Origin of the sequence: Acidovorax sp. ST3, assembly GCF_003231145.1 — a bacterium.
Classification (GTDB): Bacteria; Pseudomonadota; Gammaproteobacteria; order Burkholderiales; family Burkholderiaceae_C; genus Acidovorax.
On sequence record NZ_QKVP01000006.1, the window covers coordinates 455,765 to 513,435 of the forward strand.

Sequence of the window (57,671 nt, forward strand, 5' to 3'; positions counted from 1 at the left end):
GGCCCTCGGGCAGGTCGTAGCGCAGGCACAGCATGGCCAGCGTGTTGCCCATGCCGGTAAAGCCCACACCAATGCGGCGTTTGGCCATGGCCTCGTCACGCTGCTGCGGCAGCGGCCAGTAGGTGACGTCCAGCACGTTGTCGAGTGCGCGCACCTGCAGCGCCACGGCCTGGGTGAAGGCGTCAAAGTCAAACGCGGCCACGCCGCCAAACCCGAAGGGGTGGCGCACAAAGCGGGTGAGGATGATGGGCCCCAGGTCACAGCAGCCATACGACGGCAGCGGCTGTTCGCCGCACGGATTGGTCGCCGCAATGTCTTCGCAGTAGTGCAGGTTGTTGTCTTCGTTGATGCGGCCCAGGAACAGGATGCCCGGCTCGGCAAAGTCGTAGGCCGACTTCATGATCGTGTCCCACAGCTCGCGCGCGGGCACGGTGGCATAGACCCACAGGCCATCGGCGCGCTGGCGGGCGCCCTGGGCCAGCAGGGCGGCGCCGGGGCGGGCCTTGTGCACCAGCTCCCACGGGGCGTTGTTCTGCACGGCCTGGATGAACGCGTCCGACACGCCGACCGACACATTGAAGTTGTTCCAGCGGCCCGGCGTGCGTTTGGCGGTGATGAACTCGTGCACATCCGGGTGGTCGATGCGCAGCACGCCCATCTGCGCGCCCCGGCGTGCGCCCGCGCTCTCCACCGTGGAGCAGGACTGGTCGAACACGTTCATGTAGCTGCACGGCCCCGACGCCATGGAGGCCGTGGCCTTGACCTGCGCGCCCTTGGGGCGGATGCGCGAGAAGTCGTAGCCTACGCCACCGCCGCGCCGCATGGTCTCGGCCGCCTCGCGCAGGGCTTCGTAGATGCCCGGAAAGCCTTCGTCGTCCACGCCCTGGATGCAGTCACCCACGGGCTGCACAAAGCAGTTGATGAGGGTGGCCTGGATGTCGGTACCCGCCGCGCTCATGATGCGGCCCGCGCCAATGGCGCCCGCCTTCAGGTTGGCGAGGAATAAGGACTCGTACTTTGCGCGCAGCTCCGGCTTTTCGACCGAAGCCAGGGCCCGCGCCACGCGCTGGTACAGCTCGTCGGGCGTGGTTTCGCCGGGTTTGAGGTATTTCTCGCTCAGCACATCCAGGCTGATGGGCTGCAGGGAAGCGGTGGGGTGGAGAGGGGGCTGGGGTTCGCGTTTCATGGGGGCCGATGATTTGGGTTGCGGGCTGAAACGGGGTTGCGTTCGGTCAAGGAGCGCTCATTCCACTCCGAATGCCGGCTCCTGGCAAGCAGGGACCGATCACTCGTCCACCAGCACTTGGCCGTCATGCTCCACATAGGGCTGGTAGGGGCCGGTACCGCTGTGGTCCGACTGCGAGGCGGGCACGAACCCGCCGGTCTGCACATCAAAAACATGCACCTCGCCATCCTCGATCACGTAATGCCATCCGTGCAGGCTGATCTGGCCCGACTGCACCCGGCTGCGCACCATGGGGTACTCCATCAGGCGCTCCAGCTGCAGCACCACCGCGCGCTGCTCGGTGCGGCGCAACACCTCGGGGCCCGGCTGCATGGGCAGCAGGGCTTCACGCCCCAGGTCCAGCCAGCGGTTGAGGTTGGGGGCCTCGGGCGAGACCTCACCATACATCGCCTTGATAGCCCCACAGTGACTGTGGCCGCACACCACGATGCGGCGCACCTTCAGGTTGAGCACTGCAAATTCGATGGCCGCCGTGGTGCCATGGTGGCCGTGCGATCCGTCGTAGGGCGGGATGAAGGCCCCCACATTGCGCACCAGAAACAGCTCGCCCGGCCCCGCGCCGGTCAGCAGGTACGGCACCAGCCGGGAGTCGGAGCACCCGATGAACAGCGTGGTGGGATGCTGCCCCTCGTCCACCAGCGCCTGGAACTGCTGGCGGTACTGGGGAAAGGCGTCGTCATGAAAGCGGCGCAAACGGTCCAGCAACTCGTCGGGCATGGGCGGGCAATGAGGCGATGAGGGGATGAAGCAATAGGGCTCACGGGGTGTGCGGCGCGATTACTGCACCAGCGGCGATTCGGCCGCGTCCAGCGCCACCCCTTCAACCACCGCAGCACCTGCCAGCAGTTGCAGATACTGGCGCAGCGCGTTCACCCAGGCCTGCTGGCGCAGGGTGAGCGCGATGGCCTGGCGCACGTCCTCGAACGCGGGCTGTTGCCCCGCTTCACGCGCTACCACTTCCACCACATGCAGGCCAAAGCGGCTGTGCACCAGGCGGGCCAGCACACCGATCTCGGCACTGCCAAACACTTCGCGGGCGAACTCTGGCGCGCAGTCGGCGCGGGTGAGCCAGCCCAGGTCACCGCCTTGCTGGCCGCTGGGGCAGTTGGACCACTGGGCGGCGGCCTCGGCAAACTTGGCACCGCCATCGTCTGCGCAGCGCAAGTCGATCAGCATGGCCTCTGCCCGCAGGCGCAGCTGCTTCACGTCCACGCCCGGCGTCACGGCAAAGAGCACGTGGCGCAGTTGTGCGCGCTCGCCCTGGGCGTGCGCTGCAGGGTGCGCCTCGTGGTAGCGGCGGCAAGCTTCCTCTGACGGATCAGGGACGGGCAGCTCACGGTCCAGCAACTGCTCGATGGCGTCGGAAGCCTCGGTGCTGATAGCGCCCAGGGCGCCCGGCACATCGTCGGCCGACAGCAACCCCGCCTGCTGGGCCGCCTGGCGCAGCAGCTCGGTGCAGGCACGTTGGCGCAGGGCCTCTTCGTCCAGCAACTCGTGCGGGGCGTTGAGGGCCACGCCGTTGATGCGTGCGATGTCAGCCACGGCCACTGGCCCACTTGCTGCGGGCACGGGCATCGCCTGCACGGGTGCATCGGCCATCGTGGCCAACAGGGCCTCGTAGGCCGCAGTCTGCGTGGGGGTCAGCGTACTGGCAGGGGCTGCTGCCACGCTGCTGTCGGTGGAGCCGCATCCGCAGCTCCCGGTTCCACATCCGCTCATGGTGTGCTCCTGGATGGTCGGTGGGTTTCAGGCGCGGCGGTCTTGCGACTGCAGGTGGCCAGCGGGCAGGTTCAGGCGGCGCGCACGCACCACCTGGTAAGGGCGCAGCACATAGGCCAGCGTGCCAAAGCCGCTCCACACATGCACCAGGCGGGTGAACGGGAAGATGAGGAAGATGCTCATGCCCAGAAACATGTGGGCCTTGAAGATCCAGCCGGCCTCGGCCAGCAGCTCCACACCGCCGCTGCGGAAGGTGACCACGCGCTGGCCCCACTCGGCCAGCTTCATCATCATGGAGCCATCCAGGTGCTGCGCCGACAGCGGGATGGTGGCCAGGCCCAGGGCCAGCTGCAGCCAGAGCAGGATCAGCAGCACGATGTCGCTGGTCTTGGACGTGGCGCGGATGCGCGCGTCCGACAGGCGGCGGTGCAGCAGGATGGAGATGCCCACGAAGGCCAGCAAGCCCGCAATGCCCCCGGTGACCATGGCCATCAGCTGCTTGTTGCCCGCGCTGATGAAATGCTCATACACAAAGTGCGGCGTCAGCATGCCAAAGGTGTGCCCGAAGAACAGGAACAGCACGCCGATGTGGAACAGGTTGCTGCCCCAGCGCAGGCTGCCGGTGCGCAGCAGCTGCGACGAGTCGCTTTTCCAGGTGTACTGGTCGCGGTCAAACCGCGCCCAGCTGCCGATGAAGAACACGGCCAGACAGATGTAGGGATAGATGCCAAACAACAGGGTATCGAGCCAGGGGGTAGTCATGCTGAGACTCCTTCGGGGGCCCGCTCGGCGCGGGGGGTACGGACAAAATGCAGGGGTTGCGGCTGGTCAGGCTTGGACTGGCCCTGGGTGCTGCAACCGCCAAACGCTTCGGGCTCGGCCCAGACCTCGTCCATAGGCGGCTCGGGCGTGAGAGCCACCGACTGCACGCGCTGGCCTGAGACTTCGAGCACCGCAGCGATCACGCTGGCGTAGGGGCTATTGCGTGCCACCAAGGCGCTGAACAAGGCATTGAGGATGTGGGCCATTTCGCCCAGGAACTCCTTGGCCACGGCGGGCGGCTGGGTGGAGGCGAACTCCAGCACCACGGGCAGGTGGTCGGGCAGCTCGTCGGCCTCAAACTGCAGACCGGCCTTTTCGTAGGTCTGCAGCAGGTCGATAAGCGCCGGGCCCCGGTCGCGCGAGTCGCCGTGCACATGCTCGAACAGGTGCAGCGAGGTCTGGCGGCCCCGGTCAAAGTTGTCCACGTAGCGGGCCTCGGCTTCCAGCGGGTCCAGCGCCGCGAGGTGCTGGCACACGGCCTTCAGCTCGTCCATGCGCTCAGCGCTGAGGGCCTGCTCGGCCTGCAGCGCATCGATGAGCTGCGGCATCACACTGCGCAGCTGCGCGTCGGGATAGCTCAGCAGGTAGCCCAGGGCACGCAGGGTCAGGCGCACAGAGGTCGGGTTCTTCTTGAACATGGTGATTCCTTCCTGTGTGCGATCAGACCGTGGCCTTGATCGGGATGGTGCGGGGCTTCTTGCCCCCGAACATGCTGACTTCCGTCGCGCCATCCGAGCAGCCGTTGCCAAACGAGAAGCCGCAGCCGCCGCGGATGTCGAACGCGTTCTCGGCGTATTCGCGGTGGGCCGACGGGATCACGAAGCGGTCTTCGTAATTGGCAATGGCCATCACCTGGTACATCTCCTCGACCTCGGCCATCGACAGGCCCGCCTGCTTGAGCACCGCCAGGTTCTGGCGCTGCTCCACATGCTTGTCGCGCTGGTAGGTGCGCATGGCCAGCATGCGCTCCAGCGCCCGCACCACCGGGCCGGTGTCGCCGGCGGTGAGCAGGTTGGCCAGGTACTGCACGGGGATGCGCAGCTGGGACACGTCGGGGATCTCGCCATTCACGCCCACATGGCCCGCGTTGGCGGCAGCCGTGATGGGCGAGAGCGGCGGCACATACCAGACCATGGGCAGCGTGCGGTACTCGGGGTGCAGCGGCAGGGCCACCTTCCAGTCTACGGCCATCTTGTAGACGGGGCTGTTGCGGGCGGCTTCCATCCAGCTGTCGGGGATACCGTCGATGCGCGCCTGCTTGATGACGTCCGGATCGTTCGGGTCCAGGAAGATGTCGAGCTGGGCCTGGTACAGGTCGCGGTCGCGCTCCACGCTGGCGGCTTCCTGGATGCGGTCCGCGTCGTACAGCAGCACGCCAAGGTAACGGATGCGGCCCACGCAGGTTTCGGAGCACACGGTCGGCTGGCCCGCCTCGATGCGGGGGTAGCAGAAGATGCACTTCTCGGCCTTGCCCGACTGCCAGTTGTAGTAAATCTTCTTGTAGGGGCAACCGCTCACGCACATGCGCCAGCCACGGCACTTGTCCTGGTCGATCAGCACAATGCCGTCTTCCTCGCGCTTGTAGATCGAGCCCGAGGGGCACGATGCCACGCACGCCGGGTTCAGGCAGTGCTCGCACAGGCGCGGCAGATACATCATGAAGGTGTTTTCGAACTGGCCGTAGATGTCCTTTTGCACATCGTCGAAGTTCTTGTCCTGGCTGCGCTTGCTGAACTCGCCGCCCAGGATTTCCTCCCAGTTCGGGCCCCACTCGATCTTCTCCATGCGCTTGCCGGTGATCAGGCTGCGCGGCCGGGCCGTGGGTGCGGCCTTGCTTTCAGGCGCAGCCTGCAGATGGTCGTAGTCGAACGTGAAGGGCTCGTAGTAGTCGTCGATCTGCGGCAGGTTGGGGTTGGCGAAGATGCGCATGAGCAGCTTCCACTTGCCGCCCTGGCGAGGGGCGATGGAGCCATCGGGGTTGCGTACCCAGCCACCGTTCCAGCGGTCCTGGTTTTCCCATTCCTTGGGGTAGCCGATGCCGGGCTTGGTTTCAACGTTGTTGAACCAGGCGTATTCCACGCCGGGGCGGCTGGTCCAGACGTTCTTGCAGGTGACCGAGCAGGTGTGGCAGCCGATGCACTTGTCCAGGTTGAGCACCATGCCGATTTGTGCGCGAATTTTCATCGTGTTTCTCCTTGTCTTCGGCTTCAGGCGTGGTCGGATGCAGCGGCTTCGCCATCCATCCAGTCGATGCGGTCCATCTTGCGCACCAGCACGAACTCGTCGCGGTTGGTGCCGATGGTTCCGTAGTAGTTGAAGCCGTAGCTGTACTGCGCGTAGCCACCGATCATGTGGGTGGGCTTGAGCACGATGCGCGTGACCGAGTTGTGGATGCCACCGCGCGTGCCGGTGATCTCGGAACCGGGGGTGTTGATGATCTTCTCTTGCGAGTGGTACATCATCACCATGCCGGGGTTCACACGCTGGCTCACCACCGCGCGGGCCGCAATGGCGCCGTTGGCGTTGAACAGCTCCACCCAGTCGTTGTCCACGATGCCGGCGCTCTTGGCGTCGTCTTCGCTCAGCCACACCACCGAGCCGCCCCGGTTCAGCGTGAGCATCATCAGGTTGTCGCTGTACGTGCTGTGGATGCCCCACTTCTGGTGCGGCGTGATGAAGTTCAGCGCAATCTCGCGGTGGCCGTTGGGCTTCTTGCCTTCGACTTCTTCCAGCGTCTTCAGGTGCACCGGGGGGCGGTAGCTCACAAAGCCTTCGCCGAAGTCGCGCATCCAGGGGTGGTCCTGGTAGAACTGCTGGCGGCCCGTGAGGGTGCGCCATGGGATCAGCTCGTGCACGTTGGTGTAGCCCGCGTTGTAGCTGACCTTCTCGCTTTCCAGGCCCGACCAGGTGGGCGAAGAAATGATCTTGCGCGGCTGCGCCTGGATGTCGCGGAAGCGGATCTTCTCGTCCTCGCGGTGCAGCGCCAAGTGCACGTGGTCGCGGCCGGTCTGCTTGCCCAGGGCCTCCCAGGCCTTGCAGGCCACATGGCCGTTGGTTTCGGGCGCCAGCATCATCACCACTTCGGTGGCGTCGATGTCGCTCACGATGCGGGGCATGCCTTGCGTCACGCCTTCTTCCTTCACCCGGCCGTTCAGGTCGCCCAGCTGGCCCACTTCGGTCTGCGTGTTCCAGCCGATGCCCTTGCCTCCGTTGCCCACCTTGTCCATCAGCGGGCCCAGGGCCGTGAAGCGCTTGTACAGGTTGGGGTAGTCACGCTCGACCACCGTGACCTGCGGTGCGGTCTTGCCGGGGATGAGGTCGCAGTCGCCGTGCTTCCAGTCGCGCACGCCGTAAGGCTGTGCCATTTCGCCCGCTGTGTCGTGCATGATGGGTGTGAGCACCACGTCCTTCTCCACGCCCAGGTGGCCCACGCTGACCTCGCTCACGGCCTTGGCGAAACCCTTGTAGATCTCCCAGTCGCTCTTGGCCTGCCAGGCAGGGTCCACGGCGGTGGACAACGGGTGGATGAAGGGGTGCATGTCGCTGGTGTTGAGGTCGTTCTTCTCGTACCAGGTGGCCGTGGGCAGCACGATGTCCGAATACAGGCAGGTCGTGCTCATGCGGAAGTCCAGCGTGACCAGCAGGTCCAGCTTGCCTTCCGGGGCCTTGGCGTGCCACTGCACTTCCTCGGGCTTGGCTTCGTCCTGACCCAGGTCCTTGCCCTGCACGCCGTGGGTGGTGCCCAGCAGGTGCTTGAGGAAGTACTCATGCCCCTTGCCCGACGAGCCCAGGATGTTGGAGCGCCACACGAACATATTGCGCGGCCAGTTGGAGGGGTGGTCCGGGTCCTCGCAGCTCATTTGCAGGTTGCCGTTCTTGAGCGACTGCACCACGTAGTCCTTGGTGTCCATGCCCTTCGCAGCGGCGTCCTTGGCCACCTGCAGCGGGCTGGTCTTGAGCTGGGGCGCCGAAGGCAGCCAGCCCATGCGTTCGGCGCGCACGTTGTAGTCGATCTGAGCACCGTGGTAGGCCTTCTTGTCGGCCAGGGGCGAGAGGATTTCTTCCATGCCCAGCTTTTCGTAGCGCCACTGGTCGGTGTGGGCGTAGAAGAAGCTGGTGCTGTTCATCTGACGGGGCGGGCGGATCCAGTCCAGCGCAAAGGCCAGGGCCGTCCAGCCGGTTTGTGGCCGCAGCTTTTCCTGGCCCACATAGTGCGCCCAGCCGCCGCCGCTTTGGCCGATGCAGCCGCACAGCATCAGCATGTTGATGATGCCCCGGTAGTTCATGTCACTGTGGTACCAGTGGTTCATGGCCGCACCGATGATGACCATGGACTTGCCGTGGGTCTTGTGCGCGTTGTCGGCAAACTGGCGGGCCACGGTGATGACCTGGTCGCGCGGCACGCCGGTGATCTTTTCCTGCCATGCGGGGGTGTAGGGGCGGTCGCTGTCGTACGTGACGCCTTGTTCTTCGCCGGGCAGGCCCCGGTCAATGCCGTAGTTGGCGGCCAGCAGGTCGAACACGGTGGCCACCATCACACGGCCTTGGGCCTCGTGGCCGGACAGCTCCAGATGGGACACCGGCACGCGGCGCACCATCACGTCACTGCCCTGTTCATTGGCCGTGAAATTCGGCGCATGTACGCCGCCAAAGTACGGGAAGGCGACATCGGCCACGTCATGGGCCTGCGCGCCGTCCTCCATCACCGACAGCTTGAGCTTGACGGTGTTACCGGTGCGCGCCTCCTTGTTCTCCAGGTTCCACAGGCCCTGGTCGGTGCGGCCGTCTGATCCCCAGCGGAAGCCGATGGAGCCATTGGGCAGCGTGACTTGGCCCAGCTCGTCATAGCCCACGGTCTTCCAGTCAGGGTTGTTGGACTGGTCGAGCTGGCCAGGGAAGTCGCTGGCGCGCACATAGCGGTCGGGCACCATCACCGTGCGGCCATCGGGCAGCGTCTTTTCCTTGAGCACCACCAGGAGCGGCAGGTCGGTGTAGCGGCGTGCGTAGTCATCAAAGTACGCGCTGCGGCCCTTGCCGCCGTCCTTGAAGTAGAACTCTTTCAGGATCACGTGGCCCATGGCCATGGCCACGGCGGCGTCGGTGCCCTGCTTGGGGTGCATCCACAAGTCGCCCAGCTTGGCCACTTCGGAATAGTCGGGCGTGATGGACACAACCTTGGTGCCCTTGTAGCGCACCTCGGTCAAGAAGTGCGCGTCGGGCGTGCGGGTCTGGGGCACGTTGGAGCCCCAGGCAATGATGTACGAGCTGTTGTACCAATCGGCCGACTCGGGCACGTCGGTCTGCTCGCCCCAGGTCTGCGGGCTGCTGGGAGGCAGGTCGCAGTACCAGTCGTAGAAGCTCATGCACACGCCGCCGATCAGGCTCAGGTAGCGCGAGCCAGCAGCGTACGAAATCATCGACATGGCCGGGATGGGCGAGAAGCCGATGATGCGGTCGGGGCCGTGCTTCTTGATGGTGTAGACGTTGGCCGCAGCAATCATCTGGTTCACTTCGTCCCAGGTACTGCGCACAAAGCCGCCCAGGCCGCGCTGCTTTTGCCATTCGCTGCGCGAGGCATCGTTCTCGACAATGCTGGCCCAGGCGTCCACGGGGCTCTTGGCAATGGCCAGGGCCGCGCGCCAGTGCTTGAGCAGGCGGCCGCGCACCATGGGGTACTTCACGCGGTTGGCGCTGTACAGGTACCAGCTGTAGCTGGCGCCGCGGGCGCAGCCGCGGGGCTCATGGTTGGGCAGGTCGGGCCGGGTGCGGGGGTAGTCGGTCTGCTGGGTTTCCCAGGTGACGATGCCGCCCTTGACGTAGATCTTCCAGCTGCAGCTGCCGGTGCAGTTCACGCCGTGCGTGCTGCGCACGATCTTGTCGTGCGCCCAGCGGTCGCGGTAGGCGTCTTCCCAGGTGCGGTCTTCACCGTTGGTCTGGCCATGGCCCTGCGCAAAGGTTTCGCGAGGCTGCGAGAAGTACGAAAGGCGATCGAGGAAATGGCTCATCGGGGGCTCCTTGTTCTGTTCTGTTCAGGGGTCATCAGCAAGGCATGGCGGCGTTCTTGCGCGCGTAGTGCCACCAGGTGATCACGATGCACACGAGGTAGAAGGCAAAGAACGTCCACAGCGCGGCGTGGGGGCTGCCGGTCAGCGCGATGGAGCTGCCGTAGCTCTTGGGAATAAAGAACCCGCCGTAGGCCGCCATGGCAGCGGTAAAACCCAGCGTGGCGGCACCCAGGGTGTTGCCTTCCTTGTTGGCCTGGGCCACAGCGGCCGTGTTGCGGGGGTCCACGCCGCGCATGGCTTCGGTCAGAAAGATCACGGGGATCATGCGGAAGGTGGAGCCGTTGCCGATGCCGGTGGTGAGGAACAGCACCAGGAAGCACACAAAGAAGCCGGCGAACTGGCCCTCGTTACCGCCCGATGGCAGGAACACCGTCACACCGACCACGGCGACGGCCATGACGATGAAGTTCCACAGCGTGACGCGGGCACCGCCGAGCTTGTCGGCCAGCCAGCCCCCAAAGGGCCGCACCACCGCACCCACCAGCGGCCCCAGCCAGGCGTAGGCCAGGGGGTTGATGCTGGGAAACTGGCTCTTGATGAGCAGCGGAAAGCCTGCGGCATAGCCGATGAACGAGCCGAAGGTGCCAAGGTACAGCACGCACATCAGCCAGTTGTGCTTGCGCTTGAAAATGGCGGCCTGCGCAGCGAACGAAGCGCGCGCGTCGGCAATATCGTTCATGCCAAACCAGGCCGCCAGCGCGGTCAGCGCAATCCATGGCACCCAGATGAAAGCGGCGTTCTGCGTCCAGACCTGTGCGGTCTGGCCGTTCTTGACGATGGTCTGGGCATCACCCCCAAAAACTCCAAAGATGCCGGCCGTGACGACCAGAGGGCTCAGGAACTGCACCACCGACACGCCCAGGTTGCCCAGGCCCGCGTTCACACCCAGCGCCGATCCCTTGCGCTCCTTCGGAAAGAAGAAGCTGATGTTGGCCATGCTGGAGCTGAAGTTGCCACCACCCAGGCCACACAGCAGCGCCAGGATGAGCATGGTGGGGTAGGCTGTAGTGTTGTCCTGCACCGCAAAGCCGATGCCCAGCGCCGGAATCAGCAGCGAGGCGGTGGAGATCGCCGTCCAGCGGCGGCCACCGACCAGCGGCACCATGAACGAATAGAAGATGCGCAGCGTGGCGCCCGAGAGTGCGGGCGCGGCCGCCAGCCAGAACAGCTGGTTGGTCGAGTACTTGAAGCCGAGGCCGGGCAGGCTCACGGCAACCACGCTCCAGACCTGCCAGATGGCAAAGGCCAGGAACAGCGCGGGCACCGAGATCCAGAGGTTGAGCTTGGCGATGGCTTCGCCTTCGCGCTCCCAGAACGATTTGTCCTCTGGGGCCCAGAGGGTGAGCAGACGCCCCTGGCGCCCGCTGGTGGTGGTGGCAGACATGGTGAGAGTCCTTGGCAAAAATCAGCGGGCGGCCGTCTGTGCGACGGCGCTTTGCGAACCCATGAGACGGGTGTTGCGCACTTCGGTGAAGTACATCCAGATGAGCGAGACCCACACCACGCCGTACATCAGCATGAAAGCGCTGGAGCGGATACCGGTCAGGTCCATCAGCGCGCCGAACAGGATGGGCAGGACGAAGCCGCCCATGCCGCCGGCCAGACCCACGATGCCGCTGATGGCGCCGATGTTGTGGGGATAGTCGTCGCTGATGTACTTGAAGACACTGGCCTTGCCGAAGGCCCAGCAAATGCCCAGCAGGAACATGAGGCCAGTGAAAAGGTACACGTTCAGGCCGATGTGGAAGGTCTGCGGGCCGTTGACGGTGAGGATGGTGAAGTCGGTCTGCGGGTAGCTCAGCAGGAACAGGCAGATCCAGCTCACCCACATCACCCACCAGGTCACGCTGTGGGCGCCGTACTTGTCACTCAACATGCCGCCGATGGCGCGCAGCACGCCGCCAGGCAACGAGAAGCAGGCGGCCAGCAATGCGGCCACACGGATGTCCAGGCCGTATTCGCCCACGTAGTACTGCACCATCCACAGCGACAGCGCCACGTAGCCGCCAAACACAATGCTGTAGTACTGGCAGTACTTGAGCACCTTGGGGTCCTTGAGCGCCTTGAGCTGGTCGGTGAACTTGACGTTGCTGGGCACCAGATGGGCCGGGTCGCTGTAGCTGAACAGCCAGAACAGCACCAGCGTGCCAAGCATGATGGCCGCGTACACCTGCGGCACCATGGTCCACCCGAAGGCGACCAGGATCACGGGCGCCACGAACTTGTTGACGGCTGCGCCCGAGTTGCCCGCACCGTACACGCCCATGGCCGTGCCCTGGCGCTCTTTGGGGAACCAACGGGCCACGTAGGGCGTGCCCACCGAGAACGAGCCCCCCGCCAAGCCCACGAACAGGCCGATGGTGAGGAAGTGCCAGTACTCGGTGGCGTAGCCCATCATCCAGATGGCAGGCACAGTGGTGGCCATCACGGCGGCCATCACGATGCGGCCGCCGAACTTGTCCGTCCAGATGCCCAGCGGCACCCGCACCAGCGAGCCGGTGAGCACGGGCATGGACATGAGCAGCCCGAACTGCGTGGAGTTCAGGTTGAGCATCTTCTTGATAGGGATGCCGATGACGCCGAACATCATCCAGACCATGAAGCAGACGGTGAAGGCGAAGGTGCTGACGATGAGCACCGACCACGCCTGACGGGTGCGCTGCGAGCTGTCGCCCGGGGGCAAAGTTGCATTGGCCATTGCGCGATTCCTCTCTTTTTGCATGAGAGGAATGGTCGCGTGTGCAGCGCCTTTTGCACATCCTTCGCTAGAGGGTGTGCAGCGCGGCAGAGGGACTAGTCACCCGGTACAGGGCATCGTCCGAAAGAACTATGGAGTATGTGTTGCACGGCAGCAGCGCCTGCACGCCGCGCGCAGGAACCCGCGCTATTCCGCGCGCTGCCGGTCCGAGGCGTACACCGCTGCCTGCACGCGCGAGCTGAGACCCAGCTTGCGCAGGATGTGCTGCACGTGGATCTTCACCGTGGTCTCGGCGATGTCGAGCGTGCGCGCGATCTCCTTGTTGCTCGCACCCCGGGCGATCTCGCGCAGCACGTCTTCCTCGCGCGGCGACAGGGGGGTGAAACCGTTGGGAGCGGCCACCGCTGCGTCGGCAGGTGCCATCGGCGGGGGAGGCGCCTCGGGCGCGCCCTGCGACTGGAACGCCGCCACCAGCTTGCCCATCAGCTCAGGGCTGACCACGGGCTCGCCCCGGGCGGCGCGGTGAATGGCCTGGGCCAGCAGCTCGCCGTCGATGGTCTTGAGCAGGTAGCCCTGGGCACCATTGCGTAGCGCGGTCGCAAGGTCCTGCGCGTCCTCGCTCACGGTGAGCATGAGCACGCGCGAGGTGGGCGACACCTCGCGCAGCCCCTGGATCGCGTCCACGCCCATCACGCCGGGCAAGTGGTTGTCGAGCAGGATCACCTGCGGCCGCAGCTGGGGCGCAAGCCGCAGGGCCTGCGCGGCATCCCCCGCCTCGCCCACCACGGACAGGCCCTCATACTGGCTCAGCAGCGCGATCAACCCGCGCCGGAACAGCGTGTGATCGTCCACCACCAGCAGCGTGACCAGGGGAGAGGAGGCGGTGGCGGAGGCAGCTTGGTTCGTCATGGAGTGGTGGCGGTGTGGGGAATGTCGACCTGGGCAGCATGGGCTGCTTGAGCCAATGGCACTTCAGGAGCAACGGCCACAGTCTGGGCGGGCACGACCGAAGGCAGCTCGATGCACACCCGGGTGCCCTGCCCTGGCGTGGACTCCACCTGGACCACGGCGCCAATGCGCTGGGCCCGCTCGCGCATGATGCCCATGCCCACGTGCAGCGAATCGGGCGGCACGGCGGTCACGTCAAAACCCGTGCCGTTGTCCTGCACCTCAAAGCGCCAGCGGGGGTGGCGGTGCACGAGCACATCGACCCGCGTGGCGCCCGAGTGCTTGCGCACGTTCGACAGCGCCTCCTGCACCATGTGCAGCACCTGGATCTGCACGTCCTGCGCCAGTGGCAGGCCATGGCCCACCATGCCCAGCGTAGTGACCATGCCGGTCTGGTGCTCGAACTTGGACAAGGTGGCGCGCAGCGCCGATTCAATGTCTTCCTCGCTGGTGCGGGTGCGAAAGTGCACCAGCAGTTCGCGCACATCCGAATAGCACTCGCGCACGCCCACATCCAGCTCGCCGATGCTGCGGTCGCGCTTGGCCTCGTCGCCGCGCGCCACGGCGTCGCGCAGCAGCTGGGTCTGGATCTTGAGGAAGGCCAGCGACTGGGCGATGGAGTCGTGCAGCTCGCGCGCGAGCAGGCCGCGCTCCTCGGCCACGGCCGCCTCGCGCTCCAGCGCGGTGGCACGCAGGCCCTCCATGGCGCTGGCCAGGTGGCGGGTCATGGCTTCGAGCAGATCGCGCAGCTCGTCGGTCATCTCGACGGGCGATCGGAAGAACAGGTTGACCTCGCCCAGCATGCGCATCTGCATCTTGACGGGGATGGTGACCATGGTTTCAAACCCTGCATCGCGGCAGTGCGGCAAGGCGACCTCGGTGGATGGCGTGATGGGGATGACCCGGGTGCGCGCCTGCTCCTGCGGCTGACCGCACAGGCAGCTGCCGGTGTGCAGGCAATGCTCGCCCTCGGCCATGGCCACAGGCAGGCCATCACCTGCCAGCAGCACGTAGCGCTCATTCGCCTCGTTGGACCAGCGCACGGCGGCGGCATCGGCGCCCGCCACGCGGCGAATCTGCTGCACAAAACCCTGGGCCAGCAGCTCCAGGCTGCTGGCGGTGCTGGCCAGCGCACTGACCTCGTACAGCGCGGCCAGCCGCTGGTTCTGCACGGCGATGCTGGCGGTCTTTTCGCGCACCTTGTGCTCCAGCTCGTCGTGCGAGGCCTGCAGCGCGTGCGCCATCAGGTTGAAGCCGGCCGAGAGCTGGCCGAACTCATCGTCAGTGTCCACTGGCAGCCGCGTGCCCAGCTCGCCCTGGCGCAGCCGGGCCTGGGCCTGCTGCAGGCGCGCCACGGGGTTGATCACCAGCAAATAGCTCACGGCCATGAAGGTGACGGCCGCCACGATGGCCAGCGCCATCATGAACAGCTGGAACAGGTGCAGCGCGGCGGTCCAGCCTGCGATCTGGATTTCGATGGCATCCACAAAGCCGTCCACCTGCTGCACAAAGGCATCGGCCTCGGCCAGGTTCCGGGCACGGTCGGGGGGCAAGGCACTGACCCACCCGGTGCGGGCCTCGGCCCAGCGGGTGCGGATGCCGTCGAACCGCGTGCGCGTCTCGTCGCTCCACGGCACAAACAGCGGGCGCGACGGATCGCCCGTGCGCAGCAACTCCAGGCTGGCGTCGAACTGGCGCGCGCGCTCCTGCACGGCCTCGGGAGGTTCGGTCTGCAGCACCAGCACCATGCGCAGCATGTTCATGCGCAGGCGGCCCGCCTCGTTGACGGCTGCCGCGCCGCCTTCGAGCTTCCAGGTCACCCACAAGGTGAGCCCGATGGAAGCCAGGGCCACCAGCAAGAATCCGGCTCCCATGGCCAGGAGCTTGGTGGAAAGGGTGGGCCGCGAGCGCATGGCGCAGTGTAGGCAAGGGGTTTTGTGCGGTTCTTGACCTGCGTCAAGTGCGCGCCCGCTAGCATGGCCGGATGCACACGCCGAGCCGCCTCATCCGCCATTCCACCCTCCACACCACCCGTGCCATCTCCTGGCGCCCTGCATCCGCAGTCCTGGCCGTGGCCTGCCAGGCCACCCTGGCCGGCTGCGCGGGCCCAGCCCTAAAGCCCATGCCGTCCCCGTCCACACAGGCTGCTGCGGTGGTGCCCGCCGCAGCCTGGCCGGAGCGCCTACAGCAATGGCTGCCCGCCGACGTGCTGCTATTGGGCGAGCAGCACGACGCCCCGGACCACCAGCGCCTGCAGCGCGAGGCGGTGGCCTGGCTCGCCAGCCGGGGCCAGCTGGCAGCCCTGGTGATGGAAATGGCCGAGCGCGGGCACAGCACCCAGGGCTTGCCCCGCAATGCCAGCGATGCCCAGGTGCAAGCCGCCCTGCAGTGGGACGACGCGGCCTGGCCCTGGAAGGCCTATGGCCCGGTGGTCATGGCTGCCGTGGGCGCAGGGGTGCCGGTGCTGGGCGGCAACCTGCCCCGTACGCGCATGCGCGCCGCCATGGCCGACGCCTCCCTCGACCAGCACCTGCCCGCCCCGGCGCTGGCCGAGCAGCAGCAGGCCATGCGGGACGGCCATTGCGGCCTGCTGCCCGAGTCGCAAATCGCGCCCATGGCCCGCATCCAGATCGCCCGCGACGCCAGCATGGCCCAGACGGCCCAGGAGGCGTTGCGATCCGGCCAGACGGTGCTGCTGGTGGCCGGTGGCGGCCATGTGCTGCGCCACCTGGGCGTGCCCACACATTGGCCCGCCAGTTTGGTGTCAAAAGTGGTGGTAGCGCAGGTGGAACATGCGCCTGTAGCTATCAAATCAGGTGCACAAGCCGATGCCGTGGTCCAGACCCCGGCGCTGCCACCGCGCGATATGTGTGCCGAGTTGCGCGAGCAATGGCGCCCTGCGCCGCCGGGCCAGAAGGTCTGAGCCTGTCAGCCCTGCTCGGTGACGGCGGGCTCGGCCTGTGCCCGCAGCAACGCCACGAACTCGTCCGCAGGCACAGGGCGGCTGCACAGATAGCCCTGGTAGGCGTCGCAGCCCCGCTCCCGCAGGAAGGCCAGCTGGCCCTCGGTCTCCACGCCCTCGGCCAGTACCGACAGGCCCATGCTGTGCCCCATGGCGATGATGGCGGCGCTGATGGCCATGTCGTCCTCGCTCTGTGGGATGTCGCGGATGAAGCCCTGGTCGATCTTGAGCACGTCGATGGGGAACCGCTTAAGCTGCGCCAGCGACGAATAACCCGTGCCAAAGTCGTCCACCGCGATGCGCACCCCCAGCTCGCGCAGGCGCACCAGCACCTGGCGGGCCTCTTCGGTGCGCTCGGCCAGGGCGCTTTCGGTGATCTCCAGCTCGAGCAGGGCCGCCGGAAACCCGCTGGCATGCAGCGCGGCCGCCGTGCAACCGGCCAGGTCGGTCAGGTGGAACTGGCGCGGCGACACGTTCAGCGCCAGGGTCAGCGGGGGTAGCCCGGCTTCGCGCCATTGCTGGCCCTGGCGGCAGACCTCGCGCACCACCCATTCACCCAGCGGGCCAATCACGCCCGACGTCTCGGCCACGGGGATGAAGCGTGCGGGTGAGATCAGTCCCTCTTGCGGGTCGTTCCAGCGCACCAGCGCTTCGGCGCCCTGGATGCGGCCGGTGGCAATGTCGATCTGCGGCTGGTAGTACATCTGCAGATGGCCCTGGGCCAGCGCCAGGCGCAGGCGTGACTCCAGCTCCAACCGCTCGCGGGCCGCCTGGGTCATAGCCTCGTGGAAGAAGCACCACGCCCCCCGGCCGCGCGCCTTGGCGCCATAGACCGCCGCGTGGGCGCCCTGCAGCAGCAGTTCGGTGGTGCCAGCGTGCTCAGGGAACATGCAGATGCCCACACTGACGCCCGCCACCACCTCCAGCCCGTCGGGCGAACGCCAGGGCTCGGCCACGGCGCGGATCAGGTGGCGCGCCACGGCGGCGGCACCATCGGCATGGCGCAGGTTGCGCGCCACCACGGCCAGCTCGTCGCCCGCCATGCGCCCCAGCACGTCTCCGGGCCGCAGGGCGGACTGCACCTGCCGCGCAATATGCTTGAGCACCTCGTCGCCCGTGGCATGGCCATAGCTGTCGTTCACATCCTTGAAGCGGTCCAGGTTGAGCAGCAGCACCGCAATGTGCTCGCCGCTGCCCTGGGCCTCCTGTACCGCCAGCTCCAGTTGGTGCCCGAACCAGGTGCGGTTGGACAGGCCCGTGAGCGGGTCGTTGTGCGCCAGGTATTCCAGTTGCCGCTGCTGGGCCTTTTCTTCGGAGATGTCGGTGAACATGCACACGTAGTGCGTGATCTCGCCTGCCGGGTCGCGCACGGCCGACAGCGACATGTGCTCCGGGAAGATTTCGCCGTTCTTGCGGCGGTTCCAGATCTCGCCCTGCCAGTACCCGGTCTCGGTCAGGGACGACCACATCGCCTCATAAAAGGCCTTGTCGTGGCGGCCGGACTTGAAGACGCGCGGGGTCTTGCCCAGCAGCTCTTCTTCGGTATAGCCCAGCAGCCGGGTGAACGCAGCGTTGACAGACAGGATGCGGCTGTGGGCATCGGTCACCACCACGCCCTCCATGGTGTTGTCCACCACCGTGGCGGCCAGGCGCTGGCGGGCCTCGCTGCGCTGCAGCGCAGCGCGTGCGGCCTTGATCTCGTCGAGGTCCTGCACCACACACACCAGGTGCGCGGGCTCATCGCCCACTTCGGGCGCCAGCGTCACGGTGCACAGCACGGGCACCCGGCGGCCGTTGTCCAGCCGCAGGCAGTGGCGCTCGCCCACGTAGTGGTCGATCTCGCCGGCCAGCAGGCGCTCCAGTTGCGACGCTGCCCAGTCGGGGTCCTGGGCGATCATCACATCGCGGAAATTGAGGCTCAGCGTCTGCACGGGCTCAGCGCCCAGCAGGTCACACAGGCGGGTGTTGGCCCATAAGAATCTGCCATCCAGCGCCACCCGCGCAAAACCGGCGGGCGCATGGCGCACGATCTGCGTCAGCTCCTGCGCCATGGCCATGCGCACCTTTTCGGCGCGGCGCATGCGCCGCAGCAGCCACCAGGCCAGACCGCTGGTCAGCGCCACATAGCCCCAGCCCTTCCAGGTCTGAAAACGGGTCAGCAGGGCCGGGTCGGTCACCCAGTGGGCCAGCAACACATCGCCCGCAAACACCCAGGCCACCCCCAGCACCAGGTACAGCAGCATGCCCCGCCAGGGGACCAGTGATGAGGCATAGCCCTCGTTGCCCATTGCGCTCCTTGCGCTCCTTGTTGATTTCCACGGTTTCACTGTCCCTGGCCCTTGCTGCGACAATTGCACAGCTATGACCAACGCCTACATCCTTACCCTGTCCTGCCCCGACCGCCTGGGGCTGGTGCACGCCGTCTCGGGCTTCCTGCTGGAGCACGGCGGCAACATCGAAGAAGCCGCGCAGTACAACGACCACGCCACGGGCCTGTTCTTCATGCGGGTGCAGTTTGCCTGCGACCAGCACGACCACCCCACCCTCAAAGCGCGCCTGGCCAGCTTTGCCGAGCCCTACAACATGCACTGGAGCCTGCACGCCACGGCAGCCCCCATGAAAACCGTGCTCATGGTCAGCAAGGAAGGCCACTGCCTCAACGACCTGCTGTTCCGCTGGAAGAGCGGCCTGCTGCCCATCGACATCCGCGCCATTATCAGCAACCACCGCGACTTCTACCAGCTGGCGGCCAGCTACAACGTGCCCTTCCACCATATCCCGGTGACCGGCAGCACCAAAGCCCAGGCCGAAGCCAAACAGTTTGAGATTATCGAGGGCGAAGGGGCCGAATTGGTGGTATTGGCCCGTTACATGCAGATCCTTTCTCTTGACCTATGTCAAAAGTTGGCCGGCCGGGCGATCAATATCCACCACAGCTTCCTGCCCAGCTTCAAGGGCGCCAAACCGTACTACCAGGCGCATGACCGGGGCGTGAAGCTGATCGGCGCCACGGCCCACTACGTAACGGCCGACCTGGACGAAGGTCCGATCATCGAACAGGACGTGGCCCGCGCCGACCACACCGACACGGTGGAAGACCTCACGGCCCGCGGCCGCGACACCGAAAGCCAGGTGCTGGCCCGCGCCGTGAAGTGGCACAGCGAGCACCGCGTGATCTTGAACGGCCACAAGACAGTCATCTTCCGCTAGTCCAGCTTTCCCATGGCCACGGCAGCCCCGTCCTCTTTCCTCAGCAGCGCCGCACGGCGCATTCCGCCCATCCAGTGCCTGCTGACTTTCGAGGCCCTGGCCCGCCTGCGCAGCGTGACGCAGACGGCCGATGAGCTGTGCGTGACGCCCAGCGCCGTGAGCCACCGCGTCAAGCAGCTGGAGCAGATCCTGGGCGTGCGGCTGTTTGGCCGGGCCGACTTTTCGCTGACCACCGAAGGCAGCGCCTACCTGGCCCATGTGCGCGAGGGGCTGGGCGCGCTGCAGCGCTTTCCGGGCCAGGCGGCAGCGCCCGGGCGCCGGCGGCTCAAGCTGGCCGTGACGCCCACGTTTGCGCGCACCATCCTCATTCCCCGCCTACGGCAATTCACCGAGGCATACCCCGAGATCGACCTGGCGCTGCAGGTCTCCATCCCGCTGCTGGACGTGGTGGCCGAAGACGCCGACCTGATGGTGCGCTTTGGCCCCGGCCACTATGCCGATGTGGAGCATGTGGAGCTGGCCCGCGACGTGGTCACGCCCCTGGCCTCGCCCGCCTTCGTGCGCGAACACGGCCCCTTTGACCGCCCCGAGGACCTGGAGGGCGTGCCCCTGCTGCGCAGCCCGCTGGAGCCCTGGCGCACCTGGTTTGCCGCCACGGGCCTCGACTGGGCCGAACCCAGCGAGGGCTCGCAGTTCAACGACATCGGCCTGATGTGCGACGGCGCCGCTGCCGGCATGGGCGTGGCGCTGGTGCGCCTGAAGCTGGGCGCGCCCTGGCTGGAGAACGGCACCCTGGTGCGCCTGTTTGCCACCGACACCGCCAGCCCCCACGCCCACTACCTGTGCTGGCGCACCGGCACCATGGACCGGTGGGAATGCGCGGCGTTTGCAGAGTGGTTGCGCAAAACGATGGCGTAGCAGAGGTATCCCCCTGAGTCGCCTTTGGCGCCTTCCCCCTTCTCTCGGCTGCGCCGGGAAGGGGGACGCAGCCCTCGCTGCGGGGCGGCCCTTGCTCGGCTGCCATCGCCCGAGCCCCGCCCTCCTCCACCAGATTCAGACAAAATTTGCCTCTAGCGCTTTTCCCAAAAGCGCTAGCAGCTATCAATTGATGAGCATTCAGGTGTTTTTCACAATCCCCTGCAGAAAAGCTCAAGCCCAGGCACCCAGCCATCCCCTACAGTGACAGCCATGAACACTGCCGCCGCCCCCACCGCAGCCCTGTCCGAACGCGCCGCACGCCAAGCCGAAGTGGTCCAGGCCCTGAGCCGCGCCCTGCCTGCACACGCCCTGCTCTGGCACAGCGAAGACACCACACCGTATGAATGCGATGGCCTCACCGCCTACCGCCAGCGCCCGCTGGTGGTGTGCCTGCCGGAGACCTACGACGAGGTGCAGGCCGTGCTGCAGGTGTGTCACCAGTTGCAGGTGCCCGTGGTGGCGCGCGGTGCGGGCACAGGCCTGTCGGGCGGCGCCATGCCGCACGCCCTGGGCGTGACACTGTCACTGGCCAAATTCAACCGCATCCTTGACATCAACCCCGAAAGCCGTACGGCCGTGGTGCAGTGTGGCGTGCGCAACCTCGCCATCAGCGAGGCGGCGGCACCCTACAACCTCTACTACGCCCCCGACCCCAGCAGCCAGATCGCCTGCACCATCGGCGGCAACGTGGCCGAGAACTCGGGTGGCGTGCACTGCCTGAAATACGGCCTCACCGTGCACAACGTGCTCAAGGTGAAGGGCTTCACGGTCGAAGGCGAGACCGTCGAATTTGGCAGCGAGGCGCTGGACGCCCCCGGCTATGACCTGCTGGCCGCTGTGATCGGCAGCGAGGGCATGCTGGCCGTGACCACCGAAGTGACGGTCAAGCTCATCCCCAAGCCTCAGCTGGCGCGCTGCATCATGGCCAGCTTTGACGACGTGCGCAAAGCGGGCGACGCGGTGGCCGCCGTCATCGCCGCCGGCATCATCCCTGCCGGCCTGGAGATGATGGACAAGCCCATGACCGCCGCCGTGGAAGACTTTGTGCACGCAGGCTACGACCTCACCGCCGAAGCCATCCTGCTGTGCGAAAGCGACGGCACGCCCGAAGAGGTGGAAGAAGAAATCGGCCGCATGAGCGAAGTGCTGCGCGCTGCGGGCGCCACCGCCATCAGCGTGAGCCGCGACGAGGCCGAGCGCCTGCGCTTCTGGAGCGGCCGCAAAAACGCCTTCCCCGCCAGCGGCCGCATCAGCCCCGACTACATGTGCATGGACTCCACCATCCCGCGCAAGCGCCTGGCCGACATCCTGCTCGCCATACAGGAGATGGAAAAGAAATACCAGCTGCGCTGCGCCAACGTGTTCCACGCGGGCGACGGCAACCTGCACCCTCTCATCCTGTTCGATGCGAACGATGCCGACCAGCTGCACCGCTGCGAGCTGTTTGGCGCCGACATCCTGGAAACCAGCGTCGCCATGGGCGGCACGGTGACGGGCGAACATGGCGTGGGTGTGGAGAAGCTCAACAGCATGTGCGTGCAGTTTTCTGCGGCGGAGAACGCGCAGATGTTCGGGCTCAAGCACGCGTTTGATCCTGCAGGGTTGCTGAACCCCGGCAAGGTGATTCCCACGCTGAACCGGTGTGCGGAGTACGGGAAGATGCTGGTGCGCGGGGGGCAGATCAAGCACCCCGACCTGCCGCGTTTCTGACCGCCATGAAGGCGCTGCAAGGACTGGCTTTTCTTCTGCTCATGCAGTCAGGGGGCGAGGCAGTGTCGCACTTTTTAAAGCTCCCGGTCCCGGGGCCGGTCGTCGGCATGGTGCTGCTCTTGCTCGCGCTGCGCTGGCAGCCGGTGCAGGATGCCGTCGCCCCAGCGGCGGGCTTCTTGCTCCAGCACCTTTCGCTGCTGTTTGTGCCGGTGGGCGTGGGGGTGATGACACACCTGGCGTTGCTGAGCACCTATGGCCTGCAGCTGGTGGCGGTGATCGTACTGTCCACCTGGATTGGCATGGCGGTGACGGCGCAGGTGTTGCGTCTTCTGCAGCCCAAGGAGGACCATGGCGAACTTCGTTGAGCTGTGGGTGTACCTGGCCTCGGCCCCGCTGTTCGGGCTGACGGCCACGCTGGCGGTGTATGTGCTGGCGCAGGCACTGTCGGTGCGCTCCGGGCACGCACCCTGGGCCAATCCGGTGATGGTGTCGGTGGCCATTCTGGCCAGTGTGATGCTGGCCACGGGCACGGCCTACCCCACGTACTTTGCGGGTGCGCAGTTCATCCACTTCCTGCTGGGCCCTGCGGTGGTGGCACTGGGCTGGCCCCTGTGGCAGCGCCGTGCGGCCCTGCGCTCACGCTGGGGCCGGCTGGTGCTGGCCTCGCTGGCGGGCGGCAGCGCGGCCGCTGCCAGTGCCGTGGGCCTGGGCTGGGTACTGGGCCTGCCCGGTGATGTGCTGATGTCGCTGGCCCCAAAATCTGTCACTGCCCCGGTCGCCATGGGCATCGCCGCACAGGTTGGCGGCGTGCCCGCCCTGGCCGCGGTGTTCGCGGCCTTGACGGGTATGGTGGGGGCGCTGTCTGCACGCTGGCTGTTTGGCTTGATGCGCCTGCCCACCGACGCACAAGGCATGGCGCTGCGGGGCTTTGCGCTGGGCACTGCGTCGCACGGCATTGGGGCGGCACATGCGCTGCAGGTGCATGCCGAAGCGGGGGCGTATGCAGGGCTGGCGCTGGGGCTGCAGGTGGTGCTGGCGGCGGTGCTGATGCCGCTGGTGTTCCGGTTGTTGTGAGGGGTGTGGCGGGGGCATCGCCTCTCGTCCTGCGCTACGCAGCGCAGCGCTCAGCGGCCCTCACCCGCCCCACAAAGCCCGCCCCATGGCCCCCACATGCGACACGCCGAACAGCGCCAGCCCGATGAGCCCGCCCACCACCGTGCCATTGATGCGGATGTACTGCAGGTCCTTGCCGATGTTGAGCTCTATCAGCTGCGTCATCTCCTCCGCATCCCAGCGCCGCACCGTATCCTCAATGTGCTGCGCAATGAACGCTGACACGTCCGGCGCCAGCCCCTCCACCCAGCGCTCCAGCCGGTCATTGAACGACTGCCTGAGCGCCGCATCCCCCGCCAGCGAATTACCCAGCCACAAGCCCAGCTTGCCCACCTGCCGCGCCAGCACGGAGTCGGCATCCGCCAGATCGCGCTGCAACGCACCACGCAGGTCCAGCCACAAGGTCTGCACATAGCCACCCACGGTGGCATCGGTCTGCAGCCAGGTGCGGATCTCCTCGCCCTTGCGCGCCCATTCCGGGTCACTGCGCAGGCGCTCGATAAAGCGCTGTACGGCGATATCAAACTGCGCGCGCAAGGCGTGCTGCGGGTTGGCGGCCACATCGGCCATCAGGCTCTCCAGAGCGCGGGCCAGCAGCGCCGAGCCCTTGTCGCCCAGCCAGTCGCTGGGCAGCAATTTCTCGGTGCGCGGGTGGTCCTTCTTGAGCCAGGCCACGATGGACTGCGCGACCCAGGTGCGGGTCTGCTCGTTCTGCAACAGCTCAATGAGCTTGGCCAGCACATCGTCCAGCAGCGCCTGGTGGCGGCCGTTGTGGGTGAGGGTGTCGAGCACCGCCGCCAGCGCACGCGACATGTCCACCTGTCCGATCAAAGCGCGCGCGGCCTTCTGGATGAAACGCTCCACCTGCGCGTCCTGCACCGTCTCCAGCGCGGCCGATGCCAGGCGCGTGGCCTGGTGCCCCAGCGCCGCGGCGTTGCCTGGCGCCGTGAGCCACTGCGCCAGACGCTCGGCCGGGTCGTGCCGGCGGATCAGCGACACGAGCGAAGGCACATCCAGGAACTTGTCGCGCACAAAGGTGGCCAGGTTGCGACCGATGCGCGCCTGGTTGCGCGCGATGACCGCTGTGTGCGGAATCGGCAGGCCGAGCGGCCTGCGGAACAGCGCCACCACCGCAAACCAGTCGGCCAGCGCGCCCACCATGGCGGCCTCGGCCATGGCTTTCACGGCGTTGAGCCACAGGCCGCGCTCCACCACGCTGGTGGCAATGAACACGGCCGTGACCAGCAACAGCATGCCCAGCGCCTGCCGCTTGGCACGGCGCAGGGCGATGGTTGCGCTGTCAGCCTCTGGCTTCATACGGGCCAGCCCACTGCCCAGGCGTGCAACCCGTCAGGCAGCCGCCGCAATCTGGTCCAGCGCCTTCGACAGATGGCCCACCGTGCGGTCCACGTTGTGCCACTTCTCCAGGCCGAACAGGCCGATACGGAAGCTCTTGAAGTCCGGCCCTTCATCGCACTGCAGCGGCACGCCCGCAGCGGTCTGCAAACCGACTTCGAGGAACTTCTTGCCGTTCTGGATGCCGGGGTCGGTGGTGTAGCTCACCACCACACCGGGCGCCTTGAAGCCATCGGCCGCCACGCTGGGGAAGCCCCGCGATTCGAGCAGCGCGCGCACCTTGGCGCCCAGTTCGATCTGCTCCTCGCGCACCTTGGCAAAGCCATAGGCGCGGGTCTCGGCCATCACGTCGCGCAGGCGCACCAGCGCATCGGTGGGCATGGTGGTGTGGTATGCGTGCTGGCCCTTTTCGTAGCCCTCGGCAATCTGCATCCACTTCTTGAGGTCGCACGAAAAGCTGCTGCTGGTGGTGCCCTCGATGGCTTCACGCGCACGCTCGGACAGCATCACCATGGCGCAGCAGGGCGATCCGCTCCAGCCCTTTTGCGGTGCGCTGATGAGCACGTCCACCCCCGTGGCCTGCATGTCCACCCACATGGCGCCCGACGCCACGCAGTCCAGCACGAACAGCGCGCCGACATCGTGGGCCGCAGCCGTCACGGTGCGGAGGTAGTCGTCGGACAGGATAATGCCGCTGGCCGTTTCCACATGCGGGGCGAACACCACCTTGGGCTTTTCGGCGCGAATGGTGGCTGCGACTTCGTCCGCCTGGCATGGCGCCCAGGGGGCCTGCGGGCCGCTGCCCTGCTGGCGCGCCTTGCACACCACCGAGCCGCCGCCCAGGCCCTTATCGGCGTCAAAAATCTGCGTCCAGCGGTAGCTGAACCAGCCGTTGCGCACGATGAGCACCTTTTCCTTGTTGGCAAACTGGCGCGCCACGGCCTCCATGCCGAAGGTGCCGCTGCCGGGCACCAGCACGGCCGTGTGGGCGTGGTAGACCTCTCTGAGCGTGCCCAGAATGTCCTGCATCACGCCGGTAAAGCGCTTGGACATGTGGTTGAGCGCGCGGTCGGTGTAGACCACCGAAAATTCGAGCAAACCATCGGGGTCGATATCGGGCAAAAGGCCGGGCATGGTGGGTCTCCGCGTGTGAAACTGGGGGAAGAAACAAGGCGATCGGACCAGCTTATCATGGCCCCGCACCTCCAATGGTCGCAGCGCCATGCCGCCAAAACCCTTCCAGTTTCTGCCCACCGCACTGCCTGGCATCGACGCGATGCAGGCGGACTCGCACTTCGCCTTCGGCAGGCACATGCACCTGCAGTTTGGCCTGGGCGTGATCGACCGGGGGGCGCAGAAATCGTTCAGCGGCCGGGGCACGGTGGAGTCACTCTCCGGCGACACCATCACGGTCAACCCTGGCGAGGTCCACGACGGCAAGCCCCTGGGCGAAGGCGGCCGCGCCTGGCGCATGCTGTACCTGGAGCCCGCCCTAGTCGCCGGTCTGGCGGCCGAGGTGCGCCCCAGCACGCCCGGCGCAGGCTTCGAATTCCACGCGCCCAACCTGCGCGATGCGCGGCTTGCCGCGCAGGTCCGTGCGCTGTTTGCGGCCGCCACACGGCACCCCCGCCACGCGGCAGCGCCGCTGCAGGTCGAGGAATGCCTGCTCCAGATTCTGGCGGGCCTGCTGCGCCCGGCGGACAAGGGCAGGCACATCGCCGCGTCCGTTGCCAACGCCCGCGCCATGGTGGACGACGACCCGACCATGGCCTGGAGCCTTGCCGCCCTGGCCCGCGAGGCCGGGCTGAGCCGCTACCAGCTGGTGCGGCAGTTCGCACAGGCCACGGGACTCACGCCGCACGCCTACCTGGTGCAGCGCCGGTTGCACCACGCGCGGCGGCTCATGCGCGCCGGCACGCCCCTGGCCGAGGTGGCCGCCGCCAGCGGCTTTGCCGACCAGAGCCACCTCACACGCCTGTTCGCGCGCAGCTTCGGCACCACGCCCCACGCCTACCTGCGCGCCCACCGCTGAGGCGCTGCAATTTTGTTCAAGACGCGGGCCCGCGCGTGCGGCGATGCTGCGGACTTCTCCACTCCACTGCATGCCGCCGCTGTGCGGCTCCAAAGCGCCATGGGCATCGAATTCCTCATCACTTCCCTCGTCGTCGTCATCTCGCCCGGTCCGGGCGCCCTGCTGACCGTGGCGGCCGGGCTGTCGGGCGGCGCGCGGGCTGCGGCCGTCACGGCCCTGGGGTGCACGCTGGGCATCGTGCCGCACCTGCTGGCCGCAGTCACCGGCCTGGCCGCGCTGCTCCATGCCAGCGCCACCGCCTTCGACATCCTGCGCTACGCGGGGGTGGCCTACCTGCTGTACATGGGCTGGGCCACCTGGCGCTCCCCTGCCGCGCTGGAGGTGCGCGCCGACGCGCCCGCGCGCTCCACCGGGGGACGCATCGCCGAGGCGATGCTCGTCAACCTGCTCAACCCCAAGCTGTCGCTGTTCTTCCTCACGTTTCTGCCGCAGTTCATCGCACCGGGCGAGGCGCAGCCCGCAGAGCGCATGGCGCAGCTGTCACTGGTGTTCATGGCCATGACGCTGGTGGTGTTCCTGGGCTACGGCGTCTTTGCCGCGCGGTTTCGCGACCAGGTGCTGCAGCGCCCGAGCGTGCTGGTGTGGCTGAGGCGCGGCTTTGCCGCAGCGTTTGTGGCGCTTGGGGGAAAGCTGGCGCTGATGCAGCGCTAGCCAGGCGGCCCTCTCCTGCTCACCAGGTGTCGACGAACCGGTGCCCCAGCGGCGCCACCTGGGCCGATGCCAGTCCGCGCGCCAGCCACGCACGCGTGTCGGCCGGGTCGATCACCGCGTCGATCTCCAGCGTGGCGGCCATGTGCATGGCCTCGCCGTTGGCGTAGGACTTGGCGAGCAGCTTGGCAAACAGCGCGTCGCGCTCGGCGCCCTCAGGCAGGGCCTCCAGCTCCTTGCGAAAGCCCAGGCGCACCGCGCCTTCGAGCCCCATGGCGCCGAACTCGCCCGTGGGCCAGGCGACAGTGAACACGGGCGCATGGAAGCCTCCGGCCGTCATGCCCATGGCGCCCAGGCCGTAACCCTTGCGCAGCACCACGCTGAAGGTGGGTACGCGCAGGCTGGCGGCGGTGACGAACAGGCGGCTCACGTGGCGCACCTGGGCCGTGGCTTCGACCTCGGGCCCGACCATGAAGCCGGGCGTGTCCACCAGGCTCACGATGGGCAGGCCATGTGCGTTGCACAGCTGCATGAAGCGCGCGCCCTTGTCGGCCGCATCGGCGTCGATGGCGCCGCCCAGGTGTTGCGGGTTGTTGGCCAGCAGGCCCACAGAGCGGCCTTCGATGCGCGCCAATGCGGTGTGGATGCCCGCGCCAAAGCCGGTGCGCAGCAGCAGCAGGCTGCCGTCGTCCACCAGGCCCGCCATCGCCGTGCGGGTGTCGTACACGCGCAGGCGGTTCTCGGGCACCACGGCGCGCAGCAGGCGCTGGTCGGGTGCAGACCACTGCGATGTGCGGCCCTGGAAGAACGACAGGTAGTGGCGCGCGGCCTGCACCGCTCCAGCTTCGTCATCGACCAGCACGTCGATCACGCCGTTGGCATGCTGCACGCGGCTGGGGCCGATCTGCTCGGGCTTGAAGACGCCCAGGCCACCGCCTTCGATCATGGCCGGGCCGCCCATGCCGATGTTGCTGGCGCGCGTGGCAATGATCACATCGCTGCAGCCCAGCAGCGCCGCATTGCCCGCAAAGCAGCGCCCCGCCGCGATGCCGATCACCGGCACCTGGCCCGACAGCGCAGCGTAGCTGGCGAAGGTGTGCACATGCAGGCCGGCCACGATGGGCATGTCGGTGTCGCCCGGCCGGCCGCCGCCGCCCTCGGCAAACAGCACCACGGGCAGCTTCTGCGCGAGGGCGATGCCGAGCATGCGGTCGGTCTTGGCGTGGTTGCGGGCGCCCTGGGTGCCCGCGAGCACGGTGGCATCGTAGGACATGACCACGGCGCGGGATTTCTCTTCGCCAAACAGTGCGCCGTTGATGCCGCCAATGCCCGTGACCATGCCGTCGGCGGGCGTGTTGGCAATCAGGTCTTCCCTGCTGCGGCGGCGGGCCTGCGCGGCGATGGCCAGGGCGCCGTATTCGATGAAGCTGCCGTCGTCGCAGAGGTCGGCAATGTTCTCGCGCGCGGTGCGGCCGCCTTGCGCGTGGCGCTTGGCGATGGCTTCGGGCCGTGCGGCATCTAGCGTGAAGGCGTGGCGGTCGATGACACGTTGCAGGTCGGCGCGGATGTGGTCGGGGTCGTGCGCAGCGCTGCCCTGCACTTCGACATCGGCCGCATCGTCCACCGGGTCCAGCACCAGCAGCGGCTGCCCCAGCGCGACGTAGCCACCGGCCACGGCCAGCAGCGCGCCGACGCGGCCCGCGTGTGGGGCCAGCAGCACATGCTCCATCTTCATGGCTTCGAGCACGGCCAGCTCGGCGCCTGCGGCGACCACGTCGCCCTCGGCCACGCTCAGCTGCACCAGGCGGGCGGGCATGGGGGCCAGCACGGCGCCTTCGGGTGCGTCAGAGGTGATCTGCGGGTCTTTTTGCCCTGTAGCGCTAGTCGGATATGCCTTATCAGCTATATCTTTGGTAGCAGCCAGAAGCTCTGGCAGGACCGACTCCAGCCAGCGCGTGTGCACCTGCTGGCTCTCCATTTCTTGCCGCGCAGCCAGCGCCTGCAGCAGCGCCAGGTTGGTGGCCACGCCCTCGATGCGGCACTCGGCCAGCGCGCGCTGCGAGCGGCGCAGCGCGTCGGCAAAACGCGGGCTGCGCGTGTGCACGATGAGCTTGGCCAGCAGCGTGTCGTAGTGCGGCGATGGCGTGGCGCCTGCAGCGCCGTGCGTGTCCACGCGCACGCCTGGGCCTGCGGGCAGGTCAAAACGGCGCAGCGTGCCACTGCCAGGGGTGGCATTGCCCTGCGCGTCCAGCGTTTCGGCGTTGATGCGCCACTGGATCGCAAAGCCCAACACGGTGGGCGGTGCGGCAGGGTCGAGACCGATGTCCCGCAGCCTGCGGCCCGCCGCCAGCGCAATCTGCGCCTGCACCAGGTCCACGCCAGTGACTTCTTCGGTGATGGTGTGCTCGACCTGCAGGCGCGGGTTGCATTCGATGAAAACAAAGGGCAGGTCGGCACTGGCCAGGTCCACCAAAAACTCGAAGGTGCCCAGGCCCTGGTAATCCACGGCGCGCGCCATGGACAGCGCAGCCGTGGTGATGCGCTCACGCAATGCGCCCGGCAGCGAGGGGCTGGGCGCGATCTCCACCACTTTCTGAAAGCGCCGCTGCAGCGTGCATTCGCGCTCGCCCAGGGCGATCACTTCGCGCCCATCGCCCAGCACCTGCACTTCGATGTGGCGGGCGTTGCTCATCAGGCGCTCGACGTACACGCCGTCCACACCAAAGGCGGCCTGCGCCTCGCTGCGGCAGCGCGCGTAGGCAGCGGGCAAGTCATCGACCGACGCCACCGCGCGCATGCCGCGCCCGCCGCCGCCCCCGATGGCCTTGATCACGATGCCGGCATGGGCGTGCTGCGCAAAGAAGGCCTGGGCCTCTTCCAGAGACACGGCCGCCTGCGTGCCGGGCATCAGCGGCACGCCCTGCTGCTGCGCCAGTGCGCGGGCCTGCGCCTTGTCGCCGAACAGCGCCAGTTGCGCAGGCGTGGGGCCGATGAAGCGCAGCCCCACTTCGTCGCAGGCACGGGCGAAGTCGGCCCGCTCGCTCAAGAAGCCGTAGCCCGGGTGCACGGCATCACAGCCCTGCGCCTGGGCGATGGCGATGAGGCGCGCGCCGTCCAGGTAGGCGGCCGGGCCGGTGGCACCCAGCGCCACGGCCGCACTGGCCGCCTGCACATGGGGGCTGGCGGCGTCGTCGTCGGCATACACGGCCACGCTGGCTATGCCGAGGTCGTGCAGTGCGCGCACGGTGCGCAGTGCGATTTCGCCCCGGTTGGCAACCAGCACTTTGGTGAACAGAACAGAAGATGGCATGGGGCAGTCGCTCTAATTTTTATAGCTGCCAGCACATATTCAACGAGCGCCAGCGGTCAATTTGTCATTCAATCAAGCAATATCACGGAGCAGGCGGCGCAGCACCTTGCCCGCGCCCGTGGCGGGCAGCGCGTCGATGAAGCGCACCTCGCGCGGTGCCTTGTAGGACGCCATGTTCTCGCGGCACCAGGCCACCAGGGCGGCGGCATCCACGTCCTGGCCGGGCTTCTTGACGATGAAGGCACGCACCACCTCGCCCTTTTCCGCATCGGGCACGCCAATCACGGCGGCCTGGGCCACGGCAGGGTGTTTGATGAGCAAGGTCTCGACCTCTTCGGGGAACACGCTGTAGCCCGAGACCTTGATCATTTCCTTGAAGCGGCCGATGAAGGTGAGGTAGCCGTCCGCGTCGATTTGCCCCATGTCGCCGGTGTAGACCCAGCCGTCACGCAGCGTCTTGGCCGTGGCCTCGGGCTTGTTCCAGTAGCCCTTGAAGTTGCCGGGGCCGTGGATGGTGATCTCGCCCACCTCGCCGGCAGCCAGCGGCGCGCCGGTGTCGGGGTTCACGATGCGGATCGTGTTGCCCGGTACGGGCTTGCCCTGTGTGCCCCAGCGGATCGCGTCCACCGGCATGGCGGTGTCCACGGTGTGGGTTTCGGACAGGCCATAGGCCGCCTCGTGCGAGATGCAGTTGGGCGCGAACTGCTGCCACTGCCGGGCCAGCGCCTCGGTGAAGGTGATGCCGAAGCTGGTGACTGGGTTGCGGCGCAGCGCGCTCCAGTCCATCTCGCGTGCGCCGGGCACCTGCATGAGCGCGCCATTCATGGGCGCGATGCTGTACCACCAGGTCACGCGGTGGCGCTCCAGCGCCTGGGCCACGCCCAGCGGGTCAAAACGGTACAGCAGCACGGCCGTGGCGCCTGTATACACGGGCAGGTTCACGCCCATCACCATGCCCGCGATGTGGTACAGCGGCGCCACGGCCAGCAGCGTTTCGTGCGGCGTCATGCCGTTGCAGTCGGCCGACGCTGCGGTCTTGAAGGTGGCGTTGCCGTAGCTCAGCATCGCGCCCTTGGGCAGGCCGGTGGTGCCCGAGGTGTAGGTCATCAGCGAGACGTCGTCCATCGCCAGCGCCACGGGCGCAGGCCGCGCGCCGGTGCGGGTGGCGGCCAGGAAGTCTTCGCAGCCCGCAGGCACCGGGCCCATGGCGGTACGCATGTTCAGCAGCTCGGCGGGCACATCAATGCTGGATGCGCCCTCCGGCAGCAGCTCGGCATAGCGCACCACAAACACATGCTGCAGCGCCGTCTTGGCGCGCACCTTGTTCACCACAGGCAGCAGCACATCGGCCGCGACGATCACCCGCGCCTGCAGGTCGGTGAGCTGGTATTCCAGCTCGTGCTCTTTGTTCAGCGGCCCGCAGGGGCAGACGATGGCGCCGATCTTCTGGATGCCGTAGTGCGCCATCACGTACTGGGGGCAGTTGTTCATGAACAGGGCCACGGGTTCGCCCTTCTGCACTCCCAGCGCCTGCAGGCGCGCGGCGAAGGCATCGCTGGCTGTGTCGAGCTGCGCCCAGGTGAGGGGCTGGCCGTACCAAAGGTAGGCGATGCGGTCGGGCGTTTCGCGCGCGTGGCGGCGCAGGTGTTCGTGCAGCGGCAGGGGCGTTGCGGTGGCAGGCATGGCGTTGTTGTCTCCAAGGTGTCTGGAATCGCTGGTTCCCGGGGGCGTCAGAACCCGTTCTAAGGGTTTGCGATAGGCGCCCTCACCTGCCAGCGTCTTGTCAATATATACCGCTTGGTAGAACAATGCTACTCATGGGTATAACCAAAGCGACACCGACCACTCCGCCCGCCACACTGGGCGTGCTGCCCGTGAAGGCGCGCGGCCGCCAGAAGGCCAGCACGCTCAGCACGGACGAGAAGCGTGAGCGCATCCTCCAGGCGGCCGAGGCGCTGTTCGACCGGCAGGGCTACGCCAACACGACGATGGAGCAGATCGTTCAGCAGCTGGGTGTGACCAAGCCCTACGTCTACTACTACTTCCACAACAAGCAGGAGATCTTCGAGACGCTGTGCTGGCGCCCGTCCGTGGCCTGCTTCACGGCCATGGACTTCCCCGAGGACGACCTGCGCCCCGCGCACACCAAGGTCGCCGAGGGCATGGAGCGGCTGATCCGCGCCACCATCGAGCACCACCCGGCCGCGTTCTTTCCGTATCGCGAACCGCAGGTCTTCCGCCCGGAATACCTGGCCATGCAGAAGAAGCTGGCCAGCCACTTCTATGACCGCATGTGCGCGCTGATGGAAGAGGCCCGCCGCGAGGGCACGCTGGACTTCAAGGAGACCCGCCTCACGGCCCTGGCCGCCTGCAGCCTGCCGGGTTTTCTCTACCACTGGTACCGGCCCGACGGGCGCCTGTCGCCTGCCGAGGTGGTGCGCGAACTGTCTCAACTGGCCTGGCGTGTGCTGGGCCTGCGTGCTCAGGGCGAAGCAGCGGACCAGCCCGTCGCGCCCAAGGCGGCGGGCCGTGCCAGCGCGCGCCGCAAGCCTGCCGCCAGCGGTTAACCCCACGCCGAGAGACGGCGCCCTTCCCCTTTTTTGCACCATCCCACCCATCGAGGAGATCCGAGCATGAGCCCCACCTTCCGCACCCTCACGGCCGCTGCCGCCTTGTGCGCCGTCAGCGCAGCCAGCGCGCAGGAGACCTTCAAGGTCGCCTACATCGACCCGCTGTCCGGCCCGTTTGCCAACGTGGGCGAGCTGATGCTCACCCACACGCAATACGCCATCGAGGACATCAACGCCAAGGGCGGCGTGCTCAAGGGCACCAAGCTGCAGCTGCTGCAGTTCGACAGCAAGCTCTCGGCACAAGAGAGCCAGAGCGCGCTGCAGGCCGCCATCGACCAGGGCGCCAAGGCCATCGTGACGGGCGGCTCGGGTTCATCCGTGGTCACGGCACTGGTGCAGGCGGCGGCGCGCCACAACCAGCGCAACCCGGGCAAGGAGATCCTGGTGCTGAACCACTCCTCCATCGACCCTGAGCTGACGGGCAAGGCGTGCAACTTCTGGCACTTCCAATTCGAGGCCAACACGGCCATGAAGATGAAGGCCATTGCCAACTACATCAAGAAGCAGCCGGACATCAAGAAGGTGTACCTGCTGAACCAGGACTACGCGCACGGCAAACAGTGGGCGCACTACGGCCGCGAGATGGTGGGTCTGGCGCGGCCGGATATCCAGTTCGTGGGCGAGGCACTTCACCCCATCGGCCGGGTGAAAGACTTTGCGCCCTACCTCGCCAAGGTCAAGAGCAGCGAGGCCGACTCGGTCATCACCGGCAACTGGGGTCAGGACATGACGCTGCTGCTGAAGGCCGCAGGCGATGCGGGCTACAACCTGCGCTACTTCAACCACAGCGCGGGCTCCATCCCGGGCACGGTGCTGGCGGTGTCGCAGGCCAAGCAAGGCCAGCTGACCTGGGTGGCCGAATGGCACCCCGGCCAGGCCGACACTCCCAAGGTGGATGCGCTGGCCAAGGCCTACAAGGCCAAGACGGGCAAGGATTTCCTCGCGCCGCGTATCGAGATGACGCCGCGCTTCCTGGCGGCCGCCATCAACAAGGCCCAGTCCACCGACCCGGTGAAGGTGGCCCACGCGCTGGAAGACCTGACGCTGGAATCGGTGGTGGGCCCCGTACGCATGCGGGGTGAGGACCACCAGCTGCTGCTGCCCCAGGTGGTCAACACCATTGCTCCGGTGGACGGCAAAGCCGTGAAGGTGGGCTGGGAAGGCACGAACTACGGCTTTCGCACCGATGCGGCCTACACCGGCAATGAGCTGGCGCAGGGCACGGACTGCAAGATGGCGAGACCCTGACACCACGGCGCATCAGCGCGCGGTAGACCCCACGGCGGCAGCTGCCACGGGCCGCCGCTACCATGGCCGGTCATTGCATTCATTGACCAGACCCACAAGGACCGCGCCCATGCCCGACTTTCGCAGCGACACCGTCACCCAGCCCACGCCCGCCATGCGCGAGGCCATGTTCAAGGCCCCGCTGGGCGACGATGTGTTTGCCGACGACCCTTCGGTGAACGCACTGCAGGACCACGCGGCCGAGCTGTTGGGTTTTGAGGCGGCGTTGTTCGCCCCCTCCGGCACGCAGACCAACCTGATCGCGCTGTGGGGCCACTGCCAGCGCGGCGACGAGACCATCGTGGGCCAGAGCTGGCACACCTACCGCTGGGAAGCAGGCGGCATGGCCGTGCTGGGCTCCATCCAGCCCCAGCCGGTGGAGACACAGCCCGACGGCACCCTGCGCCTGGCCGACATCGCCGCCGCCATCAAGCCCGACGACCCGCACTTTGCCCGCACCCGCCTGGTGGTGCTGGAAAACACAACCGGTGGCCAGGTGCTGCCGCCCGCCTACATCGCCGAGGTCGCACAGTTGGCGCGCAGCCGGGGGCTGGCCATGCACCTGGACGGCGCACGCATGTTCAACGCGGCAACGGCCAATGCCGCGCGCAACGGCACCGATGTGTACGACGAAGCGCGCGCGCTGTGCAGCCACTTTGATTCTGCGTCGCTGTGCCTGAGCAAGGGCCTGGGCGCGCCCGTGGGCTCGCTGGTGCTGGGCTCGCGCGACTTCATCCGGCAGGCGCGCCGCACCCGCAAGATTTTGGGCGGTGGCATGCGGCAGGCGGGTGTGCTGGCGGCTGCCGGCCACTATGCGCTGCAGCACCATGTGCGGCGCCTGGCCGAAGACCACGCCCGCCTGGACCGTTTGGCACAAGGGCTGGCCGAAGCCAACCGCAGCCATCAGGCGCTACAAGGCAAGATCACCGTGCTGCCGTGGCAGACCAACATCCTCTTCACCGACCTGCATGCAGAGGTGGCGCCCGCATTCACCGCCTGGCTGGCGCAGCACGGCGTGCGTGTGACCAGCAGCCTGTATGGCGGCGCCACCCGGCTGCGCTGGGTGACGCACCTGGATGTGAGCGAGGCGGATGTGACAGCGGCGCTGGACTGCGTGGCGCGCTTCGCCGGCTAATACGACCCAGGTGTCAGGCTGTGGAGTAGGTCCGGCCACCAAAGATACCGGTGCCCACACGCACCAGCGTGCTGCCCGCCTGGATGGCGGCCTCCAGGTCGGCCGTCATGCCCAGGGACAGGGTGTCAAACTGCCCCAGGCCTGGCTCTCCCACTGCCGATATCTCGTCAAATAGCCTTCTGGCGCTAGTGTGGATTGCCAATTGCGCTTCAAATTCAGGAGCATGGTCCGGAATGCTCATGAGTCCTCGCACCACCAGTCGTGGCAGTTTTGCGACAGCGCGCACCAGGTCCAGGGCCCCGGCCGGGGCCACGCCCGACTTGGTGGGCCCACCGTCGATGTTGACCTGGATACATACCTGCAGCGGCGGCAGGTGATCGGGCCGCTGGGCCGACAGGCGCTCTGCGATCTTGAGCCGGTCCACCGTGTGCACCCAGTCGAAGTGCTCGGCCACCGGGCGCGTCTTGTTGCTCTGGATGGGGCCAATACAGTGCCACTGCAGCGCTGCGCCGGGCAAGGCCGCCCGCACGGCAGCGATCTTGTCCACACCCTCCTGGATGTAGTTCTCGCCAAAGGCGCGCTGGCCAGCGGCCACTGCCTCCAGCACCGCCTCGGCGCCAAAGGTTTTGGAAACGGCCAGCAGGCCCACCTGGGCCGGGTCGCGCCCGGCGGCCTGGCACGCCTGGGCGATCCTGTCCATAACCTGTTGGAGGTTGTTAGCAATCGTGGTCATAATGTTTGATAAGCGTACCAAACGATAGAGGGACTCCGTGGACATTACCCAATTGCTCGCGTTCAGCGTGAAGAACAAGGCCTCCGACCTGCACCTCTCCGCCGGTCTGCCGCCCATGATCCGGGTCCACGGCGACGTGCGGCGCATCAACGTCGATGCGCTGGACCACAAGACGGTGCACGCCATGGTGTACGACATCATGAGCGACGCGCAGCGCAAGACGTATGAAGAGTTCCTGGAGGTGGACTTTTCGTTCGAGATCGAAGGCCTGGCCCGTTTCCGCGTCAACGCCTTCAACCAGAACCGCGGCGCGGCCGCCGTGTTCCGGACGATTCCAAGCAAGATCCTCACGCTGGAGCAGCTCAACGCCCCCAAGATCTTCGGCGACCTGGCCTTGAAGCCACGGGGCCTGGTGCTGGTGACCGGCCCCACGGGCTCGGGCAAGTCCACCACGCTGGCCGCCATGGTCAACTACCTCAACGAATCCGAATACGGCCACATCCTCACGGTGGAAGACCCGATCGAATTCGTGCACGAGTCCAAGAAGTGCCTGATCAACCAGCGTGAAGTCGGCCCGATGACGCTGTCGTTTGCGGCGGCCCTGAAATCTGCACTGCGTGAAGACCCGGACGCCATCCTGGTGGGCGAAATGCGCGACCTGGAAACCATCCGCCTGGCCATGACGGCTGCTGAAACGGGCCACTTGGTGTTCGGTACGCTGCACACATCGAGCGCCGCCAAGACCATCGACCGGATCATCGACGTGTTCCCGGCAGAAGAAAAGGAAATGGTCCGCGCGATGTTGTCCGAATCGCTGCAGGCCGTGATCTCGCAGACGCTGTGCAAGACCAAGGACGGCTCCGGCCGTGTGGCTGCGCACGAGATCATGCTGGGCACCAGCGCCATCCGCAACCTGATCCGCGAGGCCAAGGTGGCGCAGATGTATTCCACCATCCAGACCAGCAACAGCGTGGGCATGCAGACGCTGGACCAGAACCTGACCGACCTGGTGCGCCGCAACATCATCAGCCCGGCCGAAGCACGCAGCAAGGCCAAGATCCCAGAGAACTTCCCCGGCTGAGCCCCCGACAGCACACACCCATGAACGACTTTGCGGCCCCTGCAGGCGCCGCATACCGGAGCGCGATATGAAAGGCATTTTGAGCCTTCTGAAAATGAAAGCCCGCAGCGGCAAGCCCTCGGACGACCACACGGACTCCGTGCTGTTCTCCACCGCGTTTGCGGGCCAAGGAGTGGACGACTCCATGCTGGTGCCCTGGGAGGCCCGTGCCGTGGAAGTGGGTGCCAAGCGCCTGCCCACCAGCCGGGGCGGCAAGCTGCTGCAGGGCCTGTGGGCCAAGGACAAGTACATGGCGCACCTCGACAAGGACGCCGTGGAGCGCATGGAGCGCTTTTTTGAATTTGCGGCCGTCCCCTCCAACCGCGACGTGATCCGCCAGGACGAGTACGGCAATTTCATGGTGGTGCTGCTCACCGGCACCATCGCGGTGGACCGCGTGCAGCCCTGGGGCGAACAGCTGCGCCTCGCCGAGACGCGCCCGGGGGACATCCTGGGCGAAATGTCGCTGCTGGACAGCGGCATCCGCTTTTCGGCATGCACCACGCTGACCGACTGCGAGATCGCCGTGCTCTCAGCCGAGGCCATGGACGACATGATGACCAAGGACCCTCAACTGGCCGCCAGCCTGATTGCCCTGCTGGCGCGCAAACTGTCGCTGCGCCTGCGCGTGGTGAGCGCGCGCCTGAGCGACAACCAGAAATGATGCACCTATCCACGACACAAGATCGTCCGGCAGACGACCACCCCCGGGAGAACTTCTGATGGAACGCGATCAGGCCAGTAAATTCATCAATGACCTGCTCAAGCTGATGGTGAGCCGCAATGGCAGCGACTTGTTCATCACGGCAGAGTTTCCACCCGCCATCAAGGTCGATGGCAAGGTGATCAAGGTGTCGCCGCAGCCGCTCACACCCAACCACACGCTGACGCTGGCGCGCGCCATCATGAGCGACAAGCAGGTGGCAGACTTCGAGCGCACGAAAGAGTGCAACTTCGCCATCTCGCCCGCCGGCATCGGGCGCTTCCGCGTCAACGCCTTCATCCAGCAGGGCAAGGTGGGCATGGTGCTGCGGACCATTCCGCTCACGCTGCCCACCATCGACGGCCTGGGCGTGCCGCAGGTGCTCAAGGAAGTGACGATGACCAAGCGCGGCCTGTGCATCCTGGTGGGTGCCACGGGCTCGGGCAAATCCACCACGCTGGCCGCCATGGTGGACTGGCGCAACGAGAACTCGTTCGGCCACATCATCACGGTGGAAGACCCCATCGAATTTGTGCACCCGCACAAGAACTGCGTGGTCACGCAGCGCGAAGTGGGCCTGGACACCGACAGCTGGGAAGCCGCCCTGAAGAACACGCTGCGGCAGGCGCCCGACGTGATCCTGATGGGCGAAATCCGCGACCGCGAGACCATGGAGCATGCGGTGGCGTTTGCTGAGACCGGGCACTTGTGCCTGGCCACGCTGCACGCCAACAGCGCCAACCAGGCGCTGGACCGGATCATCAACTTCTTCCCTGAAGAGCGCCGCGCACAGTTGCTGATGGACCTGTCGCTCAACCTGCGCGCCATGGTGTCGCAGCGCCTGATCCCCAAGCAGGACGGCAAGGGCCGCGCCGCAGCGGTGGAGGTGATGCTCAACACCCCACTGATCTCCGACCTGATCTTCAAGGGCGAGGTCTCCGAGATCAAGGAGATCATGAAGAAGAGCCGCAACCTGGGCATGCAGACCTTCGACCAGGCGCTGTTCGATGCCTACGAGGCCAATGTCATCAGCTACGAAGACGCGCTGCGCAATGCCGACTCGCTCAACGACTTGCGCCTGCAGATCAAGCTCAACAGCCAGCGCGCCAAGTCACCCGACCTGGCACAGGGCACCGAGCATTTCGCGATCGTTTGACCCCAGAGCCAGGTCCACCACCTTCGCGCAGCTTCACCCGCCCTCCTGGGCGGGTTTTCGTTTTCACGCATACTTTTGCATCATCTTGCCGTCACACCATGCCAAGCACTAACCCCCGCAACTACGACACCACCCCCTCCCGCAAAGTCGCCTTTCTGGGCCTGGGCGTGATGGGCTATCCCATGGCAGGCCACCTGGCGCTGGCTGGTCATGAAGTCACTGTGTACAACCGGACCGCTACCAAATCCGTAGCGTGGTGCGCAGAGTATGCGGGCACCAAGGCCCCCCAGCATGCAGCCACGCCCCGCGAGGCGGCGGCAGGCGCCGACATCGTGTTCTGCTGTGTGGGCAATGACGATGACCTGCGCTCGGTCACCCTGGGTGCGAACGGTGCCTTCGCAGGCATGAAGCCCGGCGCGATTTTTGTGGACCACACCACGGCCTCGGCCGAGGTGGCCCGCGAGCTGTATGCGGCCGCCCAGGCGCTCGGCCTGCAGTTTGTGGATGCGCCCGTGTCCGGCGGCCAAGCCGGCGCTCAGAACGGCCTGCTGACCGTGATGTGCGGTGGCGATGCCGCAGCCTTCGAGGCTGCTCAGCCCGTGGCCATGGCGTTCTCGCGCGCCTTCACGCTGCTGGGTGCCAGCGGCTCGGGCCAGTTGGCCAAGATGGTCAACCAGATCTGCATCGCCGGGCTGGTGCAGGCCCTGTCGGAAGCCGTGGCGTTTGGCCAGAACGCCGGGCTGGACATGAAGCAGGTGCTGGAAGTGATCGGCAAGGGCGCTGCCCAGAGCTGGCAGATGGACAACCGTGGCAAGACCATGGTGGACGGCAAGTTCGACTTTGGTTTTGCCGTGGACTGGATGCGCAAGGACCTGGGACTGGTGCTGGACGAAGCCAAGCGCAACGGATCACGCGTGCCCGTGACGGCACTGGTGGACCAGTTCTATGCCGATGTGCAGAAGATGGGCGGCAACCGCTGGGATACGTCCAGCCTGATTCAGCGCTTGAAGTAACCCCGCAGCCGCCGGCGACGTATGGCAGAGCAACGGAGCTCTCACGCTACACGCCAATAAAAAAAGTCCCAGACCACGCGCGGCGGTCTGGGACTTGGACCATACGGTCTGAACCCCGCCCTTAGCCGCCAGCCGGCTTGGTGTCCGTGGTGACTGGCGCAGGCTGCGGCGCGATGCGGCGCAGCTCTTCTTCCGAAACGATCTCGAACACGCGCACCACCTTGCGCACATCGGTCACACCCCGGGCGATGTCGGTGGCGCGGTTGGCTTCGCGCTGCGACACACGGCCCATCAGGTAGACGGTATTGCGCTCCGTCACCACCTTGAAGGAGTTGGCCGAGATGTCCTGCGCATCCACCAGGCTCGCGCGCACCTTGCCGGTGATAAAGGTGTCTGTGGACCGCTGGCTCAGCGTGGAAGGGGGCATCACGGCCAGATCGTTGACGACCGAGCGCACGTTTTCCACCTGCGACACCATCTGCTCCACCGCCTGGCGGTCCTGAGCGGTGGCGACTTCACCCGTCAGCAATGCCTGGCGGTTGTAGCTGGTCACGTTGACGTGGGCCCGGTCGCCCAGGGTCTCGCGGATGCGATTGGCGGCGCGCAGCTCGATGCCTTCGTCTTCGATCTGGGTGCCGGCCGTGCGGCGGTCTACCGCCATCACGCCGCCGACTACGGCGCCGCCCACGATCAAGGGCGCGCAGGCCGAGAGTGCCGCCGCCAGCGTGGCGGCAGCCAGGGCAGTGCCCACCACGCGGCGGGTGCGGTTCAAGGTTGTCGGGGTCATATTGGAATCTCCTGTTCACCAAGTAACTGTGCGTCCACGCCGTCGCTGAGGCAGTGCAGCACCAGCGTGTGGACTTCGCGCACGCGTGCCGCACGGTCGTGGGGCACGCTGATCAAGACGTCGGTCTCCCGCAGCATGGCGGCCAGCTTGCCACCGGTGCGGCCCGCCAGCACCACCACCGTCATATCGCGCTCGTGCGCGGCCTCGGTGGCGGCCAGCAGGTTGGGGTCGTTGCCGTGCACCGTCAGGGCCAGCAGCACATCGCCCGCCTGGCCCAGGGCACGCACCTGGCGCGCAAACTGCTGGGTGGCATCGTGGCTGCCCGCAGCCGCCGTGAGCAGCGTGTTGTCAGAGGTAAGCGCCAACGCGGCCAGCTCGGGACGTTCGCGTTCAAAGCCCGCCACGCAAAAGGCGGCAAATTGCTGTGCCTCGGCGGCCGATGGGCCATTGCCACAGGCCAGCACCTTGCCGCCGCTGGTCACGCAGGCCAGCACGGCCTGTACAGCTGCGGCTATGGGGTGGCTCAGGGTTTGCGCGGCCTGGTACTTCAGGTCGGCGCTGTCGATGAAATGCTGTTGGATGCGTTGCTCAAGCATGAGGGCCCGATGATACCCGCCGCGTGTTACAGCTTTTGTAGCAAAGGGTAGCCACCTGCATTGCGCTGGCGGCCAGCGGGTCGCATGCCGCTACTGCGCATCGAACGCTGCCTTGATCCACTGCACGCCCTCCTCCACCAGCACCACGTCAAAACGGCAGGGCGGTGGCGACGGCAAGCGCATCAGGTAGTGCCGCGCGGCAAAGATGATGCGCTGCTGCTTGGTCGCGCTGATGCTGGCCCCGGCGCCGCCGAAGCCGCCGTGCGTGCGGCTGCGCACCTCCACAAACACCAGGGTGCCGTCCCGGTCGCGCATCACCAGATCGATCTCGCCACCACCGCGCCCGGGCGTCCGATAATTGCGCACCGCCAGTTGCAGGCCGGCCGCCTGCAGATGGGCCAAGGCCTGGTCCTCGGCCGCATTGCCCCGATCGCGCGTGGTGGCCTTTTTGGCAGCCCCTGGGGTGGCAGCGGCGGGTGGTCTTTTTCCAAGGAAATTCATTGAGCGCATCTTTCGCTTCAGCCCAGAGCGCGGCGCACGACGCCGCCGCTGCGCAGCATTATCCGCAGGGCGCGCTGTATGTAGTGGCCACGCCCATCGGCAACCTCGCCGACATCACCCTGCGCGCCCTGCACGTGCTGCAGCTGGCCGACACGGTGGCTTGCGAGGACACGCGCCACACGCAGTCCATGCTGCGCGCCTATGGCATCGACAAGAGCGCCAGCCAGTTGCTGGCCGTGCACCAGCACAACGAGGCCGAAGCCGCGCAGAACGTGGTGCACCGGCTGCAGCAAGGCCAGCGTGTGGCCTATGTGAGCGACGCGGGCACCCCCGGCGTGAGCGACCCCGGCGCACGCCTGGTGGCTGCCGTGCAGGCCGCAGGCCTGCGCGCCGTACCGCTGCCGGGCGCGAGCAGCATCACCACCGCACTGAGCGTGGCGGGTGCCGTGGCCCACAGCACCGAGCATGGCGGGTTTGTGTTTGCAGGCTTCCTGCCCGTCAAGAACGCGGAGCGTGCCAATGTGATTGCGCAGCAGCTGGCCCACGAACCCCGGTGCGTGGTGCTGCTCGAAGCCCCGCACCGCATCGGCGAACTGGCCCAAGCCCTGGCCGTGCTGGGCGAGCGCCCCGTCACCCTGGCGCGCGAGCTGACCAAACAGTTTGAAGAAGTCACCACCCAACCCGCACAGGCTCTGACGGCGTGGCTGGACGGGTCGCCCCAGCGCTCGCGCGGCGAGTTTGTGGTGCTGCTGCACCCGGTGCCCGTGGTCAGCGACGCGGGCGACAGCCACCGCGTGCTGCGCCTGTTGCTGGCCGAGCTGCCCCTGAAGACCGCCGTGCGCCTGGCCGCCGAGATCACGGGCGCATCGCGCAACGTGCTGTATGACACCGCGCTGGAGTGGAAGCGCCAGGACGGGGCGCAGGACTGACGCCAGGGGCCTCTGGGCGGCGTTTTGGGCGTTTTCGGGCGGTAGCGCTAGTGCAAAATGCCTCATTAGCTATTTAATTGATAGCAATCTGACATGCGTGACTACCGCGACACCGCCAGGCCCGCAGCCACCCCACCGAACAGATCGCCCTCTACCTGCGGTGTTGCCGGAAAGGCCCTGCGCAGCGCCTGCCGCAAGGGTCGCAGCGCCGACGAGCCCCCGGTCAGGTAGATCGCATCCACCCCCCCATCGTCCAGTCCCGCCCGTTGCAGGCAGTCGCGGGCGCAAGCCACCACCTGGTCCAGCGGCTGCGCCAGGGACTGCGCCAATCCAGGCGGCGTGACCGCGGCGCTAAGCCCGGCCTCGACCCAGTCCAACGGCATGGGCGCCTCGGCATCGGCCAGCGAAGCCGCGATCTTGGCTTGTTCCACCGTGTTGGCCAGGCGGTGGCCCAGCCGCTCGTTCAGCACCCGCATCAGCCGGGCATGCAAAGCAGCGTCGGCATAGTCGGTGCGCAGGTTCTGTGCGTCGCGCAGTGCGCGCGGCGAATACAGCCACTGGATCAGGTGCCAGGTCGAGAGGTCAAAAAACACGCGGCTGGGCACCTCGCGCCCCGACGGGCCGATGTGGCGAAAGCCCAGCAGCGGCATGAGCAGGTCCAGACTTAGGCGCCGGTCAAAGTCCGTGCCGCCGATGTGCACGCCGGTCGTGGCCAGTACGTCGCTGCTGCGATCGGCCCGAGCCATGCGCTGGGGGCCCAGGCGCACCACGGTGAAGTCCGAGGTGCCGCCGCCAATGTCCACTACCAGCACCAGCGACTCGCGGTCGATGCGCTGCTCGTAGTCCAGCGCGGCAGCGATGGGCTCGAACTGAAAACTCACGTTCTCGAACCCTGCCGACAGCGCGGCCTGGCGCAGCGCGTCCTCAGCCTGCTGATCGCGCGCGGCATCGCCGTCCACAAAATGCACCGGCCGCCCCATCACCACCCGCGCGGGCATGCCACCCAGCGCGTCACGGGCCTTCTGCGCCAGCATCCGCAAGAAGAGCCCGATGATGTCCTGGTAGCTGACCATTTGGTTGTGCACCGCCGTTTTGTCCTGCAGCAGCGCACTGCCCAGCAGGCTCTTGAGCGAGCGCATCAGCCTCCCTTCGGTACCCGCCAGGTACTGCGCCACCGCATCGCGCCCAAAGTGCGTGCGCTGGTCTTCAGCGTTGAAGAACAGCGCCGTGGGCAGCGTAGGCGCATCCCCCTCCAGCGCCACCATTCGCGACAGGCTCGCCCCTTGCCGTACCGCCATCGCGGAATTGGAAGTGCCAAAGTCGATACCAAGCGTGACGTCCTGCAGAAGGGGCATGGGAGAAGTGGGGAGAGAGACAAAAGGAAATGCAGCGCGGTGGCTGGCAGCAGTGCACCCGGGCCACGCACAGCAGGGCTGCAGGGTGCAATACAGGCTTTGCGGGCGTGACCCGCGTTGGCGGCACGCAATTGAAAAAGCCCTTGATTTTTGCAAATCAAGGGCTTTTGTTTGGTGGCCTGGGGCGGAATCGAACCACCGACACAAGGATTTTCAATCGAAATCCTCGTGTGCAGCGTGTCCGGAACCAAACGCAATTCCTAACAAAATCAAGCACTTGGACTACGTTCAAAAACAGTAGCTCACTGTCAAACGCAGTCGTCCGCACCTGTTCCACCCTCCACATTGCCAATTTTGTGACAGTGTTTTGGGCTCGGTGGATTGTACCCGTACGGCCCCCCCACCGCAGGCGACAGCGCATTGTGCGAGAACTCCACGTTCCTCGCATCGCACAGCGTCCGAACGTCACCCAAACTAAGTTCCGGGTCTCCGGCTATCGCTCACCACCCACGCCCTGTCCGCGTCCTTCAGACTTCCCAGGGCAATGACCGGTATAGCACCTGCACGGCCGTCATTGCTTCGTCAAACGGCGGCAGGTCTCCGTCAATGTCGTCGGCCAAGCTCTCGTACCCTTTTCGAGCCAAGAGGATGACCTGTTCATCGTCCAGGGAATCCTTCGTGGGTTCGATTTGCTTGGAGCGACACGACTGCAAGAGTACGTCGTGGATGTTCTGAAGGTCCTGCCCCGACAGTGCCATAGTGGACTGCAACAGCAAATGGATGTCATAAACGTCTTGTCTGCGATTGCGCCGACGGATGGGCTGCTGTAGCAAGGAGCGCAATTTCTCCGCCACCACGTTATGCAGGCTATACGACTGGATGGTCACCCCGCCATCGAGCTCTAGCACCTCGACGTCCACCACAGCCTCGTTGTAGCTGTAGTCAATCTCCACGATAAGAGGCGACTGCCCCGCCTCCAGGCGCTGCATGGCCGCTGGTTTGGTCGCATCTGCATAGCCGACCTTGAGCTTGAGACTCTGGTGGGTCCTGTTTTCTCCCTTGGGCTGCACCTGATGGGATTGCAGCTTGCAGGCGGTGGCATAAGGCAGGCGGTCGGCAGCCAGCACCAGCTGCCGCTCAAATTCCTGCACAAGCTCCTCAGCCTGTGCTTCCCGATAGACGTCCGCTGTCGAAAAGTCGATGTCCCGGGTGAATCGGGTGCTTGCATAGCGAATGGCCATGAGCAGGCCACCTTTCATCACCATCCTGGTCTGGAGGCTCCGCGACTGGCCAATGGCATCCAGAATGGTATGCACGGCCTCCCGGAATCGTCGCTGGGGCGCATCTGCCTGCTCCACCCACGCGGACACATCCACTTCGTTCACATCAGTCTCCGGTTTCTTCTTGGTTTTGCAGGGACGGAACGTTCACGGACAGCATCCATTTTTGCGAGAAGCTGGCTGCGTATTCACCCTGGGGGTCCAACATGCGCGAGCCGCCCCGTTGTACCGCCTTCAGCCAACCGTCCAGCATGGGATGCTTCAATTTGCAGACCTCATCGAGCAGGAATCCGGCACGCACCTTGTCGATGGACTGGCCATGGCGGTCCACCTCTTCGACTATCAAAGAGAGGTAACGGGCAGCGTACTCGCGGTAGGTGTCAATCACATGCTGAATGCCGCCGCAGTTGTCGGGTTCCCGCAGCATGTCCAGGAAGGTTCGGCCGAGTGTCGCCACCCGGATGGGGGGGGATTTGATGATTTTGAAAGCCCCACGCTTAGAGCGCCGCAACAGGTGCACGCGTACGCCCTCGACAGCGGAAAACGGCAAGAACCGCAGAACGGGGAGCTTGGCGGCCAGATAGTCATCGTGGCGGGAGCCCAGGTCCTTGCGCATTTTTTCTGCTGCAAGGATTTTCCACTCTGCTGCGGGAGGGGTGCAAAGGAACAGCGTCTTCGGAAACCGGTCCGTGATGCCATGAAACTCCATCGCACTCAGATGTGAGACATATGCAAAGGGGTCCACGGAGCATGCCACTTCTGCTGGCGGCGATTTGTGGCGCCCAAACAGATGAAAAACGGCGGCGCTCTTGAATTCCTTGCTGGGGCTCAGCAATTTGTAGGAACTCAGCCTGCTCACCACCGCGTCATACAACGCCGGCGTCGTGGAGGGGCCGATTTCGCCCCCCTGCTCAAAGAGCAGAGTACCCAACTCGTAGTCTGTCAGGACAGGCCTTGGCCATGCCGAAATGCGGTCGGCGATAGCTCCGGCCACCGCATCTACCTGAGCAAGAATTTTCGAATGGTCTGCTGGCACTGGTACAATCTCCGTCCTTAGGACGGAGATTGTACCAGTGCCATGACAAAAATGCAGCGCACTGAAAATTGGTGGCTTTTTTGCGACAGCTGCGTACAGCTAAACTACGTCCTAAGGACGTAGTTTAGCTGTACGCGGACCACCCTCAAAACGTTTAGGTCCGCATCCAATTCACTGGGCATCACAAGCCGCGCCTTCTGGCTTCTGTGTCGCCTAAACACCGCTTCCAGGTCGCTCGCTACGGTTCTTCATGTGTCGGCGCTTGAGCCCGCGGCGGTTGATGCAGGGACGCTCGCTCGGACAAAAAATCCTCACTGACGCATGAACCACCGACGAAAAGTCGTGCTAAGAATTCCGTAGAGGCGCGATGACGAGCTCCCCCCCGGTGACGCGTATCTCAACTTGATGCCCCCTCTGACAGGCTCACCTCCGCAGGGATGGATACGGCCTGAGAGTTGTTGTGGTCAAAAACAGCGCCGATAGCCACAAATATCTCCCTTGTGTCGCACAGTTTCGTGCAAGTCAGCAGAACTTTTACGTTCGCACATTGGTGCGTCGGCTAGCCCCTCATGGTCCGGTACGTGCCCAGCATCTGAGGGGCGATGCCGTGGCCACTCACCGCACAATGAGCGGATGCCGCAGCGCCTCCTTCACGCTAACTTAGCCGCTGCGCGACAAAAAGCCTCCTAACTTAGCTGCAGAGCGACAACGTTCGGCACAACTTAGCTGCTGCGCGACAAGACCGGACGGCATTTGCATATCGAAGTGAGCATTGCCTCCTCCAGAGCCAAACTCTGCAGGCTAGCTACGGCATAACCGTTGTGAAGATGAAAAAAGAAAGGGCGACAAAGTCACCCTTTCTCCTGAATCATCCTTAGTACCTTTTGTCGACAAAGATACTTCTCACGTCGTATTTTGTACTGTCCTTGCCTATGATGCAGCCATCAGCTTTTTCGAACTTAATCGACAAGTTCGGCTAACAGTTCACGCTGCAGTTCTAGCAAATCGTCCTCGTCAGGGTACGTATCGAATGGAGTTTTCACAGAGTCATAGAAAAAGCCATTGATAAATTTTTCATATGCCTCCATGAATTCCTCGAAACTCCCTGTCACGGCTGAAGCGTAGTGCTTCTTATGACCGGAATAATCATCCTTAAAAGCATCGATAATCAATTCAGGAGTCCACACTTGGTACCAGTAATCGACGCGAGAGTCGACAATCTCAGCAAAAGCGGCAACTCTCTTCAAGCTATCGAAATCGAATTCAGCACAGGCCTGCTTTGCTTCATCGAGGTATTTTTGCCGAAGCGGGAGAAACTTAACTTGCGTGCGATAAATAGAATCGAAGAGACAAAGGTAGCCTTCGTAGATTTCGACATTGTGCGAAATATAAGAAGGAAAGTGGTTGATTTTTTCTGACATGATGGTTCCTTGGTTGGTTAACAAAACAGTCTTTCAAATGCGACTGCTTTTTGTATAGTCACCAAGACCAAGGAGCTAAAAATGGCCTAAAGCTAAAAGGCGCTACTCAAGGCCTCCTAAAATTCACCCGCTCACTATCAACAGGGGCTCACCCGCAGCCCGCTACCGGAATAGCCATCGCTTGCCGGCATCAAAGGAGCTCCACTCAGCGCAGGTGAAAGGCGCAACGCTGCTGGCGAGCCCCATTCGACATAGCCAAACCGAGCGCTTTTCAGACACACAGGAGCATGAACCGCCAAGCAGAAGACCTTCTCGCTGCTCCATAGGAACGCGTTAGTTCAGCTCGATGAGCAGGGCCCCGCGCTTCGCACGCGTTAACGCGACGTACAACAGCTTTCGCTGTGTTTCCGTTTCTTCGGGTACTCCCAGATAGCTTTTCGGGGCCACCACCATCACGCAATCGAACTCCAAGCCTTTAGCACGGTGCATCGTTGAGAGATGGACTACGTCGCGAGCATCTGCGTGATTGCTTTGCGCTGTGATGGTGATGGAGCGTAAGCCGGCGGCCTGCATCAAGCCAGCCATAGCATCACGGGTCTTTTCGCTTGGGGCAATGACGCAAAACGACAGCGGCACGCCATCACTCTGTGCAGCACTCCATTGCTGCACAAACTCAATAGCGTGCTTTGCTGCAGCTTCAATGCCATCCACACTCAGAACAGCGGGTGTTGGGCCGTGTGACAGAGACTTGTAGCGCTTGGTCTCATCGTGACCATCGTCGAGGTCATCGATTTCACAGCCTTCAAGCAACGCCACAGCTTTACGGCGAATTTCGTCGGTCGTACGGTAGTTGAGATACAGCTTCTTGGCGCGCCCGCGGATGTCGATACCACAACGGCTCATCGCAGCTTTGTTGCGGCTGTAGATGCGTTGATGACCATCTCCGACAAAAAAGAGGTCGTTTGGACCTGCTGGCACCAAGGCACGAAGCAACCGCAGCGCCTGCGGACCCAAATCCTGGGTTTCGTCTGCGACGATGGCGCTGTAGAGGGGCTTGGAGCTTTGAGCCTCAGCACTCAGCACATCGGCAACCTCGCGGTAAGCATCATCTACCTCCTTGAGCTTGCGCGATGCCAGCTGCCCACGATATTCCTCGAACACCGGCCATACCGCATCGCGTTTGGCACGACTCAAAATCACCCCACGCCCTGTGCGTCGGGCCGTCCGGTACTGGTCCAGCGTGGTGATACCTTGCGCCAGAACCACTTGCTCCAGTTCGCTCTCATAGAAGTTGTCCGGAAGGTCCAGAGACGAATCCTTCACGGCCAACGCCGCTTGCCATGCCTGGTGGGCGGCATCCTGCTTGCGGTCGTACACGATACGGTGTTCCAGCTTGCGGCTGCGCATGAAAGCATTGACCCAGGCGTCCAGATTGCGGACCTCCAGCTTGGCGAATGTCTCGCTATTGCACAGTGTGCGCAGGTTCTGCTCAATGTCGGTGGCGAGGTTTTTGGTGAAAGTGGTGACGAGCACCTTCTGGTTCGCCTCGGTCCGGTTCTCTGCCAACCACTTGGCACGGTGCATGGCCAGGACGGTCTTGCCAGTGCCAGCGCCGCCCAGCACTCGCACGGGACCGCTGCGGTCTCCAACAGTGAGTTTTTTCTGGGTCGGATGCAGGAACACACGCCATTGCGCAAGTGGGGCATTCAGGATGGCGGTCATGGACTCGTCGTCGCTCACCACGACAAACCGCGATTGCGACTCTGGCGTGGCCAGCGCTGCTGCGAAGTCCTGGGTATCGATGACCTTGTCCACCCGCGTCTCACGGGCATTGAGCACCTGACTGACCGTGTCGCCTGCCGCAACAAGGAATAGACCTTCGTATGCCTCCATCGGAAGCTGCGCCTGTTTGGCGTCCAACTCATCTTCAGTGGCGATGCTGCGAACGAATCCAAGCAACTCTTGTGGCACACCGAGACTCATCAAATCTCGGTCTTCCATTGCTCCAAAGAGGGTTTGAGCCACCGTTGCCGCGGAGTCTTCCACCACGCCGTCTGCCACCGCAGCCTTTGCGCTTGGAGCTTCCTCCGGCACCTGCTGCGTGACGCTTTCAAAAGTCAGCATCTGCATCGCCCCGGTGACGGGGTTGATGGTCAGCTTGCGATTTTCGGCCCAGCGATAGGCGTCGTCGTGGTGGGCCACATACAGCAACACATACACATCACCAGCGGAAGGCTTGAAAACAATACCGCGCCAGTCGCCGTCAATCCGAACCGACTTGAGATTCGGGTCGCGTGCGCCATTGATGTTCTCGTAATTGATGCCGGGGCTCTTCGGGTCGGCCTGAAATTGGATGGCCCACTTCATCACCTTGGTGTGAACCTTGGCGGGCAACTTGGCCAGCTGAAGCAGAAAATCGTTGCTCAACGCAACCTTGGGTTTGAAGCTCAAAGTTCTACTCCTCGTTTTCGATGGTCAGACCCAAGGCCGTCGCAGCAGCCCGTTCCCAAGGCTGCGCCGCGCACTGTGCCAGGTCCTCATCCAGGCACAGCACCGTCCAACCCTGCGCGGTCCACTCCTGCACCATATCCGTCTGGTCTGGCCGAAGTACCGCCACATGGGCAGCTGCCCAAATCATCTCGGCGTCGGCCACAACGCGGCCTTTGTCATCTGCCAGTTCGGGGCCGATTTCAGGCACAGCCGCGCCGGCCTGCGCCAACCGAACCATACCCGGCTTGAGTGGGTCCAAAAGCTGTTCAAGGACCTCCAACCACGCGCCGTTCAAAGACGTTTGCTCAGACGGCTTCGCGGCCGTGGAGGCGGGCAAGGGATTCAGGCCGTCGTAATCGTGCTGGTCCAGTCCGCTGGCGGTGACAAGCCACATTCCTGGCAGCGACTGAGCCGTGTTGAACAGTTGCAGCCACTGGCGCCAGGCCAGATGAAGCGCAGCGTCATCCTCCGCTTTTGCCTCGTCCAGCACCAGAACGCCAGGCGCCATCCAATCTGCAGTCTGCGGAAGACCCTTGGCGGCAACCAAAGGCCACCAGCCAACATACTGGCAGGTCCCCGACGTCTTGGAGATGCTGGACACAAAGCCCTTACCCGGCTCTTTTACGTGCCCGGGCAGCCGGTGCAGCCACTGCCCCAGCTGATGCGCGGCCGTGGATTTATCCTGCTCGGAATTCGGCACAAACAACAAACCCAGCCATAAGGCATTCCGCTGCAGTTGCTCAACAGCGGGGTCACCCACTGGGCCATCCGCCGAGGTAGCAAGCCAATGCAACAAGCGGGCTACTGCATGCTGGGTGAAGGCTTTCTCCTGTGCACGCGGTACTGCGGCAGGAGCCTTGGAGCCGTCATGTCGAGACATCCCGGCCAATGGAGACTCTAAGTCGGTATCCAATTTCCCTGCAAGGGCATCCATCACATCGTTGTGCGTAACAGACCAGCACCAGAACCTGCCGCTGGCCACCAATGCGCTACGCTTCAACGCATCCTCACGCAGACAGTCCTTGTGATAAGCCCAACCGTCGCAAAACACGGCCACGGGACGGCGTTTGGAGCCCGTTGCCCAAGGCCAAATCACAAAATCCGGTTTGCTGGCGGCGAGCACACCTTGTTCAGCGCCCACATCGCACTGCGGCTCCACGCGATACCGCTGCCCACCCACTTCCAACACAAAGCCGGACTTCCCATTCACCACGTCCTGCACCAGCTTGACCATGGGGATGGAGCCAACACCACCGAGGCGCTTCAATGACTCGATAAACCGAGCCTCCAGGACTGAGTCGAAGTTCGGGTTGATAAAAATCTCGGAAATCGTCTTGACCCGTTCCAGCTGGTCCAGCGCCCCCACCAGTTCACCAAGCACCGCCTTGGCTTGGTCTCTGGAGACCTGCTCCATGCTGCGCCCCAGTCGGTACTGGTACAGACAGCGGTAGCAGCCATCTTTTTCCGGGTCGTCGTTACAAGAGCAACTGGTGACCGCCTGCAGAGCCATCTTGAGCACATCTGACAAGGTGCCCGCATCATGAGCCAGCAACTGGTGCAGATAGCCTGTGCCGCCGGGCACCGAGTCGTACAGCATGACGTAGTGGCGGCGCGGCCCACCGTCTTTTCCAGGCTCGTCCTGAAGCACCATGCGCAAGTGGTCCACCTTGCCGCCAAATCGGCGCTTGAGCCCCAACTGCACGGCCGCCATGAAGGACTGGACCACGCTCTCGTCCATGCCGTTCTTGGTATACGGCACCAGAATCCGCAACGCCTCCGACTCGAACTCTCGGTACAGGTACAGGCACTCCAGCAAGTTGGCAGGACTGTCGTCCCCGTACTTGGGGCAATCGAAGCTATGGCTTTGCCCGCTCGGGTCGCTGCTTCGTCGAGGAGGCTTTTGCACCTTGCCGCAGTGCTTACACAGCTTGAACCCCGGGCGCGAGGATTCCTTGTCCGCCACCTTAAACGCCTCACCAGGCTTCGCTAGCTCGCCAAAGTTCACGTCACGGAATGTCACCCGGGAGATGAACTCAAAACCGAACGGCAGAGCACCCGAGCCAATCTGCCATGCCTCGCGAATGTGTGATGGGGAGAAATCCGCCATCAGCTGGCGCAAGTAATACTTGGGCTCGCGGTCATCTGCACTGTCGTCGATGCGCACATCCGTGTCGTTGCTGTTGGCAATGGCTTGCTTGAAGCGCAGCAGCGTACGGCGTTGTGCAGCATCCGACCACATCGCATCGCCACACGAAGGGCACGCTACATGGGTGTCTGCCTCTACCGTCAAGTTTTGCATGTGATGGCAGGACGGGCAGAAACGCCAGTCTTCCGTCTTGGCCAAATTCATGTTGATTTGGTCCACCTCCACGCGCCGTTGGTTGGCATAGAAGCGGTTCTCTGGCGCGAATTCCGAAAGGGCAGACTGCGCCGGGCGCTCGTACTTCTGCGTAGTCAGCGTCACGTAGGCGCCCTGCCCCGGCTCATCAGAGGCACGCTTACGCCACAGCACCGACTTCAGCTCCACGCCTGCCTCTGGGAAGGCGTAGTTCGGAAGCAAGCCCGCGTCGGTCAGGGTGTTCAGCAGGTCACGCGTGTTGATTTCTTTAATCAGCTCCAACAGTTTGTCCCGCTCACGCAGCAGGTTGTCGACTTCAGCGCGAGTGGCATCGTCCTGGGGCTTTTGCTGTGCTTTTGCGCGCACTTTATCGAGCTCATCCTTGCGCTTTTTGTAGGTACGTCGCTCTTCCTGCAGTTCCTCCAGGGCCTTCAGCAAACGAGTACGAAGTCCGTCAGACTCACCTTGCCCCTGCATGAAGTCCCACAGCCTTGCAGTGACCACATCGTCAATATCACCCGACAGCAACTGCACAAAGCCCTGAAACAACCGTTCCTCGTGCGCCAGCACATAGTTGCTGAATACGTACGGGAAGCGCTCCTGCTTACCCTGGTCCATCGCATCAAGTGCCTGCGAGGTCTTGTCAGGCAACGCTGAAATGTTGTTCAGGCTGGCCACCCAGTCGTCCATGCAAAACGCAAACAATTGCCGACGCAACACCTCAGCAGCCTGCAAGAACACCCCAGGCGGCGCCACCTCACCCGACAGCATCTCCTGGGTTTCGGCGAAAAAGTACAGGTCATGGGGGCTGTTGCCATCTGCCAGCGTGGTAGTCAGGGCATTGCCGTCACGACGCCCAGCCCGGCCTACCCGTTGCAAAAAGCTGGCTTGGTTGGGAGGCACCGAGCACAACAACACCGACGACAAATCGCCAATATCCACCCCCATCTCCAGCGTGGGCGTCGCGGAGAGCAGATTCTCAAACCATGGTTTGGGCTGCTTGGACTTGAAGCGGCTCTCAAGGGCTTCTCGCACAGGTCGCTCCAGCAACCCAGTATGCTCGGCGGCAATGACACGCCGCAAGTCGCCTTTGCTAAACCGTCGAGCCCACCAATCGTCCGGCTGAGAAATGAGGGCTTCGTACCGAGACTCCGGCGCATCAATACAGGCCATTCCCAGAAGGTTCTCAGCATCCTGTCGGGGCACTGCCAGCCTGCGCTTGCTTCCGGCAGTGGTCACAAACGCCACCTCGGTATCAAGCTCCAACGCCTCGGGCTTGATGGCCCAGGTCTCGCCTTGATGGTGGGCCGTCAGCTCCAGAACGCCGGCCTCCTTGAACGCCAGCAAAGCCTCACGGTACATATCGGCGGCCATACCTTTGGCCAGCAAGGCTTGCTGCCCCAACACGGCGGCGGCCCATCGGTCGTACCAGGTGGGGCGCTTACTTCCAGTCAATTTGTCAAAGCCAGGCTGCGTGCCCATGGTCAGCAGTACCGGTCGCGGTGTGTGCTCTCCCATCTTGGGCATCCATTCCGCGCTGCTCCCGGTTTTTACCAGCGCATAGACCCTGCCGTCGCCTGCGTAAGCACCGAGCTCCGGGTGCATCACCCCACCGCGTCTGCGCATGTGCGCCAGGGTGCCCCACAACCATTGGGTCACCGTCTTCAATTCGAGCCCATGGGTGCCAAACTGTTCGCGATAGCGCGGCAGCAAATCTGCAGCCACAGCCTCCACCACGTTCCAAGGCACCGAAAGCGTCGCTTTGCCTGTACGCTCCAAGGTTCGCCCGCGATGGCTCTGGTAAGTCATCTCACTGTAGGCCTGCCAGAGCAGCCGCTTCTTAACCTTCAGCGGCAGCCGGCTCTCAGTGGGCAGATGTTGCTTTTCTTGCAGCTCTACTGACCAATCGCGCTGCCACATCATGTTCGGCGCTACAAACTCGGACACCAGCGACTCGCGCGACATGTGCAGCACCGAGCCGGATTGCTCGAACTGCTGCTCCATCTTTTCTAGGAACGCGGCCCAGTTCAAGCGCGAGGGCACCACCTCATCCATCACATGGGCCAGCGCTGTGCGGACGTTGTTCAGGTACGTACGCGCCCCAAAAAAACCTGCGCGATGGGCGGCGTCCTGCACCGAGTCTGAAAACGCAATCAGCTTCTTGTCATCGTTGAACACACTGGCCCAACTGCTCTCCACCACCTGTGAGCCCAGCGTGGCGCTGCGCGCACCCAACAGCAAGAGCTCGTCCTGCTCGCCGCAAGCTGGGCAGGTGTTGTCGTGCCGCGTGTACTGCGCCTGGCCTATCACCTGCGCCTTCTGGGCCGTGACACGAAACACCGACAACAACTCTTGATGACCGCAAGCCAGGCACTCTTCCTGGCTTTGCTGCGTGGTTCCGCAGGCTACGCAGACGCGCTCGGTCACGCCATCGACATGCGAGCGCGAAATGCTCTCTGATGCATACAGCCGTGCCGCCTCGGGTCGCCGCGAAAACCAGGTGTTGTAGACCTCATCGAGCTGGGTGGACAGCTTGCTGGTGCCCTGCACCAATCGGGATAGCCATCCTGTGGTGCGGCACTGGCTGCACTGCACCATGGGCAAATAGACACCATCGCGCGCCACAGGCAGGTCTCGCTCACTGCGCAACTTCACGTCTTGCGGGTTCACGCTGAGCTTGCCCACCATGCGGCGCAACTCGCGCACCCACAACTGCAGCCGTAGCGTAACCAGGGGCTGCGAGCCATCGCGCAGCGCCCAGGCCACCAACACCAACAGGGCATCCAGCACTTGAGTGACCTGCGCCGGGCTTGCTACGGGCATGTTGCGAGCGAAGGCCTCTGTCAGCTCTGCGTAGCTCACCACTCCACCCTTGGCCAGCTTGAGCAGGTTCACGAAAAGCTGATGACGCTTGAGCAACTGGCCCAGCCCACGGCGCCACGCCAGCGCATTAACATCCTCTGGCACAGGCTCGTCCGGGAAGAACAGCGAAAACCAAGCCTGCACCGCAGCCTGCGGCGTTGGGTACTGGGATGGCTCCAGCAGCGGCGCCTGTTCTGCCCGGAACAAGAACATGTAGTCCACCGTGGCATCTTCCAGAAACCGCCCCACCGACTGGCGGCTCTCGGTCACCACAGCCTCTTCGCCAAACGGCACACCAAAAATCTGCCGCGCGTATTCACGCAAAGGCGCCGTGTCTGCGGCATTGCCCAAGGTGGCCGATGTGCCTGCACAGATGAGGTGCCCTGGGGGAGTTTTGAGTCTTGCGCGTAAGCGGCGCAGTAGCAAGGCCAGGTCAGTGCCCTGGGCACCATCAAACGTGTGCAACTCGTCCACCACCACATAGCGCAGCGTGGTGGGTAGGTTGGCGGCCCATAACTGACGGTCCTTGGGCCGCAGCATCAGGTAGTCGAGCATCTTGTAGTTGGTCAGCAAGATGTCGGGCGGGTGCTTGCGCAGGGTGTCGCGGTCAGTGATGACGGCGCCCTGCGTCATTACCATGCCCTCGCCAGGAGCCCCGGCGTTTCCGCCCACATACAGCCCCACGCGCAACCCGGCAAACGCAGCGGTGGACGCCACCAGCTCGGCAATGCGGCGCGCCTGGTCGGTGGCCAGTGCATTCATGGGGTAAATGACCAAGGCCTTCACACCAGATTCGCCCGCCGCGCGGGCGCGAGCACAGTGGTCCAGCACCGGGTACAGAAAACACTCAGTCTTACCGCTGCCCGTACCGGTGGCTACCAAGGTACTCACGCCCTGACGGTGGCTCGCCAGCCGCTCCCAGGCGTGTTCCTGATGGCTGAAACCAGGGTGCGCGGTATCGAACGTGTCAAAGAACGTCTTACCACTTTTGCCCGCCACAAACGGCAGGCCCACCTGCACATACGGGCCTTTAAGCCACGCCGCCTCGTCATCGACAAAGCGGCTCATCAATCCGTGGTTAAAGGCGTCGGCGGGTTCAAAGGCTGAAACAAGAAACTGCTTCAGGGCCGTTTGGATGTCGTTGGCGAGAAGAGAAGGAAGCATGTATTTTGCGGCTGTTCAGCAGGCCGATTTTTCTACGGTCGAAGATATCCAATCGTCCTGCTGCTGGATTTGCACCACCGGCCTCAAAGCGGAAACACGCACGTATTCACCGAGGTTCAGCTGGCTGAGTCCGTATGCGACGGACAACCTGTCATAGTCGCCAACAGCCAAGCCTGGCGCAACGATATTGGTCGGCAAAGCAAGTTCACGAGGCTTCGCGCTGAGCCATGAACAGTTTGGTGTCCGTTGAACCTCGTC

At 64.9% G+C, this 57,671-nt stretch carries 43 protein-coding genes (2 of these 43 running past the window's edge); 16 read left to right on the plus strand and 27 right to left on the minus strand.

What is annotated here, in order from left to right; translation table 11 throughout:
• From DNK89_RS20835 to DNK89_RS20885, 11 genes are all read right to left on the minus strand, one after another.
• Positions 1–1,186 carry the beginning of an adenosylcobalamin-dependent ribonucleoside-diphosphate reductase gene (locus DNK89_RS20835; protein WP_110961659.1) on the minus strand. Its footprint begins 1,262 nt before the window's first position, so the window shows 1,186 of its 2,448 coding nt (coding positions 1–1,186); its start codon is at positions 1,184–1,186; its stop codon lies beyond the left edge, outside the window.
• Between the two features lie 99 nt (positions 1,187–1,285).
• Entirely contained in the window at positions 1,286–1,963 is a 678-nt protein-coding gene (locus DNK89_RS20840; RefSeq protein WP_110961660.1) for a carbonic anhydrase, read from the minus strand.
• A gap of 60 nt (positions 1,964–2,023) precedes the next feature.
• Positions 2,024–2,965: a peptidylprolyl isomerase gene (locus DNK89_RS20845; RefSeq protein WP_203422397.1), complete on the minus strand. Its 942-nt coding sequence runs from the start codon at positions 2,963–2,965 to the stop codon at positions 2,024–2,026.
• Between the two features lie 27 nt (positions 2,966–2,992).
• The gene (gene narI, locus DNK89_RS20850) at positions 2,993–3,727 is read right to left on the minus strand and encodes a respiratory nitrate reductase subunit gamma (protein WP_015012282.1); all 735 of its coding nucleotides are present in this window, start codon (positions 3,725–3,727) and stop codon (positions 2,993–2,995) included.
• Positions 3,724–4,425: a nitrate reductase molybdenum cofactor assembly chaperone gene (narJ, locus tag DNK89_RS20855; protein ID WP_060984781.1), complete on the minus strand. Its 702-nt coding sequence runs from the start codon at positions 4,423–4,425 to the stop codon at positions 3,724–3,726. The genes narI and narJ overlap by 4 nt, the downstream gene beginning before the upstream one ends.
• A 22-nt stretch (positions 4,426–4,447) precedes the next feature.
• Positions 4,448–5,971 (minus strand): nitrate reductase subunit beta, encoded by a 1,524-nt coding sequence (narH, locus tag DNK89_RS20860; protein ID WP_110961661.1) that lies wholly within the window; start codon positions 5,969–5,971, stop codon positions 4,448–4,450.
• Between the two features lie 23 nt (positions 5,972–5,994).
• Positions 5,995–9,792 (minus strand): nitrate reductase subunit alpha, encoded by a 3,798-nt coding sequence (locus tag DNK89_RS20865; protein WP_110961662.1) that lies wholly within the window; start codon positions 9,790–9,792, stop codon positions 5,995–5,997.
• Positions 9,793–9,826: 34 nt separating this feature from the next.
• Positions 9,827–11,236 (minus strand): NarK family nitrate/nitrite MFS transporter, encoded by a 1,410-nt coding sequence (locus DNK89_RS20870; RefSeq protein WP_110961663.1) that lies wholly within the window; start codon positions 11,234–11,236, stop codon positions 9,827–9,829.
• A gap of 21 nt (positions 11,237–11,257) precedes the next feature.
• Positions 11,258–12,550: a nitrate/nitrite transporter gene (locus DNK89_RS20875; protein ID WP_110961664.1), complete on the minus strand. Its 1,293-nt coding sequence runs from the start codon at positions 12,548–12,550 to the stop codon at positions 11,258–11,260.
• Between the two features lie 186 nt (positions 12,551–12,736).
• A complete protein-coding gene (locus DNK89_RS20880; RefSeq protein ID WP_110961665.1) occupies positions 12,737–13,459 on the minus strand; it encodes a response regulator in 723 nt (240 codons plus the stop codon).
• Positions 13,456–15,411, minus strand: coding sequence for a type IV pili methyl-accepting chemotaxis transducer N-terminal domain-containing protein (locus DNK89_RS20885; protein WP_110961666.1), 1,956 nt, complete (start codon positions 15,409–15,411; stop codon positions 13,456–13,458). The genes DNK89_RS20880 and DNK89_RS20885 overlap by 4 nt, the downstream gene beginning before the upstream one ends.
• Positions 15,412–15,482: 71 nt before the next feature.
• Between DNK89_RS20885 and DNK89_RS20890 the strand changes: the two genes are divergently transcribed.
• On the plus strand, positions 15,483–16,421 hold the full coding sequence (locus DNK89_RS20890) for a ChaN family lipoprotein (protein WP_110961667.1): 939 nt from the start codon (positions 15,483–15,485) through the stop codon (positions 16,419–16,421).
• A gap of 5 nt (positions 16,422–16,426) precedes the next feature.
• On the opposite strand, the gene DNK89_RS20895 is transcribed toward DNK89_RS20890, so the two are convergent.
• Complete coding sequence (locus DNK89_RS20895; RefSeq protein ID WP_203422399.1) at positions 16,427–18,748, minus strand: bifunctional diguanylate cyclase/phosphodiesterase; 2,322 nt, start codon at positions 18,746–18,748, stop codon at positions 16,427–16,429.
• A 73-nt stretch (positions 18,749–18,821) separates the two neighbouring features.
• Here DNK89_RS20895 and purU point away from each other — a divergent pair, with 73 nt between their 5' ends.
• The 5 genes from purU to DNK89_RS20920 all read left to right on the plus strand — a co-directional run bounded on the left by purU (position 18,822) and on the right by DNK89_RS20920 (position 23,432).
• Positions 18,822–19,670: a formyltetrahydrofolate deformylase gene (gene purU / locus DNK89_RS20900; RefSeq protein ID WP_015012272.1), complete on the plus strand. Its 849-nt coding sequence runs from the start codon at positions 18,822–18,824 to the stop codon at positions 19,668–19,670.
• Between the two features lie 12 nt (positions 19,671–19,682).
• Entirely contained in the window at positions 19,683–20,588 is a 906-nt protein-coding gene (locus DNK89_RS20905) for a LysR substrate-binding domain-containing protein (protein ID WP_060984772.1), read from the plus strand.
• A gap of 270 nt (positions 20,589–20,858) precedes the next feature.
• Positions 20,859–22,358 (plus strand): FAD-linked oxidase C-terminal domain-containing protein, encoded by a 1,500-nt coding sequence (locus DNK89_RS20910; protein ID WP_110961668.1) that lies wholly within the window; start codon positions 20,859–20,861, stop codon positions 22,356–22,358.
• A gap of 5 nt (positions 22,359–22,363) precedes the next feature.
• Positions 22,364–22,723, plus strand: coding sequence for a CidA/LrgA family protein (locus DNK89_RS20915; RefSeq protein WP_110961669.1), 360 nt, complete (start codon positions 22,364–22,366; stop codon positions 22,721–22,723).
• A complete protein-coding gene (locus DNK89_RS20920; RefSeq protein ID WP_060984769.1) occupies positions 22,707–23,432 on the plus strand; it encodes an LrgB family protein in 726 nt (241 codons plus the stop codon). Before DNK89_RS20915 ends, DNK89_RS20920 begins: the two co-directional genes overlap by 17 nt.
• A 60-nt stretch (positions 23,433–23,492) precedes the next feature.
• Here the strand turns inward: DNK89_RS20920 and DNK89_RS20925 are convergent, their stop codons facing one another.
• Positions 23,493–24,788 carry a DUF445 domain-containing protein gene (locus tag DNK89_RS20925; RefSeq protein ID WP_110961670.1) on the minus strand — a complete coding sequence of 432 codons (1,296 nt, stop codon included), beginning with the start codon at positions 24,786–24,788 and terminating at the stop codon, positions 23,493–23,495.
• A 33-nt stretch (positions 24,789–24,821) separates the two neighbouring features.
• On the minus strand, positions 24,822–25,961 hold the full coding sequence (locus DNK89_RS20930; protein ID WP_110961671.1) for an aminotransferase class V-fold PLP-dependent enzyme: 1,140 nt from the start codon (positions 25,959–25,961) through the stop codon (positions 24,822–24,824).
• Between the two features lie 88 nt (positions 25,962–26,049).
• On the opposite strand from DNK89_RS20930, the gene DNK89_RS20935 reads away from it, so the two are divergent.
• The gene (locus DNK89_RS20935) at positions 26,050–26,859 is read left to right on the plus strand and encodes an AraC family transcriptional regulator (protein WP_110961672.1); all 810 of its coding nucleotides are present in this window, start codon (positions 26,050–26,052) and stop codon (positions 26,857–26,859) included.
• A gap of 12 nt (positions 26,860–26,871) precedes the next feature.
• Entirely contained in the window at positions 26,872–27,570 is a 699-nt protein-coding gene (locus tag DNK89_RS20940) for a LysE family translocator (protein WP_238990886.1), read from the plus strand.
• Positions 27,571–27,589: 19 nt separating this feature from the next.
• On the opposite strand, the gene DNK89_RS20945 is transcribed toward DNK89_RS20940, so the two are convergent.
• Both DNK89_RS20945 and DNK89_RS20950 read right to left on the minus strand, forming a co-directional pair.
• Positions 27,590–30,877, minus strand: coding sequence for a carboxyl transferase domain-containing protein (locus tag DNK89_RS20945; RefSeq protein ID WP_370220945.1), 3,288 nt, complete (start codon positions 30,875–30,877; stop codon positions 27,590–27,592).
• A gap of 72 nt (positions 30,878–30,949) precedes the next feature.
• Positions 30,950–32,560: an AMP-binding protein gene (locus DNK89_RS20950; RefSeq protein ID WP_110961673.1), complete on the minus strand. Its 1,611-nt coding sequence runs from the start codon at positions 32,558–32,560 to the stop codon at positions 30,950–30,952.
• Positions 32,561–32,694: 134 nt separating this feature from the next.
• On the opposite strand from DNK89_RS20950, the gene DNK89_RS20955 reads away from it, so the two are divergent.
• The 3 genes from DNK89_RS20955 (at position 32,695) to ltaE (ending at position 35,929) form a co-directional block, all read left to right on the plus strand.
• On the plus strand, positions 32,695–33,444 hold the full coding sequence (locus DNK89_RS20955) for a TetR/AcrR family transcriptional regulator (protein WP_110961674.1): 750 nt from the start codon (positions 32,695–32,697) through the stop codon (positions 33,442–33,444).
• Between the two features lie 66 nt (positions 33,445–33,510).
• Positions 33,511–34,755, plus strand: coding sequence for a branched-chain amino acid ABC transporter substrate-binding protein (locus DNK89_RS20960; protein WP_110961675.1), 1,245 nt, complete (start codon positions 33,511–33,513; stop codon positions 34,753–34,755).
• Between the two features lie 109 nt (positions 34,756–34,864).
• Positions 34,865–35,929: a low-specificity L-threonine aldolase gene (ltaE, locus tag DNK89_RS20965; protein ID WP_110961676.1), complete on the plus strand. Its 1,065-nt coding sequence runs from the start codon at positions 34,865–34,867 to the stop codon at positions 35,927–35,929.
• A 13-nt stretch (positions 35,930–35,942) separates the two neighbouring features.
• Here ltaE and DNK89_RS20970 read toward each other — a convergent pair whose 3' ends face one another.
• Entirely contained in the window at positions 35,943–36,662 is a 720-nt protein-coding gene (locus DNK89_RS20970) for a YggS family pyridoxal phosphate-dependent enzyme (RefSeq protein WP_110961677.1), read from the minus strand.
• Positions 36,663–36,699: 37 nt separating this feature from the next.
• On the opposite strand from DNK89_RS20970, the gene DNK89_RS20975 reads away from it, so the two are divergent.
• The 4 genes from DNK89_RS20975 to DNK89_RS20990 all read left to right on the plus strand — a co-directional run bounded on the left by DNK89_RS20975 (position 36,700) and on the right by DNK89_RS20990 (position 40,654).
• Positions 36,700–37,743, plus strand: coding sequence for a type IV pilus twitching motility protein PilT (locus DNK89_RS20975; protein ID WP_015012257.1), 1,044 nt, complete (start codon positions 36,700–36,702; stop codon positions 37,741–37,743).
• Between the two features lie 67 nt (positions 37,744–37,810).
• Complete coding sequence (locus DNK89_RS20980; protein ID WP_015012256.1) at positions 37,811–38,446, plus strand: Crp/Fnr family transcriptional regulator; 636 nt, start codon at positions 37,811–37,813, stop codon at positions 38,444–38,446.
• A 58-nt stretch (positions 38,447–38,504) separates the two neighbouring features.
• Positions 38,505–39,641 (plus strand): PilT/PilU family type 4a pilus ATPase, encoded by a 1,137-nt coding sequence (locus DNK89_RS20985; protein ID WP_110961678.1) that lies wholly within the window; start codon positions 38,505–38,507, stop codon positions 39,639–39,641.
• 98 nt (positions 39,642–39,739) lie between these two features.
• Positions 39,740–40,654: an NAD(P)-dependent oxidoreductase gene (locus DNK89_RS20990; protein WP_108498070.1), complete on the plus strand. Its 915-nt coding sequence runs from the start codon at positions 39,740–39,742 to the stop codon at positions 40,652–40,654.
• 121 nt (positions 40,655–40,775) lie between these two features.
• Here DNK89_RS20990 and DNK89_RS20995 read toward each other — a convergent pair whose 3' ends face one another.
• From DNK89_RS20995 to DNK89_RS21005, 3 genes are all read right to left on the minus strand, one after another.
• On the minus strand, positions 40,776–41,441 hold the full coding sequence (locus DNK89_RS20995) for a BON domain-containing protein (protein WP_015012253.1): 666 nt from the start codon (positions 41,439–41,441) through the stop codon (positions 40,776–40,778).
• Positions 41,438–42,037, minus strand: coding sequence for an SIS domain-containing protein (locus DNK89_RS21000; RefSeq protein WP_110961679.1), 600 nt, complete (start codon positions 42,035–42,037; stop codon positions 41,438–41,440). Before DNK89_RS21000 ends, DNK89_RS20995 begins: the two co-directional genes overlap by 4 nt.
• Before the next feature lie 90 nt (positions 42,038–42,127).
• Positions 42,128–42,538 (minus strand): YraN family protein, encoded by a 411-nt coding sequence (locus DNK89_RS21005; protein ID WP_110961680.1) that lies wholly within the window; start codon positions 42,536–42,538, stop codon positions 42,128–42,130.
• On the opposite strand from DNK89_RS21005, the gene rsmI reads away from it, so the two are divergent.
• Positions 42,538–43,467 (plus strand): 16S rRNA (cytidine(1402)-2'-O)-methyltransferase, encoded by a 930-nt coding sequence (rsmI, locus tag DNK89_RS21010; RefSeq protein WP_110961681.1) that lies wholly within the window; start codon positions 42,538–42,540, stop codon positions 43,465–43,467. The genes DNK89_RS21005 and rsmI overlap by 1 nt on opposite strands.
• Positions 43,468–43,568: 101 nt before the next feature.
• Here the strand turns inward: rsmI and DNK89_RS21015 are convergent, their stop codons facing one another.
• The 7 genes from DNK89_RS21015 to DNK89_RS21045 form a co-directional block, all read right to left on the minus strand.
• Entirely contained in the window at positions 43,569–44,822 is a 1,254-nt protein-coding gene (locus tag DNK89_RS21015) for an Hsp70 family protein (protein ID WP_110961682.1), read from the minus strand.
• A 527-nt stretch (positions 44,823–45,349) separates the two neighbouring features.
• Positions 45,350–46,207, minus strand: coding sequence for a nucleotidyl transferase AbiEii/AbiGii toxin family protein (locus DNK89_RS21020; protein WP_110961683.1), 858 nt, complete (start codon positions 46,205–46,207; stop codon positions 45,350–45,352).
• A 1-nt stretch (position 46,208) separates the two neighbouring features.
• A complete protein-coding gene (locus tag DNK89_RS21025) occupies positions 46,209–47,138 on the minus strand; it encodes a hypothetical protein (RefSeq protein ID WP_238990887.1) in 930 nt (309 codons plus the stop codon).
• 959 nt (positions 47,139–48,097) lie between these two features.
• The gene (locus tag DNK89_RS21030) at positions 48,098–48,559 is read right to left on the minus strand and encodes a hypothetical protein (RefSeq protein ID WP_110961684.1); all 462 of its coding nucleotides are present in this window, start codon (positions 48,557–48,559) and stop codon (positions 48,098–48,100) included.
• Between the two features lie 333 nt (positions 48,560–48,892).
• Positions 48,893–51,010: a UvrD-helicase domain-containing protein gene (locus DNK89_RS21035; protein WP_110961685.1), complete on the minus strand. Its 2,118-nt coding sequence runs from the start codon at positions 51,008–51,010 to the stop codon at positions 48,893–48,895.
• A 4-nt stretch (positions 51,011–51,014) separates the two neighbouring features.
• The gene (locus DNK89_RS21040) at positions 51,015–57,413 is read right to left on the minus strand and encodes a DEAD/DEAH box helicase (protein ID WP_110961686.1); all 6,399 of its coding nucleotides are present in this window, start codon (positions 57,411–57,413) and stop codon (positions 51,015–51,017) included.
• Positions 57,414–57,428: 15 nt separating this feature from the next.
• Positions 57,429–57,671, minus strand: partial view of a hypothetical protein gene (locus DNK89_RS21045; protein ID WP_203422401.1) — the end only. Its footprint extends 1,401 nt past the window's final position; the window shows 243 of its 1,644 coding nt (coding positions 1,402–1,644); its start codon lies beyond the right edge, outside the window; its stop codon occupies positions 57,429–57,431.

Bases quoted from the DNA above. Each gene is read 5' to 3' on its own strand.
- DNK89_RS20845 (WP_203422397.1), bottom strand. From the start codon at position 2,965: ATGAGCGGATGTGGAACCGGGAGCTGCGGATGCGGCTCCACCGACAGC.
- DNK89_RS21000 (WP_110961679.1), bottom strand. From the start codon at position 42,037: ATGCTTGAGCAACGCATCCAACAGCATTTCATCGACAGCGCCGACCTG.
- DNK89_RS20875 (WP_110961664.1), bottom strand. From the start codon at position 12,550: ATGGCCAATGCAACTTTGCCCCCGGGCGACAGCTCGCAGCGCACCCGT.
- DNK89_RS21015 (WP_110961682.1), bottom strand. From the start codon at position 44,822: ATGCCCCTTCTGCAGGACGTCACGCTTGGTATCGACTTTGGCACTTCC.
- DNK89_RS20880 (WP_110961665.1), bottom strand. From the start codon at position 13,459: ATGACGAACCAAGCTGCCTCCGCCACCGCCTCCTCTCCCCTGGTCACG.
- DNK89_RS20970 (WP_110961677.1), bottom strand. From the start codon at position 36,662: ATGACCACGATTGCTAACAACCTCCAACAGGTTATGGACAGGATCGCC.
- ltaE (WP_110961676.1), top strand. From the start codon at position 34,865: ATGCCCGACTTTCGCAGCGACACCGTCACCCAGCCCACGCCCGCCATG.
- DNK89_RS20960 (WP_110961675.1), top strand. From the start codon at position 33,511: ATGAGCCCCACCTTCCGCACCCTCACGGCCGCTGCCGCCTTGTGCGCC.
- DNK89_RS20885 (WP_110961666.1), bottom strand. From the start codon at position 15,411: ATGCGCTCGCGGCCCACCCTTTCCACCAAGCTCCTGGCCATGGGAGCC.
- DNK89_RS21040 (WP_110961686.1), bottom strand. From the start codon at position 57,413: ATGCTTCCTTCTCTTCTCGCCAACGACATCCAAACGGCCCTGAAGCAG.
- DNK89_RS20890 (WP_110961667.1), top strand. From the start codon at position 15,483: ATGCACACGCCGAGCCGCCTCATCCGCCATTCCACCCTCCACACCACC.
- DNK89_RS20990 (WP_108498070.1), top strand. From the start codon at position 39,740: ATGCCAAGCACTAACCCCCGCAACTACGACACCACCCCCTCCCGCAAA.
- DNK89_RS20910 (WP_110961668.1), top strand. From the start codon at position 20,859: ATGAACACTGCCGCCGCCCCCACCGCAGCCCTGTCCGAACGCGCCGCA.
- DNK89_RS20945 (WP_370220945.1), bottom strand. From the start codon at position 30,877: ATGCCATCTTCTGTTCTGTTCACCAAAGTGCTGGTTGCCAACCGGGGC.
- DNK89_RS20920 (WP_060984769.1), top strand. From the start codon at position 22,707: ATGGCGAACTTCGTTGAGCTGTGGGTGTACCTGGCCTCGGCCCCGCTG.
- DNK89_RS21005 (WP_110961680.1), bottom strand. From the start codon at position 42,538: ATGAATTTCCTTGGAAAAAGACCACCCGCCGCTGCCACCCCAGGGGCT.
- DNK89_RS20925 (WP_110961670.1), bottom strand. From the start codon at position 24,788: ATGAAGCCAGAGGCTGACAGCGCAACCATCGCCCTGCGCCGTGCCAAG.
- DNK89_RS20865 (WP_110961662.1), bottom strand. From the start codon at position 9,792: ATGAGCCATTTCCTCGATCGCCTTTCGTACTTCTCGCAGCCTCGCGAA.
- DNK89_RS20955 (WP_110961674.1), top strand. From the start codon at position 32,695: ATGGGTATAACCAAAGCGACACCGACCACTCCGCCCGCCACACTGGGC.
- DNK89_RS20870 (WP_110961663.1), bottom strand. From the start codon at position 11,236: ATGTCTGCCACCACCACCAGCGGGCGCCAGGGGCGTCTGCTCACCCTC.
- DNK89_RS20905 (WP_060984772.1), top strand. From the start codon at position 19,683: ATGGCCACGGCAGCCCCGTCCTCTTTCCTCAGCAGCGCCGCACGGCGC.
- narI (WP_015012282.1), bottom strand. From the start codon at position 3,727: ATGACTACCCCCTGGCTCGATACCCTGTTGTTTGGCATCTATCCCTAC.
- DNK89_RS20980 (WP_015012256.1), top strand. From the start codon at position 37,811: ATGAAAGGCATTTTGAGCCTTCTGAAAATGAAAGCCCGCAGCGGCAAG.
- DNK89_RS20915 (WP_110961669.1), top strand. From the start codon at position 22,364: ATGAAGGCGCTGCAAGGACTGGCTTTTCTTCTGCTCATGCAGTCAGGG.
- DNK89_RS20995 (WP_015012253.1), bottom strand. From the start codon at position 41,441: ATGACCCCGACAACCTTGAACCGCACCCGCCGCGTGGTGGGCACTGCC.
- DNK89_RS20895 (WP_203422399.1), bottom strand. From the start codon at position 18,748: ATGGGCAACGAGGGCTATGCCTCATCACTGGTCCCCTGGCGGGGCATG.
- DNK89_RS20950 (WP_110961673.1), bottom strand. From the start codon at position 32,560: ATGCCTGCCACCGCAACGCCCCTGCCGCTGCACGAACACCTGCGCCGC.
- DNK89_RS20930 (WP_110961671.1), bottom strand. From the start codon at position 25,961: ATGCCCGGCCTTTTGCCCGATATCGACCCCGATGGTTTGCTCGAATTT.
- narH (WP_110961661.1), bottom strand. From the start codon at position 5,971: ATGAAAATTCGCGCACAAATCGGCATGGTGCTCAACCTGGACAAGTGC.
- narJ (WP_060984781.1), bottom strand. From the start codon at position 4,425: ATGTTCAAGAAGAACCCGACCTCTGTGCGCCTGACCCTGCGTGCCCTG.
- DNK89_RS20935 (WP_110961672.1), top strand. From the start codon at position 26,050: ATGCCGCCAAAACCCTTCCAGTTTCTGCCCACCGCACTGCCTGGCATC.
- purU (WP_015012272.1), top strand. From the start codon at position 18,822: ATGACCAACGCCTACATCCTTACCCTGTCCTGCCCCGACCGCCTGGGG.
- DNK89_RS21030 (WP_110961684.1), bottom strand. From the start codon at position 48,559: ATGTCAGAAAAAATCAACCACTTTCCTTCTTATATTTCGCACAATGTC.
- DNK89_RS20840 (WP_110961660.1), bottom strand. From the start codon at position 1,963: ATGCCCGACGAGTTGCTGGACCGTTTGCGCCGCTTTCATGACGACGCC.
- DNK89_RS20985 (WP_110961678.1), top strand. From the start codon at position 38,505: ATGGAACGCGATCAGGCCAGTAAATTCATCAATGACCTGCTCAAGCTG.